The sequence below is a fragment of the Flammeovirga pacifica genome (assembly GCF_000807855.2).
GTDB lineage: Bacteria > Bacteroidota > Bacteroidia > Cytophagales > Flammeovirgaceae > Flammeovirga > Flammeovirga pacifica.
In genome coordinates, this window is the sequence record NZ_JRYR02000001.1 from 3345397 (window position 1) to 3385901 (window position 40505).

General features: G+C 32.6%; 32 protein-coding genes (1 of these 32 running past the window's edge). 13 read left to right on the forward strand and 19 right to left on the reverse strand.

The genetic code is table 11. The annotated features are described in order from the left end of the window. The 3 genes in view from NH26_RS13090 to gldD are tightly spaced (at most 21 nt apart) and all read left to right on the forward strand, a layout consistent with a single transcriptional unit that may run on beyond the window. Nucleotides 1-403, forward strand: the 3' portion of a protein-coding gene (locus NH26_RS13090; RefSeq protein ID WP_044225656.1) for a single-stranded DNA-binding protein. The gene continues 32 nt to the left of window position 1, outside the view; only the last 403 of its 435 coding nucleotides appear in the window; its start codon lies off the left edge, out of view; it ends in the stop codon at nt 401-403. 21 nt (nt 404-424) lie between these two features. Further along, complete coding sequence (gene gldE / locus NH26_RS13095; RefSeq protein WP_052432115.1) at nt 425-1810, forward strand: gliding motility-associated protein GldE; 1386 nt, start codon at nt 425-427, stop codon at nt 1808-1810. Continuing rightward, complete coding sequence (gene gldD / locus NH26_RS13100) at nt 1810-2415, forward strand: gliding motility lipoprotein GldD (protein WP_044225652.1); 606 nt, start codon at nt 1810-1812, stop codon at nt 2413-2415. The genes gldE and gldD overlap by 1 nt, the downstream gene beginning before the upstream one ends. 8 nt (nt 2416-2423) lie before the next feature. Here the strand turns inward: gldD and NH26_RS13105 are convergent, their stop codons facing one another. After that, nucleotides 2424-2819 carry a response regulator transcription factor gene (locus NH26_RS13105; protein ID WP_044225649.1) on the reverse strand — a complete coding sequence of 132 codons (396 nt, stop codon included), beginning with the start codon at nt 2817-2819 and terminating at the stop codon, nt 2424-2426. Between the two features lie 385 nt (nt 2820-3204). Between NH26_RS13105 and NH26_RS13110 the strand changes: the two genes are divergently transcribed. Further along, nucleotides 3205-3867 carry a 2-C-methyl-D-erythritol 4-phosphate cytidylyltransferase gene (locus tag NH26_RS13110; RefSeq protein ID WP_044225646.1) on the forward strand — a complete coding sequence of 221 codons (663 nt, stop codon included), beginning with the start codon at nt 3205-3207 and terminating at the stop codon, nt 3865-3867. Between the two features lie 69 nt (nt 3868-3936). On the opposite strand, the gene NH26_RS13115 is transcribed toward NH26_RS13110, so the two are convergent. The 3 genes from NH26_RS13115 to NH26_RS13125 form a co-directional block, all read right to left on the reverse strand. Beyond that, the gene (locus NH26_RS13115; protein WP_044225643.1) at nt 3937-4158 is read right to left on the reverse strand and encodes a DUF2795 domain-containing protein; all 222 of its coding nucleotides are present in this window, start codon (nt 4156-4158) and stop codon (nt 3937-3939) included. 242 nt (nt 4159-4400) lie between these two features. After that, nucleotides 4401-5057, reverse strand: a complete 657-nt coding sequence (locus NH26_RS13120) for a hypothetical protein (RefSeq protein ID WP_044225641.1) — start codon at nt 5055-5057, stop codon at nt 4401-4403. A 526-nt stretch (nt 5058-5583) separates the two neighbouring features. Then, on the reverse strand, nt 5584-8220 hold the full coding sequence (locus tag NH26_RS13125; protein WP_084812174.1) for an OmpA family protein: 2637 nt from the start codon (nt 8218-8220) through the stop codon (nt 5584-5586). A 297-nt stretch (nt 8221-8517) separates the two neighbouring features. Here NH26_RS13125 and NH26_RS13130 point away from each other — a divergent pair, with 297 nt between their 5' ends. The 3 genes from NH26_RS13130 to NH26_RS13140 all read left to right on the forward strand — a co-directional run bounded on the left by NH26_RS13130 (nt 8518) and on the right by NH26_RS13140 (nt 13204). Further along, nucleotides 8518-8856 carry a hypothetical protein gene (locus tag NH26_RS13130; RefSeq protein ID WP_044225633.1) on the forward strand — a complete coding sequence of 113 codons (339 nt, stop codon included), beginning with the start codon at nt 8518-8520 and terminating at the stop codon, nt 8854-8856. A 274-nt stretch (nt 8857-9130) separates the two neighbouring features. Continuing rightward, entirely contained in the window at nt 9131-10378 is a 1248-nt protein-coding gene (locus NH26_RS13135) for a nucleoside recognition domain-containing protein (protein WP_044225630.1), read from the forward strand. Between the two features lie 189 nt (nt 10379-10567). After that, entirely contained in the window at nt 10568-13204 is a 2637-nt protein-coding gene (locus NH26_RS13140) for a DUF5916 domain-containing protein (protein ID WP_044225627.1), read from the forward strand. A 6-nt stretch (nt 13205-13210) separates the two neighbouring features. On the opposite strand, the gene NH26_RS13145 is transcribed toward NH26_RS13140, so the two are convergent. From NH26_RS13145 to hslV, 6 genes are all read right to left on the reverse strand, one after another. Continuing rightward, the gene (locus NH26_RS13145; protein ID WP_044225625.1) at nt 13211-14029 is read right to left on the reverse strand and encodes an alpha/beta fold hydrolase; all 819 of its coding nucleotides are present in this window, start codon (nt 14027-14029) and stop codon (nt 13211-13213) included. A 199-nt stretch (nt 14030-14228) separates the two neighbouring features. Further along, nucleotides 14229-14813: a 50S ribosomal protein L25/general stress protein Ctc gene (locus NH26_RS13150; RefSeq protein WP_044225622.1), complete on the reverse strand. Its 585-nt coding sequence runs from the start codon at nt 14811-14813 to the stop codon at nt 14229-14231. A gap of 247 nt (nt 14814-15060) precedes the next feature. Further along, nucleotides 15061-15984, reverse strand: coding sequence for a ribose-phosphate pyrophosphokinase (locus NH26_RS13155; protein ID WP_044225619.1), 924 nt, complete (start codon nt 15982-15984; stop codon nt 15061-15063). A 198-nt stretch (nt 15985-16182) separates the two neighbouring features. Further along, nucleotides 16183-16569 carry a hypothetical protein gene (locus NH26_RS13160; protein ID WP_139263049.1) on the reverse strand — a complete coding sequence of 129 codons (387 nt, stop codon included), beginning with the start codon at nt 16567-16569 and terminating at the stop codon, nt 16183-16185. Nucleotides 16570-16757: 188 nt separating this feature from the next. Then, a complete protein-coding gene (locus NH26_RS13165; protein ID WP_242427328.1) occupies nt 16758-17639 on the reverse strand; it encodes a 1-aminocyclopropane-1-carboxylate deaminase/D-cysteine desulfhydrase in 882 nt (293 codons plus the stop codon). A 72-nt stretch (nt 17640-17711) separates the two neighbouring features. After that, entirely contained in the window at nt 17712-18254 is a 543-nt protein-coding gene (gene hslV / locus NH26_RS13170) for an ATP-dependent protease subunit HslV (protein ID WP_044225611.1), read from the reverse strand. A 447-nt stretch (nt 18255-18701) separates the two neighbouring features. On the opposite strand from hslV, the gene NH26_RS13175 reads away from it, so the two are divergent. After that, nucleotides 18702-21302 (forward strand): M1 family metallopeptidase, encoded by a 2601-nt coding sequence (locus NH26_RS13175; protein WP_071397169.1) that lies wholly within the window; start codon nt 18702-18704, stop codon nt 21300-21302. A gap of 101 nt (nt 21303-21403) precedes the next feature. Here the strand turns inward: NH26_RS13175 and NH26_RS13180 are convergent, their stop codons facing one another. Next, entirely contained in the window at nt 21404-22177 is a 774-nt protein-coding gene (locus NH26_RS13180; protein WP_044225608.1) for a hypothetical protein, read from the reverse strand. 268 nt (nt 22178-22445) lie between these two features. Here NH26_RS13180 and NH26_RS13185 point away from each other — a divergent pair, with 268 nt between their 5' ends. Genes NH26_RS13185 through NH26_RS13200 form a run of 4 tightly spaced genes read left to right on the forward strand, consistent with a single transcriptional unit; the run spans nt 22446 to nt 27843 of the window. Then, nucleotides 22446-23168 carry a transmembrane-type terpene cyclase gene (locus NH26_RS13185; protein WP_044225603.1) on the forward strand — a complete coding sequence of 241 codons (723 nt, stop codon included), beginning with the start codon at nt 22446-22448 and terminating at the stop codon, nt 23166-23168. Then, entirely contained in the window at nt 23123-25354 is a 2232-nt protein-coding gene (locus tag NH26_RS13190) for an NAD(P)-binding protein (protein WP_044225600.1), read from the forward strand. Before NH26_RS13185 ends, NH26_RS13190 begins: the two co-directional genes overlap by 46 nt. A 27-nt stretch (nt 25355-25381) precedes the next feature. Next, a complete protein-coding gene (locus tag NH26_RS13195; protein WP_044225599.1) occupies nt 25382-27535 on the forward strand; it encodes a 7TM diverse intracellular signaling domain-containing protein in 2154 nt (717 codons plus the stop codon). Nucleotides 27536-27552: 17 nt separating this feature from the next. Further along, nucleotides 27553-27843 carry a DUF3817 domain-containing protein gene (locus tag NH26_RS13200; protein WP_044225595.1) on the forward strand — a complete coding sequence of 97 codons (291 nt, stop codon included), beginning with the start codon at nt 27553-27555 and terminating at the stop codon, nt 27841-27843. Between the two features lie 91 nt (nt 27844-27934). Here NH26_RS13200 and NH26_RS13205 read toward each other — a convergent pair whose 3' ends face one another. The 6 genes from NH26_RS13205 to NH26_RS13230 form a co-directional block, all read right to left on the reverse strand. Then, nucleotides 27935-29128, reverse strand: coding sequence for a PepSY-associated TM helix domain-containing protein (locus NH26_RS13205; RefSeq protein ID WP_044225591.1), 1194 nt, complete (start codon nt 29126-29128; stop codon nt 27935-27937). 69 nt (nt 29129-29197) lie between these two features. Next, nucleotides 29198-30427 (reverse strand): hypothetical protein, encoded by a 1230-nt coding sequence (locus NH26_RS13210; protein ID WP_044225588.1) that lies wholly within the window; start codon nt 30425-30427, stop codon nt 29198-29200. A 16-nt stretch (nt 30428-30443) separates the two neighbouring features. After that, nucleotides 30444-32906 carry a TonB-dependent receptor gene (locus NH26_RS13215; protein WP_044225585.1) on the reverse strand — a complete coding sequence of 821 codons (2463 nt, stop codon included), beginning with the start codon at nt 32904-32906 and terminating at the stop codon, nt 30444-30446. A gap of 101 nt (nt 32907-33007) precedes the next feature. After that, a complete protein-coding gene (locus NH26_RS13220) occupies nt 33008-34183 on the reverse strand; it encodes an MFS transporter (RefSeq protein ID WP_044225582.1) in 1176 nt (391 codons plus the stop codon). 74 nt (nt 34184-34257) lie between these two features. Next, nucleotides 34258-35085: a helix-turn-helix transcriptional regulator gene (locus tag NH26_RS13225; protein ID WP_044225579.1), complete on the reverse strand. Its 828-nt coding sequence runs from the start codon at nt 35083-35085 to the stop codon at nt 34258-34260. A 75-nt stretch (nt 35086-35160) separates the two neighbouring features. Beyond that, a complete protein-coding gene (locus tag NH26_RS13230; RefSeq protein ID WP_044225576.1) occupies nt 35161-37278 on the reverse strand; it encodes a hypothetical protein in 2118 nt (705 codons plus the stop codon). Nucleotides 37279-37476: 198 nt separating this feature from the next. On the opposite strand from NH26_RS13230, the gene NH26_RS13235 reads away from it, so the two are divergent. Then, the gene (locus NH26_RS13235) at nt 37477-38340 is read left to right on the forward strand and encodes a lysophospholipid acyltransferase family protein (protein WP_044225573.1); all 864 of its coding nucleotides are present in this window, start codon (nt 37477-37479) and stop codon (nt 38338-38340) included. 30 nt (nt 38341-38370) lie between these two features. Here the strand turns inward: NH26_RS13235 and NH26_RS13240 are convergent, their stop codons facing one another. Further along, on the reverse strand, nt 38371-38811 hold the full coding sequence (locus NH26_RS13240) for a MarR family winged helix-turn-helix transcriptional regulator (RefSeq protein WP_044225570.1): 441 nt from the start codon (nt 38809-38811) through the stop codon (nt 38371-38373). A gap of 107 nt (nt 38812-38918) precedes the next feature. Beyond that, nucleotides 38919-40298, reverse strand: coding sequence for an alanine/glycine:cation symporter family protein (locus tag NH26_RS13245; RefSeq protein ID WP_044225568.1), 1380 nt, complete (start codon nt 40296-40298; stop codon nt 38919-38921). Nucleotides 40299-40505 lie beyond the last annotated feature (207 nt).

Here is a 40505-nt window from a genome sequence, read left to right on the forward strand (position 1 = left end):
AAATTTAGGGGCAGACCCTGAAGTAAGAAATTTAGAGGGAGGTACCAAAGTGGTTACCTTATCCGTTGCTACATCCGAAAACTACACAGACAAAGACGGTAATCGTCAGACGCAAACGGAATGGCATAGAGTAACACTGTGGAGAGGCCTTGCAGGTGTAGCTGAACAATACCTTAAAAAAGGTAGTAAAGTTTACATCGAAGGAAAACTTTCTACTCGTAGTTACGAAAAAGATGGTATTACTAGATATACTACCGATATTATTGGTAGAGATATGGTAATGCTAGATGCAAGACAGGACGGTCAAGCTTATGAGGGAGCAATGCCTCAGAGTACTACTGTAAATGAAGCACCTCAAGAAGTTGCTGCTGCTTCAGATACTAATGATGACCCTCCTTTCTAAAATTTAATATAAAAGAAATACATGGAAGGTGATCTATCACACCCAGTAATGCCACTATTAACGTTAATCCTTCAAGATATTCCTTGGGGTGCTGCATTAATAGTGGTGCTTTTACTGATTTTATCTGGTATAATTTCAGGCTCAGAAGTGGCCTTTTTCTCCCTATCTGCTGATCAAATTAAAGAATGCAGAGAGGGTGAAGACAGTGTGGGAAAAAAAGTTTTTCAACTGTTACAAATACCACAAATTTTATTAGCTACAATATTAATTTGTAACAACTTTGTAAACGTTGCCATCGTTATGATTTCAACGTTTATAGCTTGGACCATAGCCGATTCAATAGGTATCGCTAGAGATGGTGCAGAAGTGTTTATCACACTCACGTTTGTTGTTACTGCACTTGTTGTCTTTATCGGAGAGATTGTCCCAAAAATCTACGCTACAAAAAACTCTCTTAACTTTGCTAAAAGCATGGTTACCTTTTGGCAGGTAGCTATTAAAATCTTTAAACCTTTTGCGTTGCTCCTTACTAGTATGGGGAATACTATGGAGAGAGCTTTGGCAAACAGAAATTATAACCTAGAAGTTTCTGTCAACGAATTTGATCAAGCAGTATCACTAGCTACTCAACATCAAGTTGATGATAAAGCCAGTGAAATGCTTAAAGGCATTGTCCGATTTGGATCTAAAACCGTGAAACAAATTATGGTTTCTAGAACAGATATGGACGCTTTGGATATTGAAATCGATTTTCATGAATTGATGGACCATATCAATAAAAACTCCTTCTCGAGATTACCTGTTTATGATGATACCATTGATTCTCTTGTAGGTATCATATACATCAAAGACTTACTCCCGTACCTTGATAAAAATGAACATTTTGAGTGGAAACGAATTATCCGAAAAGATATTTATTACGTTCCCGAATCAAAAAAAATTGATGAGCTTCTAAGAGACTTCCAAGAAAGAAGGGTTCATATGGCTATCATCGTAGATGAATATGGAGGAACAACTGGATTGGTAACATTAGAAGACATTATCGAAGAAATCGTTGGTGAAATTAACGATGAATTTGATGGAGACTTAGTGCAAGATTATATCAGTACTGACGCTAGTTTTAATTTAGATGGGAAAACTTCATTAATCGACTTTGAAAGATTAGTGATGCTTCCTGCAGATTATTTTGATAAAGTAAAAGGAGAAAGTGATTCAATTGGTGGTTTAATTCTTGAGTTATTACAAGAAATGCCTAAAACAGGTAAAAAAATCGACTATAAAGATATCACTTTTACTATTCGAGCAGTAGATAAAAAACGAATCAAAACAGTGCATGTAAAGTTCAATGATGAAGAACATGTAAGACGTTTACAAGCTGAATTCGAAGAAGACGAAACACAACCTTAATGAAAACACTCACTTACATACTTCCATTATTATTATCGTGCCTATTTTTTAATTGTGGTACGTCAGAATCTGTGGCTTACTTACCTAAACCTAGAGGATACCACCGTCTTGAAATGCCTACTCACAGTTATGAAAAGAATGCCTTTAAAAACAATCAATTTAAAGGGTATCCTTATTCTTTTGAAGTAGCCAAGAATGCTTCTATTATTCCTGATGATTCTTTTATGTCAGAGCCTTATTGGGTGGAAGTACAGTATCCAGAATTTAAAGCAACAGTAGATATATCTTATAAAAAATTAGCCAACTTTGATTCCTTAATCGGGTATACCAATACTTCTAATGTACTTACATTTAAACACAATGTAAGAGCTACTGCTATTGATGAGTATACGATTAGAACACCAAAAGGCTATACCGCTGTTTTATATGAAATTGAGGGAGATGTTCCTAGTCAATTTCAATTCTTTGTAACCGATTCTACAGAACACTTTTTTAGAGCAGCTTTATACTTTCCATCCTCAACGCAAAACGATTCTTTAGCACCTATCATTGATTATGTTAAAGAGGATATGATACATATGATCAACACTTTAGAATGGCAATAATTTCTTGATTAAAACTTAAATTCTTTTTCTAATAAAAAGCAGGCTACTTCTAGTGTCTTTTTTAAATAATGAAGGCAGTGATCTCCCTTTACTATATAATTAAAAACGCCTAATGCCTGAAGATTGGCCACCTCATCCATATGTTCCTGAGAAGATAAAACAATCATTAAAGTAGATTTTTTTATCCTCTTGATCTTTTTGAGTACTTCTTGTCCACTCATATTAGGCATTACCAAATCAGACACAACAATGTCTGCGGGTTGTTCCTCAAAACGTTCGATCAAAGATGCTCCTTCTGAGAAAAACTCTACGGTTATCTTGGGTAATCTTTGTAAGGCAATTCTCATCAACATACTTTCTGTTGCATTGTCTTCTACAAAATAGATAATTGGGGTATTTTTCATGGTTATTTATCAACACACCTTATATACAGTTGTACAAAGAAAATCGGGAGTTCTGAATTTTCATTTCTTGTCTACTCCTCATTAGAATATCATCGCATAGTTATTGGCTATGCTATTCTACATTGAGAGGCTAAAAAATAATTATCCAACTTTTATGTGCAACTACCTAAGTGTTCTATTCTAGTCAGTATTTATTTAAATTAATGAAATCAATAGTGATAATAATTATAACATCAAGTTATATTTATGTATTCTTTATTTGTTTCCTTTTATTCAAAAGTAAATACAACTTTTTTGTATTTATAAATCGGATAAAAATCACTTTTAATAAAGATTTTTATATCGAATTTAGACATCAAAATTGATCCATATAGAACAAATCATCATGAAAAAATATAGTATTATAGTTGCTGGAGGAAAAGGTTTACGAATGGGAAGTGAACTACCAAAACAATTTATAGAGCTTAAAGGGCTTCCTATCTTAATGCATACCATTAATAAATTTCATGAAGCTGATAAAACCACTAATATTATTGTTACTCTTCCGAAAGATCAAAAGGTTACGTGGGCAGAATTAGTTCAAAAGCATCAGTTCAGCACCCCACATCAAATAGTTACTGGAGGAGCAACAAGGTATCATTCTGTAGACAATGCTTTACAATACATTCCTGCTCATGATTGTGTTATTGCAATTCATGATGGTGTAAGACCACTTGTTAGCACAGAGGTTATCCAAGAAAGTTATACACAAGCTATTCAACACGGTGCAGCTGTGCCTACTGTTCCTTTAAAAGAATCTCTTAGAGAAATTACTAAAGACGGAAATTTCGCAAAGAATAGAAGTGATTTTAGACTAGTTCAAACACCTCAAACATTTAGAGGCGATATTATACTTCATGCTTTCGAGAATGGGTATCAAGAATTCTTTACTGATGATGCAAGTGTAGCTGAATTTAATGGCTTTGCTATGCACCTTTTTGATGGAAATTATGAAAATATAAAAGTCACTACACCTGAAGATTTAAAATTAGGGGAAGTACTGAGTTAAAATATTTTGTTGTAAACAAAAAAGCATCAGCAGATAAATTCTACTGATGCTTTTTTCTTTTGTGGGATATTAATATTCATCTTCATTAAAGAAGAAGTCATCCTTTGTAGGATAATCTGGCCAGATTTCTTCGATACTTTCATATGGTTCACCATCATCCTCCAATTCTTGAAGATTTTCGATCACCTCAACAGGAGCACCTGTACGATCAGAAAAGTCAATTAATTCATCTTTTGTTGCAGGCCATGGCGCATCTTCTAAGTATGATGCTAATTCTAGTGTCCAGTACATATTATATATTTATAATTTTGTGATACTTTTACAATTATCGAAATAAATAATTTCGATGTTATTTTTGCGAAAATAGTATTTTTTTTGAATTAGTCAATAACCTTTTAAGTTAGGTTGATTAAAAACTAACTTTAATTCAATACTTAAATAAAATTCATCAAGTATTTAACATATGAAATTTTAATTTAAGTACTACTCTTGATACTCATTTTTAAGGTAAAAGGTTTTTAAAAATCACTTTTTTATTGATTTGTATACACAATTCTTGATTTATAAACTCCATTTAATTCACAATCTTTTATTTCTAAAGGAATAAACCCAGATCCTACTTTATTGTAGTGCTTTTTCCTCCAAGAACCGTCTTGCTTTTGTAAATACATGGTTACCTCTACTTTTTCTCCCATAGGTGTAAATACTTCACCTTGTTTAAAGTAAGTACCTGTAGTTTCCCCTTCACATTCTTTGTAAGGGTATTTGTCTGTCACTCTAAATTTTGGATTTTTACCTTTAGAGGTATGTTTTTCTTTCACTTGTGTGATGCTTGGCATACGCTTCCCTTCATTATTAGCGTAATCTGCTAAAGCATAATAGTTACCAGTAAAATTACAACTAGTAATATCTAATTTAACCACTCCGCCGCCTTTTCTTTTATATACTTGTTTAGACCAAGAACCATCATAATTCTGGAGATAGATATAAATATCTACATATTCATTCGGATCAGCTGATCGAACGATACCCTCTATAAGATGAAGTCCACCAAGTGGACAAGAACGGGGAACTTCTTGTTTAATAACAGTAAAAGTTGGTCTTGCAGATTGATCAATAGTAGCATAATCATTAAAGTCACCAACGGAAAAAATAAATAATAAGAATAGAGTATATATAGCAGTTTGCATAATGATATATATCGTTTTCAGTAAAGATATACTTCACAAAAAAAAGTCAATGAATAGAAACTAAAATAAGGGTATAAGCCCCAATTTTTCAATTAAACATTAATTTAACAAATTATGTACTAAAATTGGTCTGTTAACAAATAAATTCCTTGAAACTATTTTACTTTTTCATTTTGTAATCCAAAAAGAACCAACACCTAACATCATGCACTTGTTATTTACATTTGTTTAAATTTATAAAACTCACAATCAATCATTTAGTTAAAAGCTGTGAATTTATGCAGAAATAATTGAAGAGTTATTTTGGTTTATTTATTAAATGAATGTAAATTTGAGTTATCAAATAAAGATAATAATAGTTGATAAGCTACTTTCTACTATAAGATATTATGTAGGCCGAAAGGTCTATGTTGTTGTTTGTTCACCCTATTGAAGCTATTTTCTCATTGCCACTTTCTACAAAAGACATCAAGCTACTATTTACACCCTTACATATACAAGACGCCTATTTATAGGCGTCTTTTTTTTATCTTAAAATTGTAAATACTACTCTACGGTTTTCTTGGCGACCTCCTTTTGTTCTATTAGACATCACAGGTCTTTCCTCCCCATAACCATAAGCATCTAATCTAGAATCATGTACTCCTTTAGATATCAAATACTCTTTTACAGCATTGGCTCTATTTTTTGATAATTGAATATTGTATTCTTTAGAATCTACATTATCAGTATGTCCTTCAACTACCAAAATCCATAACTCATTTCTTTTCATTAATGCAGCTAATCGGTCTAAATCAAAAAATGACTCACGTCTTATTGTATATGAATTAGTATCGAAATTTAATGTCTGCATTATAAAAGTAGCATCGGTTGATTTATCATTTAAATTAACCGTTTCCATTGCTTTTAGCTTAAGATTTTTATCTGGATCAGACTCCTCGTTAATTTCTATACTACTTCCAATCATATTTTCATCATCAACATAAACAGAGTAATTGGCATTAGGAGGTAAAGCTAATTGAAACTCTCCGTTGTCTCCTGTCTTTTTAGTGACCACTAATTCTCCATTTTCATCTTGAATCTTGATTTTCACTTCATCCAATCCCTCTCCATTTTTATCGACAACCTTACCATGAGCAAATAGCATGGGTTTTGGACGTTTATCTAACGGAATATCTAATTCATAAATATCATCTCTTCCGTAATTAACGTCCCCTTTTTGAGAAACTACTAATGCTTTGTCACCCACTGATGTCAAGTAAAAAGCATCATCATCAATACCATTTATAGAGATACCTAAGTTTACAGGTTCACTCCATTCTGTCCATGAGTCAGGGTTCAACCTTTTCGACATAAATATATCGTACCCACCATATCCGGCATGCCCATCAGAGCAAAAGTACAAGGTCTCTTTATCAGGATGTAAATAAGGGCTCTTTTCGGCAAAAGGAGTATTAATTACTTCACCTAAATTAATTGGTTCATCCCAAGTTCCATTTTCACCTTTGATACTTACATAGATATCTGTATTAAACTCACCAGATCCATGATAATACAAACCATCATCAGGGTAATTAGGGTTATAACCTCCTACAGCCCCTGGTCGATCAGAGGCAAAAAAAGCAACATCACCGTCCAAGCTTAGACTTAAACCAGATTCATAATAAGGAGTATTAATAGGGTATTCAAAAACTTGAACAGCACCCCAAGTTCCATCTTTTAATTTTTTCGAGTAATAAAAATCTCCTTTACCAAGTCTACTTTCAGTACCTCTTACATAAGAGAACTTTCTTAATTTTGAGTAATTACCGTATAATAATAAAGTCTGACCATCTCCACTTATCCCCATCGGTACTTCGTGAGATTCTGTATTTACTTCAACAATTTCTTGAGCTTGAGTCCAATTACCGTAAAAATCTTTTTTAGACATATAAACATCTTCGCCAGATTTAGCTGTTTTTCGTGCAAAAAATAAATACTCCTCATCTAAAGTGATTACGGGTTGATATTCTCTAGCTACAGTATTGATATGATTACCTATATTTTTTAGTATTCTAGGGTTACTTGTATCTTCTAATGAGGCTAATATTTTAATAAAAAAATCTTGTTGTTCTGGAAAATAAGGTTGATACTTTTTATAAATCGATATTACTTTATCATACTCATGAGCTTTGAACGGTTCCTCTGTCATTTTCTTAACAGCAATCAAAGCAATATCAAGAGGCGCTAATTGTTGAATAAACCTATCATATAATTCTATTGATTCTGCCACACAACCTCTATCATGAATATTAAGCTGACATAATACCTCTATGATACTCATCCCTTCAGAGTCTGCAAATTTTTTCAGCTTGCTATAATTCTCTGATTTATACATTGTTGATTTTGAAAACCCATATTCCTTTCCATAAAATAATGGGACTATCATTTTCAATTCTTCTTTAGAGTAAAGGCTAATAATCTCTTTACAATAATGCTCATACATCTGCCCACCTCTATTTCCATATTGACGCAGAGATATATTATTGAGATATTCTTTTAAAACTCCTTTTCTAATTTCTTTAACCTTTCCTAAATATTTTGAATTTGGATAATCTAACAAGTATTCTCCACATTGACGGATCAATATTTCCCTCAATGCCATCAGTGTATCTCCTTCCATTATTCTATTATACACTTCTGTACGGTATAATTGTATGGTTGGTCTTCGATAAGGAGCTTGTTGCAAATAAGTATAAGCTGTTTGTTGAATTCTTGTGGATAGAAAACCACTCACCTCATCTCCTGCCACAGATAACGACTGTCTAATAATAAGTTTTTCTTGTTCACTTAGCTCTTGATAACTTTTTGATGCTAATATAGATAAACTGTAAGCTTCTCTAAGATCTTCAAAATAACCATCCATATTTTTAAATCGGATGATGTGCATTTCTTTCAGCTTTTGATCCGATACTTTTTCAAAAAGTTGATTTGCTAAAGCAAACTGAGACAAGCAAGATTCTGGGTTTTCTACTAATGATTTTCGGAAAGTTATTATTGAAGCATCAATTTCTCCTGCAAAAATTTCTGCAATACCTTTTTGCTCTAATTCTGTTTGTCCTAACACTATATAAGGAGTAACAAACAATAAGAAAAATAATCTTAATATGTATTTAAATATCATGTATTAGGATTGATGATTAAACCAATTTAGTTTGAGTTACGTTACTTTAGTGTTAATACTACGTTTAAATTATTAAATTTTAAAGAATTTACTTTTAAATATTGGATTTTTCCAACAAATTCATGGAGGATAATAATTTTAATTAGTATATTAAAGTATTCATAAAGTTAATTTATAAAACAATAGTTAATCGTAAGAGTTATTTCTTCAAAAATATTTAAACAAACAATCTGTAAAGCTACTTTTTCTTTACAACATGTTTTAAATAACTATCACACATTAGACATTGAATAGAGTATGAGAACACTAACATTATTGGCAGTTGCGGGCATTCTCATCCCGTCATTGTTAACAATTTTCCAAAAGAGTCAACAGCTATCTCAAATGGAAAAAACTATTGATGGTTTAGCTAAGCTTGTTAAGCTTTCTATACTTATAGGTTTTGTTTTTGGGGCGGTCGGTTTAGTCACTGCTATCTCTTATTATATTAGTCCTTATCTTGGTCTTGTTCAAGATGCTAATACTATAGAAGTCTCAATTTCAGCACTTAAATTTTATGCTATCATTGGAGTAGTCATTCCTATTTTGGGAATTGTATTAGGCTCTTTTCTATCGAAAAGGCAAGAGACTAATTAATTTTTATTAAGACATTATTAAAAAGTCACTGTGTAGATAATCACAGTGACTTTTTTTATTGTATTTTGCTACAAATTTTGAACTGACACCACTTTGACCAACTAAATGTGGGATTGGAAATAATGTTCTCCTTTCTTTTTATCCATAGTAAAAAATGGAGCACAGGAACATTCTACTTTAATTTTTTAATGCAATCGTATGCACAAGAAAGGATCAATTTAAAAAAGTTTTGATGATGTTAGTTCAGAATAAAAACTAAGTATTATAAAAAGGTATGGCACTAAATTATATTTGGATTTTTTTTATTCTTTGTGCATTTGTTGTAGCACTTATTAAATGGATCTTTTTACATGACGCATCCTCATTTCAACTCATTATTGAAAGTACTTTTGATATGTCTAAAACAGCTTTTGATATATCTATTGGACTAACAGGTACTCTTGCTTTATGGATGGGTCTAATGAATGTTGGAGAGAAAGGCGGAGCTGTAAATGTTATGGCAAAATTAGTCGGTCCTTTCTTTTCTAGAATATTCCCAGATGTTCCTAAAAATCATCCTGCCATATCTTCGATGATGATGAATTTTTCTGCAAATATGCTTGGCTTGGACAATGCTGCAACTCCCCTTGGATTAAAAGCCATGAAAGAGTTACAAGAACTGAACACAGAAAAAGATACCGCATCAAATCCGATGATCATGTTTTTGGTATTAAACACCTCAGGGCTTACGTTAATACCTATTACTGTAATGATGTATCGCTCTCAATTTGGAGCAGAAAATCCTACCGATGTTTTTATACCTATTTTATTGGCTACAAGTATTTCATCAGTAATAGGATTATTAGTAGTCGCTCTTTATCAAAAGATAAATTTATTCGATAAAGTGATCGTGGCTTACCTTGGAGGATTAATTATATTAATTGCTGGTACAATATATCTATTTTATAATCTTGATCCTGCTCAAACCAAAACAGTTTCTTCTGTTGCTGGTAACTTTATTCTTCTCTTTATTATCACTTCTTTTGTTGGATTAGCCGCTTTTAAAAAAATTAATGCCTACGACGCATTTATTGAAGGTGCTAAAGAAGGATTTAAAACAGCCGTGACTATTATCCCTTACTTAGTCGCTATTTTGGTGGCTATTGGTATGTTTAGAGCTTCTGGTGCGATGGATATGGTTATTAGTGCTATAAAATACGGTATCCACAATTTTATGGGATTAGATGCAGCCTTTGTTGATGCACTTCCTGTTGCATTTATGAAGCCACTCAGCGGTAGTGGTGCTAGAGGAGCTATGCTAGAAATTATAGAAGCTAAAGGAGTAGATTCTTTTGCTGGAATTCTTTCTTCTATGATGCAAGGAGCAACGGATACTACTTTCTATATCATTGCGGTTTATTTTGGATCTGTAAATATTAAAAAGACACGTTATGCTATTACTTGCGGACTAATTGCTGATATAGCAGGTATAATTTCAGCCATCGCTTTAGCTTATTTATTTTTTCAAGATAAGTTAGGTTAATTCCTTTTTATCATAGTACACAACTTCTTCTAATTGATCATTTTCAGAACGTTTATTTTGATAGTCGCTAGTACTATTTTTTCTGCATTAACATGACTTTTCTGAACTAATCTGTTATTTTTGTCATGGATTTTTTCATCGACAATTATCCAGCTACTCACTTTCTACATACCAAATTCAGACTTTCCATTGAGACTCTACTTCACTACGCTCCTACTTTTATCACCTTTTATTCTCCTCAGTCAACAATCAAAAGAAGAAAAAAGGCTATATACCACCGCACCTAAAGGCGACAATAACATTACAATAGATGGTGTTTTTGATGATGATGCGTGGAATAATGTTGAATGGGCTTCTGATTTCACTCAACGACAACCTATTGATGGTGCTCCACCATCTCAAAAAACAGCTTTCAAAGTAACCTATGATGAGAAATACATCTATTTTGCCATTAGAGCGTTCGATACAGCACCTGATAGTATAGTAAAAAGAATGTCTCGTAGAGATGGTTTTGAAGGAGATTTTGTTGAAGTTAATATTGATTCCTACCATGACCTTACTAACGCATTTTCATTTACTGTAAGTGTTTCAGGCGTTATTGGAGACGAAGCAATTAGTTTAGATGGTAACAATTGGGATCAAAGTTGGGACCCTATTTGGTGGGCTAAGACAACCGTAGATAATGAGGGTTGGAATGCTGAAATACAAATTCCTCTCTCTCAATTAAGATTTACCAATAACGATCACCTCACATGGGGATTACAAGTAACACGACGTCTCTTTAGAAAAAATGAACGTTCCTATTGGCAATATATACCTAGAGATGCCCCTGGTTGGGTACATAATTTTGGGGAACTTACAGGACTTGTAGGTATCAAACCTCAAAAGCAACTCGAAGTAGCTCCTTATGTTTTAGCTAGAAATGATAGAGGACCCAAAGAAGAGGGTAATCCATATAAAACAGGATCAGAGTATAGTATTAATGCCGGTGTTGATGGTAAGATTGGTATTACCTCAGACATTACTTTTGATTTTACTATAAACCCTGATTTTGGTCAAGTTGAAGCTGACCCTTCCCAATTAAACTTATCCACATTTGAAATTTTTCTTCAAGAACGAAGACCTTTTTTTATTGAAGGAAGAAACACACTTTCATTCAATGCAACTCGATCAAGAGCTGGAGGAAGTTTTTCAAGAGACAATCTGATTTACACAAGACGTATTGGTAAATCTCCAAGTTATCACCCTAATATTGAAGATGGTCAATACCTAGATCAACCGAATTCTGTACCTATTTTAGGTGCTTACAAACTCACAGGAAAAAATAAAAAGGGATTTGCTTTTGGTGTGATGCAAAATTTTACTGCACAAACTTCTGCTGAAATAGATACAAATGGCGAAAAGTCGAAAAAAACTGTAGAACCATTTACAAGTTACCTTGTTGGAAGAGCAACTCAGGATATTAATCAAGGTAACTCTGTTATCGGCGTTGCTTTTACCTCTACCAATAGAAGTATCAGTGATAATCACCTAAACTACTTACATAAAAATGCTTACTCTGGTGGTGTCGATTTTCTCCATCAATGGAAAGACAGAGCTTATTACATTCAAGGTAATGTAATGATGAGTCATGTAGAAGGAGAAACAGAAGCTATCACTAATACACAGAGGTCTGCCAAACACTTTTTCCAAAGACCTGATGCCGATTATGTTTCTGTAGACTCAACAGCAACCTCTCTTACCGGAACAGGAGGCTATTTAAAATTTGGCCGTGGAGGCGGTTCTCCTGTTAGATATGAAATTGGAGGAACATGGAGGTCGCCACAATTTGAAATTAATGATGTTGGTTTTATGAACCATGCTGACTTAATGGATCAATGGTCACGAGTTTCTTATCAAACATTACAACCTGTTGGAATTTTTAGAGACATTAATGCCGCTTTAAGACAATACCTTTATTTCGATTATGGTGGTAACATTACCTATTTAGGATTACATGGTGGCGTAGATTTTCAATTCCAAAACTTTTGGAGGTTTGAAACGGGAGGGTCTATACAAAGACAAAGACTTAATAACTTTAAGTTAAGAGGTGGCCCTGCCTTTCTAAATCCAAATCGTGAAGAAGTATGGTGGAATATTGGAAGTGATGATCGTAAAAAGCTATCCTTTTACTTTGGGAACGAATACAAGTTTACACAGTTCGATGCCGGTGAAAACTTCGATGCATGGGTAGGCCTTAATTATCGCCCAATAAATGCGATCGAATTATCTATCAATCCTTTTTTCTCTTATAATTCTGATCATTTACAATACGTAACGACGGAAGAAAATGGTCGAGGAAATAATTATATCCTTTCAAGAATTGAACAACATACCACTGGGGTAACAATAAGAGCTAATCTGATATTAAGGCCTAACCTTTCTATTCAATATTATGCTCAACCTTTTGCATCAAAAGGTGACTACTATGATTTTAAAAGAGTAGAACAAGCAAAGGCAAGTAACTACAATGATCGTTTTCACCAGTTTACAAGTGATGAAATTTCATATAATTCAACCACTGAAGAATATACAGTAATTGATTCTCAAGGAGGAAATTATAATTTTGGTAAACCTGATTTTGATGTAGTTGAGTTTAACTCTAATCTTGTTTTAAGATGGGAGTACATTCCTGGCTGTACCTTCTTTGCTGTATGGTCTCAAGGTAGAAATGGTCTTCAAGAACCTTTTAGAGAATTTTCTTTAGATGAAATTGTAGACAATGTGTTTAGTGCACCAGCAAATGATGTGTTTATGCTTAAAGCTACTTATCGATTTAGAAAATAAGCCTGATTATACTGCTTGTTTATTCTCGATTTTCATCAATTCACAAAGGTCTTCATCTATTAATAAATGGCCCTTGGGCAATTGATGAAACTTTACATTGTTAAGCTTTGATGAAAACTGAATAGCTCCATCCATAATAATCACCTCATCTCTTTCTCCAAAATACATTTCTACAGGGATATTCTGTTCATTTAAAGATTGAATAATTTCTGATAAATCTGGCTTCATGAACCTTGAAGAGGTCGCTACCCCAAAAAATCTTCTTCTTTGTTTTTTTGTTTCAAAATGATTGACAAAAAAGTCGTATAAAAACTTAGACAACCACCCCCGTCTATAAATAAAACCTACAAGCTTAAACATTACTTTGGGAAATCTCATTAAAACCATCATTAATTCGATATACCATCTAGGTAATTTTGATACATCATATAAAGTATGTGTTTTTAAACCATCTGAGGCACATAAAATCAATCGATCAATTTTATGAGAAAAATAACGTTGATAACAATATAAACTGATCTTCCCTCCCATACTATAGCCTAAAAGACTAAATCTCTCCTTATTATATTTCTGTAGAATGAGTCGAATAATACGATGAATATTTCTAGAAGAAAATCTTGATGGAATCCATTCAGTTTCTCCATGAAAAGGCAAAGAAAAGGCGACCATGGTATGTGTTTTTACCCATGCTGGAGCAATATGTCGAAACAATGATGCATTATCACTAAAACCGTGAATACAAATCAACAACTGTTCTCCATGGCCAAACTCTAAACATTCTATGTTTCCTTCTTCTAAGGTGAGGTAAAATTGGGTGCCTTCCACTTTGTAATGAGATAATAATTGAATGAATCTTCATTTTAATGAATTATTCTCAGTTATCGAAATATTTTATCTAAATCTGAGGAATACAACACTTTATGTATCTAATATTTTTTATTGAACTCAGGTTAGTAGGAAATTCAGCATAAAAAAAAGAGGTATCCACAAGGAATACCTCTCTTTATTATAACATAGGTTATAATTATTCTGCAGATTCGTCTGCTGAATCCATTGCTGAACGTAACGCTCTTGGAATAGCAATTGAACCAACTGTAACTGAATCGTGATAAAGGATTTCGTAATCTTTTGCTTCGATAGCTCCAACACGAACTGATTGACCCAATTCTAAACCTTGGATAGATACTTCAACGTTTTCAGGCATGTTAGCAGGAAGTGCTTTAACTTTGATTTTTCTAAGTTTAGCAACTAACTTACCACCAGTTAGCATACCTGGAGAAGAACCTACGAATTTCACAGGAACTTCCATTTTGATTTCTTTAGAATCATTTAATTCTAAGAAGTCAACGTGTAAGATCACCTCTGAAATAGGGTGTAATTGGTAGTCTTGTAAGATCGCTTTTTTCTCTACACCTTCAATATTGATGTTTACGAAACATACTTCTGGAGTATAGATAATGTCTTTGAACAAGTACATTGGTACTGCGAAGTGAATTGGCTCCTCTCCACCGTAAATTACACATGGAGCTAAACCTTCCGCTCTCAAATCTTTAGCTGCTTTTTTACCTAAAGTCTCACGCTTGTAACCAATGATTTCTACAGTTTTCATCGTCTTTTTTAATTATAAAGTAAAACATGTTATAAACGCTTTGGTACTTGATCCTCCCTTACTCGAAAGTAGACCCCATCCCAAAACATGTTACTTAGATTCTTCAATAAAGAAAAATCAGCGTGCAAAAGTACTAAATTATTCTTGAACTTAAAAAGTATTGTCGAAACTTATTAACAACAAAAAGGCTATTTACCAACAAGTTAAGTTAGTAAATAGCCTAATTTATAGTCTGTAATTCGTTATTCTAGATGAATAAAGAACTAATTGATTCGTGATCTTGAATCTTTCTAATTGCTTTAGCAAAAAGCTCCGCAACAGATAAGATATGAATTTTCTCTCTGTTTTCTACAGGAAGAGTATCTGTTACCACTAATTCTTCTAAACAAGATGCTGCTACTCTATCATATGCAGGACCAGAAAGAACACCATGAGTACAAATAGCTCTCACAGATTTCGCTCCTTTTTCCATAATGATTTCAGCTGCATTACAAAGTGTACCTGCTGTATCAGCCAAGTCGTCGATAAGGATAACATCTTTACCTTCAACATCACCGATTACTTGCATAGAAGCTACTTCATTTGCTCTTTCTCTGTGTTTATCACACATAACGATATCTGCTTTGAAGTGTTTTGCATAAGATCTTGCTCTTTTAGCACCTCCAACATCAGGAGAAGCAAAAGTTAAGTTCTCTAAGCCTAAGCTTTCGATATAAGGTACAAAAATAGGTGAAGACTGTAGGTGAACTACTGGAATATCAAAGAAACCTTGAATTTGGTCTGCGTGAAGTTCGCAAGTGACCACACGTGTAGCACCAGAAGCAGTTAATAAATTAGCAATCAATTTTGCTCCAATACCAACTCTTGGCTTATCTTTTCTGTCTTGACGAGCATATCCAAAGTAAGGTAATAAAACCGTTACTGTAGAAGCCGAAGCTCTTTTAGCTGCATCAATAAGTAATAATAACTCCAATAAGTTATCTGCAGGAGGACAAGTTGATTGAATGATGAAAACATCACAACCTCTTACAGATTCGTTAAAGTGAGTTGAGATTTCGCCATCGCTGAATCGTTGAAGAACAACGTCACCCAATGATTTACCATATGCGTGAGCGATTTTACTGGCTAGATATTCTGTTCCGGATGCGGAGAAGATTTTAACTGAAGACATCAGTATATTTTTTGTGGTACACTATCTAATATTATTCACACATTACTTCGTTTAAAAACGGAGGTAGTATGCTAATGCCACAAATTTAAAATAAACATCCTTAAATCTTGTATTCATTTTAATTTTTTAAATTAAAAAAGGCAATCTGTGTCAGATTACCTTAATAATTAAAGAGTTATGATAATATGTTTAGGCGAATTAATCTCTTAAAACATAATAATACGTCCCTTCGGATGACATGATCAAATCAGCTTTTTTAGCAATTTGATCCAAATCCACGTTATGAACATCTCCATTATGATAGTGAACTAATCTAAAATCTTCGGCACTGTAGACATAAACTTCAGATACTTTAGTTGTTTCTTCTAATAGCGCTTCGTCTTCAATATGGCTTGCTAATCCCCAATTCAATTCACTTATAGTTTTCTCTAAGCTCATAGTGTACTGAGGTCCTAACATTTCTAGAATTAAATATTCATCTTGTGAATACTCTTCAGCATTTAGTTTTTTAATTTCATCGGTTTGTGCAAATAGCATACTGCTCATCAATATCAGTAATGCAGTGCAGATGGCTTTTGGTTTCATGGTAGTAATGTTTTTGGTTGAGAATATATTATTATACGTGTCGTAAATAGCTTTAGGTATATATTTTTATTAATCTACGTGTAAGTTCTGTTTCAACTTTCTATACTTTAAAATATGTTAATTTTATCAAAAAAGCAAGTTTTATATGTAATTAATACACTTTTTAACAATACCTATTTTAAACACTTTTATCGGTTTATTTGTAATCCTCCTGAGTGTAGACATAAAATGTGTTTTCCTTTTTCAAAGAATCCTTTTTTAATTAGGTCTATTACTCCAAACATCATTTTACCTGTATATATTCTCTCTAATTCAATGTGATGTTTATGATGAAATTCATTCATAAAATCGATTAATTCTGGTTTTTTCTTAGCATATCCCCCAAAATGATAATGGGTATTTAAAGTCCAATCAACTTTTTCTTCCACAAAGCTTTCTTTGATAAACTCTTTGATATCATCGTACAAAAATTCTCCGCCTTTTAATGCAGGAAACCCAATTACTTTCGTGTCACTATCTAACGATGTAATTAAGCCCGCCAAAGTACCTCCTGTTCCGCAAGCAGCACAAACATAATCTACTCTTTCATCAAAAGCATTGATTTCTTCTCCCAGTTCAGCCACTCCTTTTAAGGCAAAACTATTAGAACCTCCCATTGGTGCCATATAAAAATCACCTAACTCTTTTTTCAACCTCGGAATCTGTTCTTTATAATTTCTAAATGATGTACGGTCCATGTAGACCAACTTCATACCTTGTTCCGTCGCAAATTTTAAAGTAGGGTTTAAGGGTAAATGTTCCTCGCCTCTAATAACTCCAATAGTATTCAACCCATAAAGCTTCCCTGCCGCAGCAAAAGCATGAATATGGTTAGAATAAGCTCCTCCAAATGTGAGAATTGTTTGATAACCTTCTTTTTTGGCTTGAAGTAAATTGTACTTTAATTTCCTCCATTTATTTCCCGATACCTCAGGATGTGTTAAATCGTCTCTTTTAATAAAAAGACGAACCCCATTCTCATCCAGAATGGGGCTCTTTATTTCTTGTATCGGTGTATTTTCCTTAATCAAGATTTTTTTATTGAAAAGTTAAAAATGAAAAACGAATCATAGATCTTGTATAAGTAATTATAATTCTAATAATTATTTCACCGATTCGATTACAAAATTATGGTTAGTATAAATACAGATATCTGCAGCAATACTTAATCCTTCTCTCACCATTTCTTCTGCAGACATATCAGGCGCATGCTTCTTAAGCGCCAAAGCAGCTGATTGTGCATACATACTACCTGAACCAATAGCAGCAATATCATGATCTGGCTCAATCACATCACCTGTTCCTGAAATAATTAGTACATCGTTAATGTCTGCAACAATCATCATTGCTTCTAATTTTCTAAGGTAACGGTCTGTTCTCCAATCTTTCGCCAACTCAATTGCAGCTCTTTTCATATTGTTTTCACCAAAAGCATTTAATTTTTCTTGAAAACGCTCCATTAATGTAAAGGCATCTGCAGTAGAACCTGCAAAACCACATAGGATTTTACCTCCCATTAAAGTTCTTACCTTTTTCACATTACTTTTGGCTACAGTATTACCAAAAGTAGCTTGTCCATCTGCTCCTAATGCCACTTTACCATCTTTTTTGATAGCAAGGACGGTGGTTGATCTAAATTTTTCCATGATATATAAATAAGATATGTATTTCTTCTAGTTATAAGACAAATAATAGGTCTTTTGATTAAGCTATTGAAGTTAAGAGACAATTTCCAAAGTTCAACAAACTCCACCTTATTATTTTTTATTGATAGACACTCATCAATAAATGTCCCATTAAAAGATAACTCGACAAATTGTCAGATTTCTTGATAATTCCATCAATTAATATCTTGATTCATCTATAAACAAGGACGTTTTTGTCATACATTAATGAACGGTATCATTATAAAATACGTGATTTTTTATCACATTGATCAAAATAGTTATGATTTTCATGTTGTCTTTGAATACTCTCAATTATTTCAAGTATTTTCATCTTTTATTAAAACTATCGCCCCTATGAAATATTAATTTCTAGTCCACGCTCGTTTTAAAATAAACATTACCTAGAATTCTATTATACATCCGATGATGATAAACTTAAAGAAGGGAGTACTCCTTTTATTTAGTTCGGCTGTTATTTTACAATCTTGTAAAACTTCTCAGCCTGTAGCTCAAGACCAAGCACAAGTTAATCCTAACTTAGTTGATACTGCCCCAGAACCACAAGAAGAAAATATTCCTGAAATGGAAAATGATACTCCTGAATGGGTATCAAAAGGTGGTCCTTATCAAGCAACATACGATCAAGCATTTAAATTATTACACTCTCAATTAAAAGTTAGCTTTAATTGGGAACAACAAAGATTAAATGGTGATGCAATTTTAACGCTACAACCTTATTTTTATCCTCAAAAAGATGTAATTCTTGATGCCAAAAACTTTGATCTACATAAGATCGAATTGGTCAATCAAAATGGTAAAGGTCTGGGTGATCTTGACTATTCTTATGATAGTCTACAAATTCATATTGCTTTAAATAAAGAATATACTAAAGACGATATTCTTTATATCCATATAAATTATACAGCTAAACCAAATGAGAGAGAAACACAAGGTTCTGCTGCAATTACAGAAGATAAAGGTCTCTATTTCATCAATCCAAAAGGAGATGAAATTGGAAAACCTCAACAGATCTGGACACAAGGAGAAACTGCTGCAAACTCTTGCTGGTTCCCTACTTTTGATCACCCGAATGTAAAAATGAAACAAGATATTTACATGACGGTTCAAAATAAATATGTATCTCTTTCTAACGGTAAGCTCGTAAGTCAACAAAAAAATAGTGATGGAACACGTACAGATCACTGGAAACAAGAATTGCCACACTCTGTTTATTTAACTATGATGGCAGTAGGTGATTTTGCCATTGTTAAAGACGAATGGAGAGGAAAAGAAGTGAGCTATTATGTAGAGCCCGATTACGAGAAATATGCCAGAACAATATTTGGTAACACCCCCGAGATGATGGAGTATTTCTCTAAACGTTTTGACTACCCTTTCCCTTGGGATAAATATTCTCAAATCATTATTCGTGATTTTGTAAGTGGTGCAATGGAAAATACCTCTGCTTCTACTTTTATGGAATCTGTTCAAATTACAGACCGTGAAAAACTAGATCAAGATTGGGATTTTATTATCGCACACGAACTTTTCCATCATTGGTTTGGTGACCTTGTAACAACAGAGTCTTGGTCAAACTTACCATTAAACGAGTCTTGGGCCAATTATTCTGAATACCTATGGAGAGAACACAAACAAGGTAAAGATGAAGCTGATTATAATATTCAATCTGAATTAGAAAGTTATTTATATGAGGCGGAAACCAAGCAAGAACCTTTAATCCGTTATCATTATCAGAATAAAGAAGATATGTTTGATAGTCACTCTTATGCTAAAGGTGGTTATATTCTTAATCTTCTTAGAAATACTATTGGCGACGATGCTTTCTTTGAAGGTGCTGCTCTTTATCTGAAAAACAATGCTTTCAAGCCTGCAGAAATTGCTCACTTAAGATTAGCTTTTGAAGAAGTAACTGGTCAGGATTTAAATTGGTTCTTTGATCAATGGTTTATGAAATCTGGTCACCCAACTTTATTTATCAAAGACTCTTTTGTCAATGGCACTGTAAAGCTTTTAATTAGACAAGAACAAGACCCTGAGTATACTCCTATATATACTTTACCAACAAAAGTGAGCTTCATTTGGGCTGATGGTAAAAGGGAAATAAGAAACATTACGGTAAATAAAGAAGTGGAAACCTTCCAATTTTCTTTCGAAAATGCACCTGCTGTAGTGATTTTTGATCCTGAACACATTATTCCTGGTGTCTTCAATCATTCTAAAACATCAAGTGCTTACAAAGTACAAGCAAAGTATGCAAAACATATCATGCACAAAATAGAAGCAATTGATAAATTAGGTGAAGCCATTACTTCTGATCCTTCTATTATTGCTGATGCAAAAGAATATTTATCAGATGATTTCTGGGGAGTGAGAGAACATGCTGTTAATGTTTTCAGTGACTATCAAGGAACTGGTGATATGCAAGAAGTAATCAAGCAAGTAAGAACAATGGCCATCAAAGATAAAAAGGCTTCTGTTAGGTCGAATGCACTGAACACATTAAGCACTATTGATGATCAATTTATTAAAACTGCTAAGATTGCTTTAAACGACAGTTCTTATGAAGTTATTGCTACGGCTTTATACCATGCTTCAAGTATTGAAGGTCCTAGTATATTAGCTAAAGCGAAGGAATATGAGGATGCTAAAAATCCAAACCTAGTTTTTGTTCTTTCAATTATCTATACGGATTTAGCTGTTCCTGAAAAATTAGATTGGTTTGATAAAAAACTAGCTGAAATGAACGATCAATACAGACAATACATGTTCCGTTCTATGACTGGCTATGTGATCAAACTTAAAACAGATGAAGAAAAAGAAAAAGCAGCTGATATTATTCTAAAATATGCTACCAACAAAGGAAGTAGCAAGAGTACAAAAATTGCCGCTTATCAAGCAGTTAGTCCTTTAATGGAAGTAGAAGGTATTAGTGCTAAAGTTGGTAAAGCTTTAGAAAATGAAACTAATAAAGAAGTGATAGAAGAACTTTCTCAACAAGGGTATTAACCATCAGTTTCTTTATAAAAGAAGGGTTAAAGGCGAAATCAATTCACCTTTAACCCTTTTTCTTTATCACGAATTCCAATTTGGATTAAACGGATGTAGTATTAATCCATTAATACTTCTTCCTCCACTGCAACTTTAGAATACATAGCATTGTATTTTTTAGGCCACCATAATTTCCAATCAAATTTTAAACGTAAACCGCCTAAAACACTATTTTTAACCGAAGGTATTGAAAAGTTTTTATTGCTTAGACCTTCAATATCCTTAATATCAATTGTAACTTTTGCAGGTTGTACTTCTTTATCAACCACTTCATATTGAGCAGTCCAAAAAGTAGTATCATTATTCACAATTGCATTTGTATGCCACAACTGACTTAACTTCTCCGCGTTTGGAAAATCAGCAATTGATCCTGTTTGACCATCTGCCTCAGCACTCATCTCGATCGCTTCAATATGCTTTCTATACACCTTTTGTTTATAATGCTTGACTTTAGGAAAATCAGAAATCGGTAGAGGCACTTTAAACTTACCGAGTACTTTATTGATATGCCATAATAATTGACCTCCCAAAACAATCAAAAAACTACTAACATATAAAATCGGTGACATTTGATAATTGACCTTTGGATCATTCTTAAAATGAACATAAGGAATGAGGGGAATCATTTCATAATACCTCATTGTAAAGAACTTGAAGAAAATATGGATTTTCTGAGTGTTAAACATAAACACTACAGGATGTTCTTGAGCTGAAGTCAGATCTTGATCACTTAAGTCTATTTCTTGAGGTAGTAGCTTTTTTACTTCATCTTTGGGATATGCTGTTGCACCTAAAATTGCATCGCATTCGCCCCACAAGCTTGCCTTTTTCATAGTAAATAATGTAGAATGAGATATTTAAAGTAGATAATTGTATACAATGATAATTTATTCTCACGAAAGAAAAAGAATAAAACAGATATTAATACCTCAATTTTTAAATTAATATTTGGATAATAAGTAGAAATAATAAAAAAATTCTACTAATTAAATGATAGTTTTATATATTTCGGTACTATACGTATTCGTATTTTATTTATAATCTCATTCTTTAAACTTACTACTAAAGCTCTTTTTCTCAGCTATGAATTTTTTTGACTATATGTCGAATTGGTACCACCATGCAGTTAATGTTTTAGGATATACTCAATTCGAACTTGTTTTATTTTTTACTGGATTTGTAAGTTGGTTTGCCGCTTACATTCTAATTCTTAAAGGAGTTAGAAAATTTAAAATAAACGAAATGCCTTTAATGGTAGGACCTGGAAATTGGGTTTGGGAGTTTATTTGGGGATTTATGTTTGAGCCAGAATTAGGTAAACCATTCATCTATGGAGTACGTCTTTGGTTCTTTTTAGATGTGTTTATCAATGTCACAATTTTAGTATTTGGTTATAAACAACTTCCTCTTCCTGTACTTAAGAAGAGGTTTCGATATACCTATATCATTGCATTAATATTTTGGTTTTTCACTGTCTGGACCTTTGGTAAAGTTGGTGATGATAACCCGTTGGGTGTTACTTCTGCCCTTATGATTAACGTAATCATGTCAGGTTTATACCTATATCAATTGGTATTTAATGCCAATTTAAGAGGTAAAGGATTATCATTTAAAGTAGCTATTCTTAAATGTATTGGTACGGGTGTAATCACCTTAGGCTCTATTTTTAAATGGCCTGATGCCTTATTCTTAATCAATTTAGGTGTGATTTCATTTGTCATTGATATCATCTACATCGTACTATTCAAACAATATAAACCAATTAAAGAAGAAGAATCATGGGAAGCAAGCCAAGAAGAATTGCAGTACTCGGTGGAGGTTTAAGTGCTATGACATCAGTATACACACTGATGCAAGAACCAAACTGGGAAGAAAAATATGACATTACTGTATATCAATTAGGTTGGAGAATTGGTGGAAAAGGTGCGAGTGGTGTAAATCCTGAAATTGGTTACAGAATAGAAGAACATGGCCTCCATTTATGGATGGGGTTCTATGAGAATGCCTTCAAGATGATCAAAGAGGTGTATAAAAATCTTGATCGTCCAAAAGAGGCACCAATGTCTACTTTCGAAAAAGCTTTTAGTAAACAAGATTATTTCATATTTACTGAAAATGTAAATAACAAATGGGTCGATTGGAAAGTCCCTTTCCCTCAACTTCCCGGAAAAGTAGGTGATGGTCAACTTCCTTCTGTTGAAGAAGTGTTGGAAGCAATATCAGACTTCATCATACATCATATAGTAGAATGGCTTGAAGATCATCTTTCACATATCAAAAATAAAGGTTGGCTTCAAAAAATCATTGACTTCTTTATTCGTTTATTTAGTGGAAAATCAGATCAAGAAGTTCAAAAAATAAAAGAACGCTTTTTCCATCATTTAGAAGAAGAATTGGATGCTTTAGATGATGAGATTATCGCTAGAATTCAACCTATCTTTAGAAATTTGGTCAAAAAAATGACTACTAATCTAAAAGAAGAGGGAGATGTTAGTGAAGTTTTAGAAAGCTGGAGAAAAATCAAAAACTGGATTTGGGATTTACTAGGTGATCTAGTAGAAGAAAATAATACTGCAAGGCGTGCGTGGCTTGCGGTTGACTTTGGAACCACCCTTTTTACAGGTATGCTTAAGGATAAAGTCTTAAGTGTTAAAAATGGTAAACTACATTTTGACTTTGAGACTATCAATGACATTGATTACGGTGATTGGCTACAAAAACATGGTGCTTCTGAGGAACATACTGTAGGTTCTCCTATTGTTAGAGCCATGTACGATGGCCCTTTTGCCTTTTTAAAAGGTAATCCTAACACACCCAATGTAGAAGCAGGAACGATCTTAAATATATTCTTAAGATTAGGTTTTACATGTAAAGAAAATATTGTGTGGAGAATGGATGCAGGTATGGGTGATACGATCTTTGGTCCAATTTACGAAGACTTGGTACGTAAAAAACCAGACATGTTTAAGTTCTTCCATGCTGTTAGAGATATCACACTTACTGAAGATAACTCAGCAATCGATAAAATTGTCATTGGTAAACAAGTTACTTTAAAGGACGATAATTATAATCCATTATTGAATGTAAAAGGTTTAGATTGTTGGCCTTCTCATCCAGTTTATGATCAAATTATTGATGAAGAAGCCAAAGAGTTACAAGAACGAAATATCAATTTAGAGTCTAGTTGGGCAGATTGGGAAGATAGAGATACTTTCATTTTAAATAAAGACAAAGACTTTGATGAAGTAATTTTTGGTTTCTCACTAGCCACAATACCTCATGTAGCTTCAGAATTAATTGATGCCAATGATAAATGGTATGATATGCTACAAAACATGAGAACGGTACAAACTCAAGCTTATCAATACTGGTTCAATAAAGATGCAGAAGGGTTAGGTATCGAAGAAGACAAACTTCAATCTACATATGTAGAGCCTGTAGATACTTTTTGTGCCATGAATCAGGTTTTAGACAAAGAAGATTGGCCTAAATCTCATGATCCTAAATACGTTGCTTATTCATGTGGCGTTTTTCCTGATGCAGATTATATTCCTCCATTTAATGTTCATGATTTCCCAGAGAAAGAACAGGAAAGAGTGAAGGAAAACCTCAAAATATACATTGATAAATATCTTCAACATCTTATTCCTAACCTTTACAATGAAAAAGGAGAATTTGATTGGGATGCCCTTGTTGACCTTCAAAATGGCAAAGGGGAAGAAAGAATAAGTTCTATTTATACAAGAGTAAACATAGACCCTTCTGAAAGATATGTTCTTTCGGTCGTAAATAGCTCTAAATATCGTTTAAAAACCAATGATAATGGCTTCAGTAATTTATATATCACTGGAGATTGGATTCAAAATGGTATGAATGCCGGTTTCGTAGAAGGAGCCGTTATTTCAGGGTTACTTACAGCAAAAGCAATCTCAGATACTCCTGAGAATATTAAAATTATTACTGACAATTGGACTATTAAATCCTTAGAAGAGGAATTAGAAATAGATTAATTTTTTTGACTACACACCAACCAAGCTATGAAACAGCTATTGTTATTACTTCATCTTTTACTGATAGGTCTTTCTATCAATACTACACTTGCAAAGTCACCTCCTCCCGAAATAATTATTGATGAAAATTTCACATCAATTAATATTGAAGAACAGATGACTTACCTTCCTTTTGATAAGGAATATAAAACTGAGGATGTTCTAGAGCATAATCTTGATGAACATTTTTTAAGTATTTCGTCATTAGAGATACCAAATGAACACTTTTCTGTTTGGTTATCTTTTGTGATTAAAAACGAGTTAGATCATCCTCAAGAAGTATATGTAGGTAGTTCTGAATTCGATTACTTAGAATTTTATATCCCTAATTCTGAGAATCATGATGTTTACAAAGGTGGAATATTAGAGAATAACGATAACAAAAAATACAAAGAAGGTTGTTTCTCTTTTGGAAAATTTTCTTTGCCTGCTAATTCAAAAAAACAAGTCTTTATTAAAGGTACTTATGTAGAAGGAGCATATTTTCAGTTTACTGCTTTACCATTTACGGTTTATAAAAGTGAAGCTTTTGAAAAAATAAATGCTCCACAAGATATGCTTCATTACTTGTTTTTAGGAGCTATGCTAATCATGACTTTTTACAATTTATTCTTATTGATAATTGTAAAAGACAAAACGTACGCATACTATGTTGGTTATAATATTTTTATTACAATTTACTGTTTAGGGTTATCGGGCTTTTTATCAGAGAATGTCTTTCCTACTGCTTCATTTCAAGAACAATTAGTAAATATACCGGGTATTTTTGCTTTGATATTCTATGTCTTTTTTGCTCAATCTTATCTAAAAATTCATAAGTATTATCCAAAGTTAAATACCTTATTCAACATACAGAAAGTGGGTTCTTTGCTCTCTTTTTTATTGTATGTTTTAGATTTTACTACAATCTCAATTGTATACAACTTTATAACTGCAAGTTTAGCTTATACTACAATTATTGTATTGGCATACCGAGTATCTAAAAAGTCTATGGCTGGAAAATATTTCTTCATTGCAGGTATTTTCTATATCTCAAGTATGGGAATATCTATCCTTCAAATGTTAGCAATATTACCAACACATTTATGGATATTTAGCTCAGCTAATATTACAGAAATTGGCGTTGTCTTAGAATTATCATTGTTCTCATTAGGTTTAGGAGAAAGAATTAATGAGGCAAGGAGAGCTTTAGCCAAAAAGGAGCTTGAAAAGAAAGCACTTATTGAACAAAAGAACCGTGAGCTAGAACAAAAGGTGAAAGATAGAACCTTAGAATTAGAAGAAATGAACTCCGAATTAGCCACAACAAATGAAGAGTTACATTCTACTATGGAAACTGTTTTTGAGCAAAATAAAATTATCGAACATAAGAACTTAAACATTACTCAAAGTATCAATTATGCACAACGTATTCAAAACGCGATGATGCCTACACAACAATACTTGAGTAAATTTCTTAGAAATCATTTTGTCTTATTTAAACCTAAAGATATTGTAAGTGGAGATTTCTATTGGGCGTATAATTTAGAGAACAAAGAGGACTTTTTTATCGCATCAGTAGATTGTACTGGACACGGCGTTCCAGGTGGATTTATGTCTATGTTAGGTAGTGAATTATTGAGAGATGTGATCGAACATCGAAAAATAACAAACCCGGCAGAGGTACTTAAATATATGAATGAAGGTATTGAAAATGCTTTGAAACAAAATGATTCTCAAAATAAGGACGGTATGGATATGTCGTTATGTAGAATCAATTTGAGAGAAAGAAAAATTTATTACTCTGGTGCTAAAAGACCATTAATTATTATCAGACATAATGGTGAAATAGAAATTATAAAAGGATGTAAGTTATCGATAGGTGGTTTAGTAAGAAAAGATCTTTTCTCTTATGAAACTACAGTTATTGATGTTAATATTGGGGATAAATTCTACATATTTACAGATGGGTATCCAGATCAAATTGGAGGCATTGACGAACGTAAGTTCATGACTAAACGATTTAGAGAATTACTTAGGGATACTAGTTATTTATCGATGCCTGAACAAGGTAAAAAAATTGAAGAGATTCTTGAAGATTGGATCTCCTATTTCCATTATGGACAGGTAGACGATATTACTGTAGTAGGGTTTGAGATATAAACTAAATTAATATCAGAATGACATCAATCAAAGGATTAAGAATAGTAGGTTTCTTAGAAGGAATCTCCTTTTTACTACTCATTTTTATATGCATGCCACTTAAATATATGGCTGATATGGGAATGCCTAACAAAATAGTAGGTATGGGACATGGAGTCTTATTTATTGCTTATATCTATTTAGTACTTCAGGTACATTTTGATAAAAAATGGGGTATCAAAAATAGCCTATGGTCGTTTATTGCATCTCTTTTACCTTTCGGAACTTTTGTTGCGGATAAAAAGATTTTTGAAAAATATGCTAATTAAACTATTGTTTAATTGAAAAGAAAAGGGCAATACTTCTTTCTGAGGTATTGCCCTTCTTTCCTTAAAAAGGAGATAATTCTAACTTAATCTCTTAAACAGACATTATTGCCCCTTTTTGCTTATTTTTCTTTTGCCTTTTCTTTTTCAGTTTATTAATCCAAATGATCAAACCTGTAATAGGCAATGTTGTCGCAATCAAACAAGAGATAAAATATAATAACTTAGAAAAGCCATTAAATACATAGCCTAAATGAATTGCTTTTACCAAACTCATTAATTGCTTACCTAATGGTTTATCTTTAAATAATTCTGCTTTTATCAACTCACCATTTTGAGCATTATAGTATACCTGATCTGTATACTGTAAACTAAAGAAAGAAGCTTTATTCGTTTTTCTAATGGCTACATAAGGCGATTTTTTTGAGGGTAAACTCATACTGACATCCCCTTTATAATCAAGATAGCTATTTGCCTTATCTAAAATTTCTTGATAAGTCACAGATTTAGGTTGATTCAAAATAGCAGAATCTACTTTGGGCCTTTCGCCTCTAGAAAATTTATCTTGTCCTGTTAAAGCTTTATTCAAACCTGTTCTATACCAATCAAAAGACCAAAAAGGTCCGGTAATTCCCATCATTAATAATAGTATTAAGCTATAGAAACCTAATACATTATGAAGGTCGTAATTGATTCTTTTCCAACCAGCATTTTTCTTAAATGTAAGACCTGCTTTTAATTGCTTCACCTTTTTAGGTAACCATAAAACAAAACCTGTAAGAGATATAAAAATAAATATTATGGTAGACCATCCTACGATTGGTCGTCCGATATCCCAACCTAATCCAAGATGACGATGAACCATCATGAAGCCCATCATTACTTTTTTAACTTTCTCATTAGGTGTACCTAAAACCTCTGCATTATATTGATCTACATAATAGTATTTACCAATACCCCTTCTTTTCTTTTTACTATTTTGAGCTTCTTTTATTTCTTCTGGAGTAGCCATGTTAATAACATAAGCTTTCTCTTCGTCAGCGGGAATATTAATTGAAAATACTTTCTTATCCTCAGAAAATGTTTTCACTAATTGATCTACCGATTTTTTGTCACCATCATTATTTTCTATAGATGATACATGTCTATCATAGTAAGCTTTAATTTCTGCTTCGTAAGTATATACAGTTCCAGTAAAACACACGATTACTAAAACAATACTGGTTGCTACCCCTAACCAAAGGTGAAGGTCTGCACAAAGTTGTTTAAAAGTATATCCTTTTTTCATTCTAATTTTAGTTTAAAATAAAGGAACTATATCAAAAACATAGTCCCTTTACTCTTCATATCTTTTCTTTTAGAAAATACCTTCTATTCTAATATTACCTTCGTCTAATAATAAACCTTCAGAAACTTCTGAAGAGGCTATATCAATAATATAAACTTTAGGGGTAATGCTTCTATCTGTAGGAGTTATTGCCATATAGAACTTACCATCTCTTACTTTAGCAGTTTGATAAGCAAACATATCACCATTTGGTACATCTAGTTTTTCTACCGTTTTAGAATTAATATCTAAACGAAGAAGTCCCCATTGATCTGAATCTACACCAAATTCAACAGACATATAAATAATTCCATTACCTACATGATACCATTTATTTGTACTGATAGGTTGACCATAAGCAGCTGAAATATCAAATACCCAATCGTTGTCATATTTTCCATCTTTCAATCTAACTAAAACAGTATGGTCAGTATCATTAGTGACAGCATTGGCTTGATAAACATAACCATTGATTTCGGCCATGTTTAATCCTCTGTAACCATTTGTGTTTCCATTACCTAGTTCAGATCTAATGTATTTTGGATTTTCTAAAGTGGGATAATCCAAAACTATAGTATGTATACCAGTTAAGTTTTCAGAGCTATTATTTTCAATATCTCTACGACCAACACCATAGTAAATTTTATCATTCATTACAGTTGGAGCATCTACTCTGTAAGCATATGCCTTTTCAGTTAAATCCCAATCAGTAACAGGTACATCCCAAGTTTCCATAATTTCTGAAATAACTACTTCAGGAATTTGTACTCTTGTTACATACATAGTTCCTTTTTTTGTGATACCATTTCCTTCGTCTTCAATATCAGCTGTATTAATATTATGTATCAATATTGTTTGCTCATTGATTTTCCAAGGTCTTACGTGAGGATTACCACCCATTACTGGAGCAATATCTAACTCTCTTACTAGGTTATAAGTATCATTTTTATAAGCTAACTTTTTTAAATAGCCTCCACCATAATCAAACATATATACCCATCCTAAATCATCTGTAAATACACGAGCTGATCTTACAGGATTTAAATGATATCCATTATTTAAGAAAGTAAGACTTCCTTCTTCTAAACTTTCTGCAGGAGCAATATATACTTCTGTATCCGAATCGTTAAAACGGGCAACTATATGATCCGCTTTAATAGTTTCTTTGTCACTGTTCTCAGGAGTTGTTGTATCCTCAGAATTACAAGCAATCATTGCAGATGCAATTGCACCTAATAAAAAGTACTTAATTTTGTTCATTTTAAACTAAATAGGTTTAATTAATTCTGTAAGTCAGTTTTCCAAAAATAGATCGTCCAGGTTTTTGTACTCCAAAATTATCAAAGGCCATTTGGTCAAAGATATTTTTACAATCCAAACTTACTGTAGCTCTCTTTTTTGAGAAGGTATACGATACATTAATATCGTGTAATGCTTGAGTGGGAATAATAGGTTTATTTTGATCTCCTATAACATCCCAATCAAAATGAAATTCGTGAATGTAGGCAAAGTTCCAACTTACTTGAAGTCTATCTCCTGTATTAAATAATGAAGAAAAACTTCTGCCAGCACTCGCATTAAATGTGAGGTAAGGCATATTAGGTTCCCTTGCCATATAATGAATATTTCTAACTCCTTCGGCATTGAATTCTTCCATAAATCTAGAATCAAGGTAATAACCTTGTACCATGAAATTCCATTTTCCATGAAGTGAATAATCAAACTGAAGCTCAACACCTTTTGATACTACATGTCCTATATTTTCAAACATGGTATAGCTTTGGTCATTCTGTTCAATAATTGTACTTCGGATTCTATCGTAAGTATCTCTAAAAAAGAAGTTAGTATTCATGTTTAGGTCATGTGAAGAGTTTTCAATTAATTTAATTTGACTCCCCAAATTCACATTAAAACTCTTTTCAGGTTGTAGGTCTGCTGATTCGTAAATTTCCCTTGATGCATTACCAAAAACCTCATTCGTATTCACCAATCTTACTGCTTGTTCAGCAGAAGCATTCAATCTTACTCTTGGTGATAATTCATAGGATAAAGTAGCTCCATAACCCCAGTTATCATCAGGTCGAACATTATAAATCGTATCTAAAACATTATCCGTATACTCAATTTTTTCTTGCTCTAAACGGTTATAGTAATGCTTTACAAAGACTGAACTTTTCAACTTATCATTAAATAATGAGTTTTGATAAGTAAACCCAGTGATTTGTTTGTTCACAATGTTAGCAGTATTAAAATCTCGGCGTTCTCTTTCTGCCATCGGATCATCAGACGATCTGTTGTACTGATTGTATGAGTAATTAAAACCAATTTGATGTTGATCATTAAAGCTATATACCCCAGACAAACGGGCAATCAGATTATTATTTTGATCTTGATTTAGAGTTGAATTATTCCCTTCTCCAGGAAGAGGCGTAACTCCTCCTATTGGAGGAATTGGATTACCATACCAATCATATCTATTAGTAGTTGTATCTACAGTCGCTCTTTGAGAAATAGCATATTGTACATTTGAAGTAATGTCAAAACCTTTCATCAAAAAGTCTTTCTTCTGATAATTTACACTAGGAGCTACCGTCCAACCTCTAGAATAGCGTTCTCCGTATGGAGTCAACATTCTAGCTCCATGCTGACTTTCCTTATAATCTTCTGATGCATTGATAGAAAAGAATAGCTGATCTGCCCATTTTTTTCCTGTCACCCCTACATCAATTTTAGCACCATAAGAACTGTAAGCATCATTAAAACGTTTTACCCTTTCACCTGTTTTTACTACAGATAAAAAATCTGGATTTCTAGATCCATCAGGTAAAAATTCTCTATAATCTTTTATTTTGATATCATCAGACCATACCTCATAATCATTATCAGAATAATTATAAAATGCTGATAAACGAACTGTTTTACCCGATTTATCTCTAAAGGATCCATTAACATCTGCTCTATGTGTATTGAAAGAACCATAAGAATAAGCCACATTTAATGATCCTCCTTCTAGTCCTTGGTTAGTGATATCTTTAGTAATCACATTAATAGCACCACCCATGGCATCATTTCCAAGTTCAATAGGAACCACTCCCTTATAAACATCAATCCTTTCTATTAAAGAAACAGGAATACTATTAATTGAATAAGAAGAACCATAGGATTCCATTGGCATTCCATCAATAAAAATTCTTACCGCATTACCTGAAAGACCATTGATATTAATTTGAGTACTAGACCCTAATCCACCATCTCTTCTAACTCTTAAACCCGCTGTTTGATCTAGAATTTCGTTAATCTCTAAAGATTGCATCTGTAAATCTTTAGTATCAATTGAAGCTACTGCAAAACCTGATTTTTCAATCTCTTGTGCTTTCGTTTCTCCTCTCACAACCACTTCATCTAGGCTCACAAGGTCTTCTTCTAATGATATTTTAAATGAAGAAGATTGATGAGATGGTACTTCAATAATTTGCTCTAAATAGCCAGTGCAAGAAACTTTAATTTGAGCTTTAGATGGAACAGAATTAAGCTTAAATTTTCCATGCATATCAGTAATCACACCTTTGGTGTCACTTGTCAACATGACTAGTGCAAAAGGTACTTCTTCTTTTGTTTCTGCATTAATAACCTGTCCTTCGATATCTCTACTCTCTTGTGCATAAGTAGAAAAAGTAAACAGGATTATTAATAGATATAAGAAAGATAATGTGAATTGATAATTAGGTTTAATTTTCAAGATTGTTTATTTAGACTTATTTTAAATAACAATCAAAAGTAACTAATTAAGATTGATTATAAACAACACTTTACAATTATTCACATGAAATATTAAACCTTTTACTTCTTCGTCAATCTTAGTTTTTTCATACTGAAAATATAGCTAATCAGAGCGATTGATAAGACTAAAACAATCAAACTATAAATAGAAATCGCAGTATGCGGATTAAGGAATGTAGCCATATTGGATATGAATGATGTAATTATCCAACAACCTGAAAAAACGATAGCATTGGCTACACCAGCCCTTTTTCCATGATTTACTAGTGCTGCTCCTAAATGCAATGGAAATAAAATAGCAGCAACAAATACAATCACACACATTACTGATATAACAGCTTTGTCAGACTCTCCAATCAATTGAAAAACTACAAACCCAATTACTGCTCCTATAAAGCCAACTAAAAGTGAATATATAGTTTTTTGATGAAGGTCTAATTTTGATAAAAATCGATTAATAACATTGCCTAAAAGCCAAGCTACTGCTAGTATAATTTCTGCCCATCCAAACTCAATAGCAGAATAATGGAATACATCTGTAACATAGAAACTACCGATTGTATCAAATATTGGAACGATGGTATAAAAACAACCACACATCACTAAACTTCTGATAAATACTGTATCAGAAAATAAAGCTTTCAGATCTTTCACTGCATTACCCCTATTCAACGGTTTCTTATTCTTATTCGATTCTTTTGAAAAGAAAATAAGCAATAACATCGTAGCAGAATAAACAATCAAAAAGACAAATACAGCCTTATAACTAAAAGTAGTAAGTATTAAACTTCCTACCATTGGAGAAACAGTGAGTGCTAAAGCAAAACCTATTGTGATGTAGTTAACGGCATTTTTATATTCGTCATCATCATGAATATCTCTTACCACTGCTCTTGACGCTACTGCAATAAATGATATGGCTAGTCCTTGAAGAAACCTTAGAGCAATCAAGACATAAATATCATTTGTGATAACAGCACCCACTAATAACAATATCAAAACAGATATAGAACTTATCAACACTGTTTTTCTATTATAAGCATCTGTTACAAAACCAGAAAATAGTTGTCCTAAACCAAAACCTAAGACTCCGAATGTAAATACATACTGAGCTAAATGAACATCTATACCTAATACTTCTTTGATTGATGGTAATGATGTCACTACAATATCTACTGTTACTGCCGCTAATGGTACAGTCATATACATTATAAAAGCATGGATTTTTTTATTCATGATGAAAGAGGTTTTAGTGCAAATTGTCTTGTCAATTTAGATTAAGATGGAGATCGATAATTGCTAACTATTGATTAAAATATTTTATGTTGTTTCCCCCTATAATGTAATGGAGTCACACCGAATTCTTTTTTAAAAACTCTAAAGAAATAACTATGGTTCTGATACCCTGCAGCAGTATAAATATTTTTCAAAGGAGCATTCGTCATCGCTAGCTGTTTCGCACAATAATGTAAACGTTCTTTATTGATTAATTCTGATAATGTCAATCCGTAACTCTTTTTTATTACTCTATTCACATGATCAGCCGACCGTTGGCAAAGTTCTAAAAAACCTGGTTGCCCTTGATTTAATTGATGTGGCATTCTAAACTTTTCGATCGCTTGGATTAACCAATTAGGTATCTCATCATCTATATTTTTTTTCTGATTGAGAATATCAAAAAGATGAAGCATAAAAAGATCTAAGTATAAAGAGTTTCGAGGTTTGTCGAGTAAAATATTTACTCGGTTAATCAACTCCTTCAAAGCTTCTTTATTAAATGTTCCTTTAAATGGACTTTCATTTGTAGTCCAATACAAAGAAACCCCATCGAAATAACGTACTGTATATTGTTGCACAATATCTATAGGGATCGCAATATTGGTAATCACCAATTCTTCTTTAGAGGCTTTTTTAAATGTATGGATATCAAAATCTCTTATGAAACAAAAGCTCCCTGTTTCTAATTTCTCTTCCTCATTATTGATCAGATGTATTCCCTGACCATTTGAAATATAAAAAAATTCAAAGAAATCATGAGAATGTAAATTCAAATCTTCAGAACTATCTATTGTCGTTCTTGCAATATGAAATTGATCTGAAGGTTTATCTAAGAAATTTTTTAATTGAAACTTTTTCATAAAAAACAATCCATAAATTTATTCTCTTTCAAGATATAAAACTTATGGATTGCTATAGTGATTTGATATCAAATATTAGTTATTCACTTTGCCCAATCTATAATCATATAATTGGTAATTAATTTCTCTAAAATGATCAACAACCTCTTGGTATGGTTGATCTGTTACATCTATCAAGCCTACATTATAATTTTCTCCGTCACCTCTACCTGTTAATGGTTGATCTGTATATTGGAACCAATGTGCCCCAATAATATTAGGATGGTTTAATGCAGACTGTATGTATTTCACATATTTCTCTCCCCTATCATTTTGACTTTTGGCTGCTTTAACTCCTGGATGAAAACTACCTCTATCTATCGCTCCAAAATGAAATTCTCCAATTAAAATAGGCATATCCACATCTTCAGGTAAGCTAACATGCTTTACACTGTATTCATATTTATTGAAGCTCAGAATATCGCAATATTGAGCAGCAGATTTCATCACAATTTTATTATTACCCCAAGCAAAACGACAACCTAAGTACAGTTGATTTGGAGCGACTATCACAAGTTCATCATGAATAGTTTTAAAATAAGTCTCTGCTATTTTTTTATAAAAAGCATAAATATCTTCTTTCGACCCTTCTCCCAATTGAGGCGAAGTATTTTTCAACATATCTTTCCATGAAGAATAATCTGTAGACCATTGTTTATTGAGTTTTTCAATTTTCTTATACTTAGATTTTAGGTCTGATATAAATACTTTTTTAGCCGGTTGATCTTCAGGACTCTTTAATGTAGCCATAGATAATGAACCGATATTACCCCATGACATTTCATTATCTACAAAGTAACCAATACACCAAGGATCATTTGCTCCTAGGCTTTGAGATTGGACAGAAGCTTTTACTTTTGATTTAAAATCGCTGGCAAATACATCATGAAACTTGCCCCAATACCCATTAGACCCTTCAATTTTCTTAGTATCCATAATCCAAACAGAACCTACATAAGGGTTTTTATGTGCTTCAATTGTACGTTTATCTGATACAAACCCAATTGTATTCATTCCCCATGATTTAATTCTTTTGTTGGCTAATTCACCAAATTTCTCTTTCCAATCATCTCCATATTTTCTAAATAAATTAGATTCGTAAAAATTAAACGTTTTGTATTCATCAAATTGTTGATAAAAACCCAATGGCTTCCAAGTTGATTTCCCATAGAACATTTGAAGAGGATCATCACTTTCAGGTAAATAAGAAAATAACTCTTCTCTTCCTGTAACCCCAGTTGTCATACTATTACTATTCACACAGTTTAAACCACTAGACCAAAATAAATGACCTTCTGGATCTACCAACCACCATTTACCTTGATATTTTTGAGTATAAAAATGTCCTTTCACTTCAAATTGAATATCACTAATATGCCCACCAAACTTAGATCTATAAGGAGCCTCTTTATGCTCATTATAATCCTTTTCTTCTATTCGAATACTTTCCTTCAATTCATCCATAGAATGAATTTTCCCCTTCCAATTAGTGTATTTACTTTGTCCAAATTCATCTACAAAAGGAACCACCTCTTCTGCTTTTCTTTTAGCAAGTTCTGTTTTTGCACTCAATTTTTTAATAGCAAATGTATTCTCCTTACTTGAATACCTTGAATTAAAAGTTATTTCATCAATTGTAGTTACATCCCTCTTTAACATCCCAAACATACCTCTCATTCCTGGATATTGTTTCGGTTGTGGATCAAATACCCAAGGCGACCATGCTAATGGAACTGTAATTACTCCTGATTCCCCTGGTTCTAAATCTACATAATCAGAACAATACCATCGAATTAATCCTTTATCATCAACATTATCTCCTACAAACATTTCTACTTGAATAAATTCATCCCCTAGGTTGGCTACTTCTGCTTCAATAGTATACATCCCTTCTAGATTCCAAGAGTTTTCATTTCCCTCATAGATCACTACACCAGACTCATGCTTAGCAAAACCATTATTTATAATAAGTATTCCATCTTCAATTTTATAAGTAGCATCTTTAGCTTCTATCTGCTGTGTAATAGCTTCATTAGAAAAGTCTACTAGTGTATGATCTGAAAATGTTGACGGTTGTTTTAGGGCGATAAACACAATTCCACTCATCAATATCAATACTATTCCAAACTTAAGTTTGCTTGTTCTCTTTTTCATTTTAGTCGTATTTATATAATGACTGAAATAAAATGAAAATACCGTTTAGAATATCCTCTATTTTAACTAATCAGTATGGTATTATGCCTAAAAATTTATTTTAGTTTATTTTCAATTCCATTGTAGGGGTAAATCAGTGTTCGGTTGTCATGAATATGAATACTATACATCATTCATCTAATTAACTGATTTATAAAAATGAAAAACCTTAAATTTTTGCCATTTTATGTGCTATCCATTATCCCACTTCATCTATTATATGTATTATCTGATATGATGTTTATCTTAATTTATTACATCATTGGTTATAGAAAAGAAGTAGTAAAGAAGAACTTAACAATTGCATTTCCAGAGAAAAGTGAGAAAGAAATAAGGAAAATTTCTAGGCATTTTTATCTACATTTCTGTGATATGATGTTTGAGAGCATCAAAACTTTAACAATGGGAAAAAGGGCTGTCAAAAAACATATTAAAATAAATAATGAAGAGCTTATCAAACAGCTTTACGAAAAAAATAAAAGTATAGTAATGTATTCTGCACACATGGGAAACTGGGAGTGGAATGCCTTTTTCCCAAATTTCTTCCAACATAAAGTAACTGCATTTTATCAACCTCTATCCAACAAATATTTTGATGAATTGATGCAATTGATCAGAAGTAGAATGGGTGTTTTATGTGTACCTTCTCAAAAGGGGTATAAAACACTTATGCAATTACAACAAGAAAATAAGTTAACTCTTAATTTAATTATCGGTGATCAAAGCCCAAGTGCTCACCCCAAAGCATCAAAATATTGGACAGAATTTATGCATAAAAAAACAGCCTTTCTAACAGGTGCTGATGTTATTTCTCATCGTAGTGATTATGCAGTAATCTATCCTCAGTGCACAAAAATTAAACGGGGAGTTTACGAGACGAAGTTTGTTCTATTAGATGAATCACCAAAAGCATCTGACAAATTCTCATTGATCGAAAAATACTCGAAAGCATTAGAAGAGAATATCAATCAACAACCTTCACTTTGGTTATGGAGTCATAATCGTTGGAAACTTTCAGCTTAGTTATTTTAATAGTCAATGTAGATACATTGTCTATTTTTTTTCATCTAAATGATCTATCAATTTATCTAAGGTAGACTTAAGTAATAACAGCTCTTCTTTATCCATAGTTGCATCATTCAATAAAGATTCTGGTATACAATGCGCTTTATCTTTCAAGTTTTTAGCCGTCTCAGTCAAAGTAATTATATAGCTTCTTGTATCTACTTTAGACTTTGATTTGATGATCAATCCTTGTTTTTCCATTCTTTGAAGCAATGGTGTAACAGTATTTGTTTGTAAGTATAGTCTATTTGTGATTTCATTTACTGTCAAAGAAGTTTCTTCCCATAAAATCATTAAAACTAAATATTGAGGGTAAGTAATATTCAGTTCAGATAAAAAGGGTTGATATATCTTAGTTACCATTCTTGAGGCAACATATAAAGGAAAACATAATTGATTATCTAACTTAAGAAGATCGTCTTTATCCATGATTTATCTTTATTCAATTCTAAAACAAAAGTACATTACTTTACAAAAAAGACCATCCAAATGTTTCGGATAGCCTCAAAAATATATTTTCTGTGATTAGTCAACTATTAATTTTTAATCACTTTATCCATTCTTTCGAAATAGTCTAATGACGCCTTTCTTACTTTAGGAGATAACAGTAATGCACCAACCATAGTAGGAACAGCCATTGTTGCATATACTCCATCAATTAGATTAATAATTGCTTGAAGCTTGATTACAGAACCAACAACAATCATGATTACATAAAAGTAATTAAAGTAGTGCTTTTTATCTGCGCCTATCAAATAACCTAAACATTTTGTTCCGTAATAAGAGAATGAAAACAAAGTTGTTAATGCAAAGAACAAAACACAAATCGATAATATAGCCGCTCCAAAAGTTGGGAAAGCTGCTCTAAAAGCTTCTGTAGTTAATAACACTCCATCTACTTGTTCTGCATGAGAATCATACACACCTGAAGACATAATTGCTAATGCCGTCATAGTACAAACAACAATTGTATCAATAAAGGGTCCTATCATCGCCACCAAACCTTCTCTTACAGGTTCGTCTGTTTTAGCCGCACCGTGCATCATAGGAGCAGTACCAATACCTGCTTCGTTAGAAAAAGCAGCTCTTTTGGCTCCAATCATAATTACAGCACCTAAAGCTCCTCCTCCTACAGATCTAAGATTAAAAGCTCCTTCAAATATATCTCCTATAATTGCAGGTAACTTCTCTATATTCATTCCAATCATTATTAATACAGCTGTCACATAGATGACAACCATTACTGGAACCAACTTACCTGCCACTTTTCCGATTCTCTCTATACCTCCAAAAATCACTATTGAGACAATCACAAGGATACAAATACCAATGATGAAGTTTACAACATCCATATCAGCATCTAAAGGAATTATATCTACAAAAACTACTGTTCTTAATACTTCTGTTAATTGATTTGCTTGGAACATTGGAGTAACTCCAAATAAGCCAGCTAAAGCAAAGAAAATAGCCAATGGTTTCCATTTCTTTCCTAAACCTTCTTCAATAAAATACATTGGACCTCCTTCAGCATGTCCATGAGAATCGTGCCCTCTAAACATTACAGAAAGTGTACAAGTAAAGAATTTTGTAGCCATACCAAGTAATGCACTTATCCACATCCAGAATATTGCTCCTGGGCCACCTGCTACTAATGCTACAGCTACACCACTAATATTACCCATACCAACTGTTGCTGCTATGGCTCCGGATAAAGCTTCATAATGATCTATATCGCCTTCAGCATCTGGATCATCATATTTACCTCTTAATATATCTATTGCATGTTTAAAATAACGAAAAGGTAAAAATCTTGAATAAATAGTAAAGAAAAATCCTCCACCAAGTAGCAAAATTAATAATGGTGTTCCCCATGCGTAATTACTGAAATTAGCACAGAAAGCCTCAAAATATTCCATAAAAAGATATTGTCAATTAATGTAATAGCTATTGAAATATAGCCCGTTTAAATAAGAAAAATCTAATTTAATCAAATTCAATTGTTTAGTCTAATGATGTTATCACATATTAGCTAGAAGCTAGAAGCTAGAAGCTAGAAGCTAGAAGCTAGAAGCTAGAAGCTAGAAGCTAGAAGCTAGAAGCTAGAAGCTAGAAGCTAGAAGCTA

Coding starts and splice junctions, on each gene's coding strand:
- NH26_RS13180 (WP_044225608.1), bottom strand. CDS start 22,177: ATGAAAAAGGCAAGCTTGTGGGGCGAATGCGATGCAATTTTAGGTGCA.
- NH26_RS13205 (WP_044225591.1), bottom strand. CDS start 29,128: ATGAAAAAAGGATATACTTTTAAACAACTTTGTGCAGACCTTCACCTT.
- NH26_RS13210 (WP_044225588.1), bottom strand. CDS start 30,427: ATGAACAAAATTAAGTACTTTTTATTAGGTGCAATTGCATCTGCAATG.
- NH26_RS13135 (WP_044225630.1), top strand. CDS start 9,131: ATGGCACTAAATTATATTTGGATTTTTTTTATTCTTTGTGCATTTGTT.
- NH26_RS13115 (WP_044225643.1), bottom strand. CDS start 4,158: ATGTACTGGACACTAGAATTAGCATCATACTTAGAAGATGCGCCATGG.
- NH26_RS13195 (WP_044225599.1), top strand. CDS start 25,382: ATGAAACAGCTATTGTTATTACTTCATCTTTTACTGATAGGTCTTTCT.
- NH26_RS13185 (WP_044225603.1), top strand. CDS start 22,446: ATGTCGAATTGGTACCACCATGCAGTTAATGTTTTAGGATATACTCAA.
- NH26_RS13225 (WP_044225579.1), bottom strand. CDS start 35,085: ATGAAAAAGTTTCAATTAAAAAATTTCTTAGATAAACCTTCAGATCAA.
- NH26_RS13190 (WP_044225600.1), top strand. CDS start 23,123: ATGGGAAGCAAGCCAAGAAGAATTGCAGTACTCGGTGGAGGTTTAAGT.
- NH26_RS13175 (WP_071397169.1), top strand. CDS start 18,702: ATGATAAACTTAAAGAAGGGAGTACTCCTTTTATTTAGTTCGGCTGTT.
- NH26_RS13125 (WP_084812174.1), bottom strand. CDS start 8,220: ATGATATTTAAATACATATTAAGATTATTTTTCTTATTGTTTGTTACT.
- NH26_RS13230 (WP_044225576.1), bottom strand. CDS start 37,278: ATGAAAAAGAGAACAAGCAAACTTAAGTTTGGAATAGTATTGATATTG.
- NH26_RS13150 (WP_044225622.1), bottom strand. CDS start 14,813: ATGAAAACTGTAGAAATCATTGGTTACAAGCGTGAGACTTTAGGTAAA.
- NH26_RS13105 (WP_044225649.1), bottom strand. CDS start 2,819: ATGAAAAATACCCCAATTATCTATTTTGTAGAAGACAATGCAACAGAA.
- NH26_RS13200 (WP_044225595.1), top strand. CDS start 27,553: ATGACATCAATCAAAGGATTAAGAATAGTAGGTTTCTTAGAAGGAATC.
- NH26_RS13240 (WP_044225570.1), bottom strand. CDS start 38,811: ATGGATAAAGACGATCTTCTTAAGTTAGATAATCAATTATGTTTTCCT.
- NH26_RS13155 (WP_044225619.1), bottom strand. CDS start 15,984: ATGTCTTCAGTTAAAATCTTCTCCGCATCCGGAACAGAATATCTAGCC.
- hslV (WP_044225611.1), bottom strand. CDS start 18,254: ATGGAAAAATTTAGATCAACCACCGTCCTTGCTATCAAAAAAGATGGT.
- NH26_RS13110 (WP_044225646.1), top strand. CDS start 3,205: ATGAAAAAATATAGTATTATAGTTGCTGGAGGAAAAGGTTTACGAATG.
- NH26_RS13120 (WP_044225641.1), bottom strand. CDS start 5,057: ATGCAAACTGCTATATATACTCTATTCTTATTATTTATTTTTTCCGTT.
- NH26_RS13245 (WP_044225568.1), bottom strand. CDS start 40,298: ATGGAATATTTTGAGGCTTTCTGTGCTAATTTCAGTAATTACGCATGG.
- NH26_RS13130 (WP_044225633.1), top strand. CDS start 8,518: ATGAGAACACTAACATTATTGGCAGTTGCGGGCATTCTCATCCCGTCA.
- NH26_RS13235 (WP_044225573.1), top strand. CDS start 37,477: ATGAAAAACCTTAAATTTTTGCCATTTTATGTGCTATCCATTATCCCA.
- NH26_RS13220 (WP_044225582.1), bottom strand. CDS start 34,183: ATGAATAAAAAAATCCATGCTTTTATAATGTATATGACTGTACCATTA.
- gldE (WP_052432115.1), top strand. CDS start 425: ATGGAAGGTGATCTATCACACCCAGTAATGCCACTATTAACGTTAATC.
- gldD (WP_044225652.1), top strand. CDS start 1,810: ATGAAAACACTCACTTACATACTTCCATTATTATTATCGTGCCTATTT.
- NH26_RS13160 (WP_139263049.1), bottom strand. CDS start 16,569: ATGAAACCAAAAGCCATCTGCACTGCATTACTGATATTGATGAGCAGT.